This is a genomic window from Brasilonema angustatum, assembly GCF_059505445.1.
Genome location: NZ_JCACKO010000142.1, coordinates 103,516 through 150,272 on the forward strand (window position 1 = coordinate 103,516; position 46,757 = coordinate 150,272).

General features: G+C 42.4%; 45 protein-coding genes, 1 tRNA gene, 1 other RNA gene, 2 pseudogenes and 1 CRISPR repeat array (1 of these 50 running past the window's edge). Of the genes and pseudogenes, 12 read left to right on the forward strand and 37 right to left on the reverse strand.

What is annotated here, in order from left to right:
• From AC5JM2_RS28545 to sbcD, 3 genes and pseudogenes are all read right to left on the reverse strand, one after another.
• Positions 1 to 129, reverse strand: a pseudogene (locus tag AC5JM2_RS28545) (chlorophyll a/b binding light-harvesting protein); its annotated part reaches 75 nt to the left of the window's first position; the annotation flags it as partial.
• A 532-nt stretch (positions 130 to 661) separates the two neighbouring features.
• On the reverse strand, positions 662 to 2,497 hold the full coding sequence (locus AC5JM2_RS28550; RefSeq protein ID WP_495838338.1) for an APC family permease: 1,836 nt from the start codon (positions 2,495 to 2,497) through the stop codon (positions 662 to 664).
• 172 nt (positions 2,498 to 2,669) lie between these two features.
• A complete protein-coding gene (gene sbcD, locus AC5JM2_RS28555) occupies positions 2,670 to 3,923 on the reverse strand; it encodes an exonuclease subunit SbcD (RefSeq protein WP_495838340.1) in 1,254 nt (417 codons plus the stop codon).
• Between the two features lie 271 nt (positions 3,924 to 4,194).
• Here sbcD and AC5JM2_RS28560 point away from each other — a divergent pair, with 271 nt between their 5' ends.
• Positions 4,195 to 5,031 (forward strand): HEAT repeat domain-containing protein, encoded by an 837-nt coding sequence (locus AC5JM2_RS28560; protein WP_495838342.1) that lies wholly within the window; start codon positions 4,195 to 4,197, stop codon positions 5,029 to 5,031.
• A 237-nt stretch (positions 5,032 to 5,268) separates the two neighbouring features.
• Entirely contained in the window at positions 5,269 to 5,958 is a 690-nt protein-coding gene (locus AC5JM2_RS28565; RefSeq protein WP_495838344.1) for a PEP-CTERM sorting domain-containing protein, read from the forward strand.
• A gap of 312 nt (positions 5,959 to 6,270) precedes the next feature.
• Here AC5JM2_RS28565 and cysH read toward each other — a convergent pair whose 3' ends face one another.
• Positions 6,271 to 6,996 (reverse strand): phosphoadenosine phosphosulfate reductase, encoded by a 726-nt coding sequence (gene cysH, locus AC5JM2_RS28570; RefSeq protein WP_495838346.1) that lies wholly within the window; start codon positions 6,994 to 6,996, stop codon positions 6,271 to 6,273.
• A 637-nt stretch (positions 6,997 to 7,633) separates the two neighbouring features.
• On the opposite strand from cysH, the gene AC5JM2_RS28575 reads away from it, so the two are divergent.
• From AC5JM2_RS28575 to AC5JM2_RS28585, 3 genes are all read left to right on the forward strand, one after another.
• Positions 7,634 to 8,767 (forward strand): A/G-specific adenine glycosylase, encoded by a 1,134-nt coding sequence (locus AC5JM2_RS28575; RefSeq protein WP_495838348.1) that lies wholly within the window; start codon positions 7,634 to 7,636, stop codon positions 8,765 to 8,767.
• 434 nt (positions 8,768 to 9,201) lie between these two features.
• Complete coding sequence (locus AC5JM2_RS28580; protein WP_495838350.1) at positions 9,202 to 9,567, forward strand: DUF1818 family protein; 366 nt, start codon at positions 9,202 to 9,204, stop codon at positions 9,565 to 9,567.
• 52 nt (positions 9,568 to 9,619) lie between these two features.
• Positions 9,620 to 9,693: transfer RNA gene (locus tag AC5JM2_RS28585), tRNA-Pro, on the forward strand.
• 260 nt (positions 9,694 to 9,953) lie between these two features.
• Positions 9,954 to 10,368: direct repeats of the CRISPR family, unit length 37 nt; unit sequence CTTTCAACCCACCCCTAGCCGGAATGGTTGTTGAAAC.
• A gap of 577 nt (positions 10,369 to 10,945) precedes the next feature.
• On the opposite strand, the gene cas12k is transcribed toward AC5JM2_RS28585, so the two are convergent.
• The 17 genes from cas12k to AC5JM2_RS28670 all read right to left on the reverse strand — a co-directional run bounded on the left by cas12k (position 10,946) and on the right by AC5JM2_RS28670 (position 25,747).
• A complete protein-coding gene (gene cas12k / locus AC5JM2_RS28590; RefSeq protein WP_495838352.1) occupies positions 10,946 to 12,868 on the reverse strand; it encodes a type V CRISPR-associated protein Cas12k in 1,923 nt (640 codons plus the stop codon).
• A gap of 322 nt (positions 12,869 to 13,190) precedes the next feature.
• Entirely contained in the window at positions 13,191 to 14,360 is a 1,170-nt protein-coding gene (locus tag AC5JM2_RS28595; RefSeq protein ID WP_495838354.1) for an ATP-binding protein, read from the reverse strand.
• The gene (locus AC5JM2_RS28600; RefSeq protein ID WP_495838356.1) at positions 14,360 to 14,956 is read right to left on the reverse strand and encodes a hypothetical protein; all 597 of its coding nucleotides are present in this window, start codon (positions 14,954 to 14,956) and stop codon (positions 14,360 to 14,362) included. Before AC5JM2_RS28600 ends, AC5JM2_RS28595 begins: the two co-directional genes overlap by 1 nt.
• A gap of 2 nt (positions 14,957 to 14,958) precedes the next feature.
• A complete protein-coding gene (locus AC5JM2_RS28605) occupies positions 14,959 to 16,074 on the reverse strand; it encodes a hypothetical protein (protein WP_495838358.1) in 1,116 nt (371 codons plus the stop codon).
• A gap of 137 nt (positions 16,075 to 16,211) precedes the next feature.
• Positions 16,212 to 16,538: a helix-turn-helix domain-containing protein gene (locus AC5JM2_RS28610; protein ID WP_495838360.1), complete on the reverse strand. Its 327-nt coding sequence runs from the start codon at positions 16,536 to 16,538 to the stop codon at positions 16,212 to 16,214.
• Positions 16,535 to 19,222, reverse strand: a complete 2,688-nt coding sequence (locus AC5JM2_RS28615; protein ID WP_495838362.1) for a type I restriction endonuclease subunit R — start codon at positions 19,220 to 19,222, stop codon at positions 16,535 to 16,537. The genes AC5JM2_RS28610 and AC5JM2_RS28615 overlap by 4 nt, the downstream gene beginning before the upstream one ends.
• A 74-nt stretch (positions 19,223 to 19,296) precedes the next feature.
• Positions 19,297 to 19,512 (reverse strand): hypothetical protein, encoded by a 216-nt coding sequence (locus tag AC5JM2_RS28620; protein ID WP_495838363.1) that lies wholly within the window; start codon positions 19,510 to 19,512, stop codon positions 19,297 to 19,299.
• Between the two features lie 212 nt (positions 19,513 to 19,724).
• Positions 19,725 to 21,017 carry a restriction endonuclease subunit S gene (locus AC5JM2_RS28625; protein ID WP_495838365.1) on the reverse strand — a complete coding sequence of 431 codons (1,293 nt, stop codon included), beginning with the start codon at positions 21,015 to 21,017 and terminating at the stop codon, positions 19,725 to 19,727.
• Entirely contained in the window at positions 21,007 to 21,279 is a 273-nt protein-coding gene (locus AC5JM2_RS28630; RefSeq protein WP_495838367.1) for a hypothetical protein, read from the reverse strand. Before AC5JM2_RS28630 ends, AC5JM2_RS28625 begins: the two co-directional genes overlap by 11 nt.
• Positions 21,269 to 21,493: a type II toxin-antitoxin system MqsA family antitoxin gene (locus tag AC5JM2_RS28635; protein WP_495838369.1), complete on the reverse strand. Its 225-nt coding sequence runs from the start codon at positions 21,491 to 21,493 to the stop codon at positions 21,269 to 21,271. The genes AC5JM2_RS28630 and AC5JM2_RS28635 overlap by 11 nt, the downstream gene beginning before the upstream one ends.
• A 9-nt stretch (positions 21,494 to 21,502) precedes the next feature.
• Positions 21,503 to 22,549, reverse strand: coding sequence for a PDDEXK nuclease domain-containing protein (locus AC5JM2_RS28640; protein WP_495838371.1), 1,047 nt, complete (start codon positions 22,547 to 22,549; stop codon positions 21,503 to 21,505).
• Entirely contained in the window at positions 22,539 to 23,351 is an 813-nt protein-coding gene (locus AC5JM2_RS28645) for an N-6 DNA methylase (protein WP_495838373.1), read from the reverse strand. Before AC5JM2_RS28645 ends, AC5JM2_RS28640 begins: the two co-directional genes overlap by 11 nt.
• Entirely contained in the window at positions 23,326 to 23,571 is a 246-nt protein-coding gene (locus AC5JM2_RS28650) for a helix-turn-helix domain-containing protein (protein ID WP_495838375.1), read from the reverse strand. Before AC5JM2_RS28650 ends, AC5JM2_RS28645 begins: the two co-directional genes overlap by 26 nt.
• Positions 23,571 to 23,711, reverse strand: coding sequence for a hypothetical protein (locus AC5JM2_RS28655; protein WP_495838377.1), 141 nt, complete (start codon positions 23,709 to 23,711; stop codon positions 23,571 to 23,573). The genes AC5JM2_RS28650 and AC5JM2_RS28655 overlap by 1 nt, the downstream gene beginning before the upstream one ends.
• A gap of 6 nt (positions 23,712 to 23,717) precedes the next feature.
• Positions 23,718 to 24,407, reverse strand: a complete 690-nt coding sequence (locus tag AC5JM2_RS28660; RefSeq protein WP_495838378.1) for a TniB family NTP-binding protein — start codon at positions 24,405 to 24,407, stop codon at positions 23,718 to 23,720.
• Between the two features lie 68 nt (positions 24,408 to 24,475).
• Entirely contained in the window at positions 24,476 to 25,300 is an 825-nt protein-coding gene (locus tag AC5JM2_RS28665; RefSeq protein ID WP_495838380.1) for a Mu transposase C-terminal domain-containing protein, read from the reverse strand.
• A gap of 288 nt (positions 25,301 to 25,588) precedes the next feature.
• Complete coding sequence (locus AC5JM2_RS28670; protein ID WP_495838382.1) at positions 25,589 to 25,747, reverse strand: trypco2 family protein; 159 nt, start codon at positions 25,745 to 25,747, stop codon at positions 25,589 to 25,591.
• A gap of 430 nt (positions 25,748 to 26,177) precedes the next feature.
• On the opposite strand from AC5JM2_RS28670, the gene AC5JM2_RS28675 reads away from it, so the two are divergent.
• Together AC5JM2_RS28675 and AC5JM2_RS28680 are read left to right on the forward strand one after the other, a co-directional pair.
• A complete protein-coding gene (locus tag AC5JM2_RS28675; RefSeq protein ID WP_169268536.1) occupies positions 26,178 to 26,594 on the forward strand; it encodes a XisH family protein in 417 nt (138 codons plus the stop codon).
• A complete protein-coding gene (locus AC5JM2_RS28680; RefSeq protein ID WP_169268535.1) occupies positions 26,582 to 26,917 on the forward strand; it encodes a XisI protein in 336 nt (111 codons plus the stop codon). The genes AC5JM2_RS28675 and AC5JM2_RS28680 overlap by 13 nt, the downstream gene beginning before the upstream one ends.
• Positions 26,918 to 27,232: 315 nt before the next feature.
• On the opposite strand, the gene AC5JM2_RS28685 is transcribed toward AC5JM2_RS28680, so the two are convergent.
• Positions 27,233 to 28,579 carry a cytochrome P450 gene (locus AC5JM2_RS28685; protein ID WP_495838385.1) on the reverse strand — a complete coding sequence of 449 codons (1,347 nt, stop codon included), beginning with the start codon at positions 28,577 to 28,579 and terminating at the stop codon, positions 27,233 to 27,235.
• A gap of 355 nt (positions 28,580 to 28,934) precedes the next feature.
• On the reverse strand, positions 28,935 to 30,311 hold the full coding sequence (locus AC5JM2_RS28690; protein WP_495838387.1) for a cytochrome P450: 1,377 nt from the start codon (positions 30,309 to 30,311) through the stop codon (positions 28,935 to 28,937).
• A 199-nt stretch (positions 30,312 to 30,510) separates the two neighbouring features.
• Here AC5JM2_RS28690 and AC5JM2_RS28695 point away from each other — a divergent pair, with 199 nt between their 5' ends.
• The 5 genes from AC5JM2_RS28695 to AC5JM2_RS28715 all read left to right on the forward strand — a co-directional run bounded on the left by AC5JM2_RS28695 (position 30,511) and on the right by AC5JM2_RS28715 (position 35,573).
• Positions 30,511 to 32,724: a phosphoketolase family protein gene (locus AC5JM2_RS28695; protein ID WP_495838389.1), complete on the forward strand. Its 2,214-nt coding sequence runs from the start codon at positions 30,511 to 30,513 to the stop codon at positions 32,722 to 32,724.
• A gap of 104 nt (positions 32,725 to 32,828) precedes the next feature.
• Complete coding sequence (locus tag AC5JM2_RS28700; RefSeq protein ID WP_495838390.1) at positions 32,829 to 33,701, forward strand: NgoPII family restriction endonuclease; 873 nt, start codon at positions 32,829 to 32,831, stop codon at positions 33,699 to 33,701.
• Positions 33,698 to 34,786 carry a DNA cytosine methyltransferase gene (locus AC5JM2_RS28705; protein ID WP_495838392.1) on the forward strand — a complete coding sequence of 363 codons (1,089 nt, stop codon included), beginning with the start codon at positions 33,698 to 33,700 and terminating at the stop codon, positions 34,784 to 34,786. The genes AC5JM2_RS28700 and AC5JM2_RS28705 overlap by 4 nt, the downstream gene beginning before the upstream one ends.
• Before the next feature lie 303 nt (positions 34,787 to 35,089).
• A complete protein-coding gene (locus AC5JM2_RS28710; RefSeq protein ID WP_495838394.1) occupies positions 35,090 to 35,317 on the forward strand; it encodes a DNA-binding protein in 228 nt (75 codons plus the stop codon).
• A gap of 4 nt (positions 35,318 to 35,321) precedes the next feature.
• Positions 35,322 to 35,573: a hypothetical protein gene (locus tag AC5JM2_RS28715; RefSeq protein WP_495838396.1), complete on the forward strand. Its 252-nt coding sequence runs from the start codon at positions 35,322 to 35,324 to the stop codon at positions 35,571 to 35,573.
• 399 nt (positions 35,574 to 35,972) lie between these two features.
• Here AC5JM2_RS28715 and cbiD read toward each other — a convergent pair whose 3' ends face one another.
• From cbiD to AC5JM2_RS28785, 14 genes and pseudogenes are all read right to left on the reverse strand, one after another.
• Entirely contained in the window at positions 35,973 to 37,055 is a 1,083-nt protein-coding gene (gene cbiD, locus AC5JM2_RS28720) for a cobalt-precorrin-5B (C(1))-methyltransferase CbiD (protein ID WP_495838398.1), read from the reverse strand.
• A 123-nt stretch (positions 37,056 to 37,178) separates the two neighbouring features.
• Positions 37,179 to 37,567: a transfer-messenger RNA gene (gene ssrA, locus AC5JM2_RS28725) on the reverse strand.
• A gap of 96 nt (positions 37,568 to 37,663) precedes the next feature.
• The gene (locus tag AC5JM2_RS28730) at positions 37,664 to 38,056 is read right to left on the reverse strand and encodes a class I SAM-dependent methyltransferase (RefSeq protein WP_495838400.1); all 393 of its coding nucleotides are present in this window, start codon (positions 38,054 to 38,056) and stop codon (positions 37,664 to 37,666) included.
• A 101-nt stretch (positions 38,057 to 38,157) separates the two neighbouring features.
• Entirely contained in the window at positions 38,158 to 39,105 is a 948-nt protein-coding gene (locus AC5JM2_RS28735) for a F0F1 ATP synthase subunit gamma (RefSeq protein WP_495838402.1), read from the reverse strand.
• A gap of 242 nt (positions 39,106 to 39,347) precedes the next feature.
• Complete coding sequence (gene atpA, locus AC5JM2_RS28740) at positions 39,348 to 40,865, reverse strand: F0F1 ATP synthase subunit alpha (RefSeq protein WP_495838404.1); 1,518 nt, start codon at positions 40,863 to 40,865, stop codon at positions 39,348 to 39,350.
• A gap of 123 nt (positions 40,866 to 40,988) precedes the next feature.
• Positions 40,989 to 41,543 (reverse strand): ATP synthase F1 subunit delta, encoded by a 555-nt coding sequence (atpH, locus tag AC5JM2_RS28745; RefSeq protein WP_495838406.1) that lies wholly within the window; start codon positions 41,541 to 41,543, stop codon positions 40,989 to 40,991.
• Positions 41,544 to 41,545: 2 nt separating this feature from the next.
• A complete protein-coding gene (locus AC5JM2_RS28750; protein WP_495838408.1) occupies positions 41,546 to 42,094 on the reverse strand; it encodes a F0F1 ATP synthase subunit B in 549 nt (182 codons plus the stop codon).
• A 522-nt stretch (positions 42,095 to 42,616) separates the two neighbouring features.
• Positions 42,617 to 43,048 (reverse strand): F0F1 ATP synthase subunit B', encoded by a 432-nt coding sequence (locus AC5JM2_RS28755; RefSeq protein WP_495838410.1) that lies wholly within the window; start codon positions 43,046 to 43,048, stop codon positions 42,617 to 42,619.
• A 162-nt stretch (positions 43,049 to 43,210) separates the two neighbouring features.
• Positions 43,211 to 43,456 (reverse strand): ATP synthase F0 subunit C, encoded by a 246-nt coding sequence (gene atpE, locus AC5JM2_RS28760; protein ID WP_008233924.1) that lies wholly within the window; start codon positions 43,454 to 43,456, stop codon positions 43,211 to 43,213.
• A gap of 191 nt (positions 43,457 to 43,647) precedes the next feature.
• Positions 43,648 to 44,406 carry a F0F1 ATP synthase subunit A gene (atpB, locus tag AC5JM2_RS28765; protein ID WP_495838412.1) on the reverse strand — a complete coding sequence of 253 codons (759 nt, stop codon included), beginning with the start codon at positions 44,404 to 44,406 and terminating at the stop codon, positions 43,648 to 43,650.
• A 122-nt stretch (positions 44,407 to 44,528) separates the two neighbouring features.
• Complete coding sequence (locus tag AC5JM2_RS28770) at positions 44,529 to 44,981, reverse strand: ATP synthase subunit I (protein ID WP_495838432.1); 453 nt, start codon at positions 44,979 to 44,981, stop codon at positions 44,529 to 44,531.
• 338 nt (positions 44,982 to 45,319) lie between these two features.
• Positions 45,320 to 45,667, reverse strand: a pseudogene (locus AC5JM2_RS28775) (SAM-dependent methyltransferase); the annotation flags it as partial.
• 100 nt (positions 45,668 to 45,767) lie between these two features.
• Positions 45,768 to 46,148 carry a type II toxin-antitoxin system VapC family toxin gene (locus AC5JM2_RS28780; protein ID WP_495838414.1) on the reverse strand — a complete coding sequence of 127 codons (381 nt, stop codon included), beginning with the start codon at positions 46,146 to 46,148 and terminating at the stop codon, positions 45,768 to 45,770.
• A complete protein-coding gene (locus AC5JM2_RS28785; protein WP_495838416.1) occupies positions 46,145 to 46,411 on the reverse strand; it encodes an AbrB/MazE/SpoVT family DNA-binding domain-containing protein in 267 nt (88 codons plus the stop codon). The genes AC5JM2_RS28780 and AC5JM2_RS28785 overlap by 4 nt, the downstream gene beginning before the upstream one ends.
• Between the last annotated feature and the right edge of the window lie 346 nt (positions 46,412 to 46,757).

Below are 46,757 nucleotides of genomic sequence, written 5' to 3' on the forward strand. Positions count from 1 at the left end.
CAATCCAGCATGGACAACATGAGCGCCCAGTAATTTACCTGATAGATTGGTGAGACGAAAGTTACCAGTCCACCAAGGTGAGTTGGCCAAATCTTGCTGCACCGACAACGGATGTGTAGAAGTTGTCATTTTACGTCTGTCTGAAGTTTGTTGAGAATTTTCTTTAACAACTGTAGAAAAAAGCTTACACTAAAATCAAAATTAATGAAATAAACTCTCATTAAATCTTTAAATTTAAGGAAGATGGGCACAGTTGCGCCGATGGAGCGTGCGGCAACACTGCATCGGCGCAACGAGATTAGCACCCTCAATCTGGGGCATTTTGATGCATCTGGTGGGTTGGGCTTATGATTTAGGACTGCTATATTACCAAAGAAGAAGCAGTACCAGAATTAGCAAAAGTTCTAGTTCTGATCCCAAAACTTTTTCCGTTGTCATTAATTCTGGTGACGTCAAAAAAGTCAAAGGTACTGAAAAATAAGGCTTTTAGCGTATGCTTTCACAATGAAAGAAAAATGGATAAAGTCGAGCTAAGGACTAATGACTCGCGATTCGCAGCGGGACAAAGTCCAATCCCACGGCTTTCGATAAAAACGTTCAAGTGCCGCGCCGTAGGCGGCGATCTGGATGTTTTTGTAGCCGTGGGATGAGTTACCAAGTATTACAAGTAATACCTCACAGTTGTGATAACTCGACTCTTTTGAGCACGTAAAGCATTTTTCAAAAACAAAGTTGTTTGGTTGTGCAAAATACTTTCCCACCAATTACGAGTCACAAAAGCAGGAATAATTACCGTTGTGTAAGTGTCGTGATAACGCTCTTCAAACTCACCAACAAATTCGACAATAGGAGATATCACAGAACGGTAAGGTGATTCGATAATGACCAAAGGAATGTCTGCCTCCAATTGTCGCCATTCTTCTTGCAGTTTATCTCCCCCTGCAGAACCAAGATCTACGTGAATTGCAACAATTTCATCAGCAATCGTGCGTGCGTAGTCCAAAGCCTCTACTGTTCCTCGATTCAGGTGTCCTACCACAACGACTGCAGGGTGAGTGACAACTTCTGGTTTTGGTCTGGGAATATAACCTCTAGGGGGTAATCCCTGAATACTGAGACGTTCTGTTACGTATTGATAGTGGCGGCGAATAGCTAAAAATATGCTAACAAGCACAGGAATTGCTACTACTACTAACCAAGCTCCCCCTAAAAACTTTGTTGATATGATCACCCCTAGAACCACAGCTGTAGCAATGGCTCCCAAACCATTCATCAAAGCACTAGGACGCCAGCCTGGTGTGCGTTCACCGAACCAATGGCGTACCATCCCAGCTTGAGATAAAGTAAAGGAAGTAAATACGCCTACTGCATACAGGGGAATAATAGCATTGACATTTCCTTTAAAGATGATGACCAAGATAGCCGCGCAGACACTGAGGAGAATGATGCCATTGGAGTAGACTAGGCGATCGCCCAACAGTGACAATTGTCGCGGTAAAAATCCATCTCGTGCCAAAAAGTAACAAAGTCTGGGAAAATCTGCATAACTGGTATTTGCAGCTAACAGTAAGACTAACAGGGTGACAACTTGGACAAAAAAGTAAACTGGTCCGTTACCTAAAATTTGCCTACCCAACTGAGAAACCACTGTTTGTCCCTCTTCCGGAACAAGATGATATACGTTCGATAGGTAGGTAATTCCCACGAACATAAGCCCCAGAATACCCCCCAAGTAGAATAGTGTGAGGCGAGCGTTTTTCCACTCTGGTTCCTTAAAAGCCAAAACCCCATCGGATATTGCTTCAACTCCCGTCAGCGCTGTACATCCAGCAGAAAAAGCTCTCAAAATGAAAAACAAACTGAGTCCTTCTTTGACAGGTATGTTGGGATATTGCGTCGGTACTCGCCCAGTCGCTTGTTGAAATAACCCAAGGCCAATCAACACAAAAATACTGACAATAAAGGCATAAGTAGGAATCATAAATATCTTACCTGATTCCTTTACACCTCGAAGATTTGCCAGCGTTAATAGGAAAATAAAAATCAAGCAAAGGCTAACTGTGAAGGGTTGCAGGGCTGGAAATGCGGAAGTCAGGGCTGCTGTACCCGCAGATATACTGACAGTGACTGTCAAAATATAGTCAATCATCAGCGAACCTCCTGCCACCAGTCCTGGGTAGATACCAAGGTTTTCTCTGGCAACAATGTAAGAGCCACCGCCATTGGGATAAGCTCGAATGGTTTGTCGATAAGAAAGCACAACTATTGCTAGTAGAACCATAATTGCTATAGCAATAGGCAGAGACAAACCAAGAGCATTACTCCCCGCTGCGACTAAAACCAGCAGAATCTCTTCTGTAGCGTAAGCGACCGAAGAGAGAGCATCCGATGAAAGCACTGCTAGAGCAGCAGCATTACTCAATCGCTCTTCAGCGTGAGCACTTGTTGGTAACGTTTTACCAAGTAAAAATTGTTTAATCTGTGGATAGAGGGACATAGAAAGTCCACCTGGCTACTATATTTTTTATCATCACTCTGTGAGAAGAAAAATTAACCACAAAGTTCAGAGTATTGCAATTTTCCCAGATTAATCAGCAATTAACCTTAAATTTTGCAGTTGAGGTAGCTAAACATTTATACTTAGAAAAAATTAGTTAATCTAAATACTTTTATTCCTGAGTAGCTGATCCGAGCAAAACTTCCATATCATCTGCTAGCAAGTTGTGCGCTGCTTCCAGCATTGATGCGGCTATGTCCTTGAGGTCTTCGCGGTTGTCCAAGTAAGTTCTTAGCGCTTCTATCGGGTCGATGCTATTACTCGCGCTTAATTCTGGAACACGGGGTCGAGCTAACTGACTAACCAATTCTGGTTGAATGGTGTAGGTATGCGCAGGAGTTAAAGCAGTATGCAGCGAGGCGCTATCAATTAAATCTAATTGCTCAGAGCGAAGTTTGTAAATGAGCCGCACAACAGCATCTTGGATATCACGCTTCGCTAAAGCTTTCATGATCGCCGCCTGCGGATCTTCAGTTTTAGAAACATCTACCTCAATTGTATGGAAAGTTCGCACTGGTAAAGGACAAAATTCCCACTGAACACGACCTTTCTCCAGTTCTACCATAACGTAGCCTTTGTCCTCTTTCTCTTCGCTGAAGTCCACCCGCTCAATACTCCCTGGATAAATCACGGGAGGGTTATTAGATTTATTCAGGTTTTGATGGCGATGAACGTGTCCTAAGCCTACGTAATCAAAGCAAGGTCGCGTCAGTAAAGATAAGGGAAGTGTAAAGCCTTTACCAACTGCCAGAAAACGCTCAGCTCCCAAATTTGCATTATCCATCATCAAATGACCCAAAAGAACAGTTGGCACATTGGGGTCAAGGCGGCGAGTTTCTCCTTCTAGAACAACCCGCAGACGTTCAGTCAGCAGTTGGTTGACTTCCGCCAAAGAAAAACCTTCTGTTTCCTGGCGAGTCATTAGTGTGGAACGGGTGAGCCAAGGAAGGGTGATAATCTGCACGCTTCCATTGCGGGTTTGGATGCGATGAGTGGTTAAGGTATCACCAACAACAACTCCCGGAACTCCTAAAGCACGGTAAATACATAGACTGGCTCCACCCTGTCCTTGGGTGTGTTGGTCGTGGTTTCCTACCAACAGGACTGTAGGGATATTTGCATCGACAAGGCGGCGAAACTGACCAGCAAACGCTTCTTGTACATACGGCGGCGGTGTCGCATCGGGGAAAGCATCACCGCCAAATAAAACCAAATCTACTGGTTCTGCCAACGCTCGGTCAATACATCGAGATAGAGTATTGACAAAATCCTCTAAGCGTGTATTCAATCCTGTTTCAGGATGAATTCGTCCGTGGGAGAATCCGCTTCCCATGTGGATATCGGATAGGTGGAGGATTTTAATCATAGTTGTCCTTTGTTATGGTGATTTGTCTAATATTTTATTATTGAAAAATGACGACCAATCTGCCTATCAAATTAGAACGCTTACCCAACAGTTTACCTTTATGCCGATAAGTATTGGTGATATATACAGGAATAAAATCTGGTATAGGAATCCGGTTTGATTTGGTGAACTAACTCGTCAGGACAGGGAACGCTTAACGCTTAACGCTTAACAGGGAAGAAGCAATAAAGGTGTACGGAGTTTTTTTTCAAAAATCAAATAGGAGTCCTATATGAGCGCAAATAATAATTATTTTGAAAGCTTAAGAAATGACCTAAGAAGTACAAAAGAGTTAGTCAAATTAGCACTAACTGAAGAAGAGAATGAGAGTTATTGGGATTTAGTGTGGATTTTGCGATCGCGTGGTAGCTATGAGGAATTTGAAGCCGCATCACAATTGTGTGAAAGTCAAAATCCAGAGGAAAGAGGTTTAGGAGTTGATATATTAGGATATTTAGGAATACCAGAAAGAAGTTTCCCAAAAGAATGCGGTGAAATTCTTTTAAATTTATGTCAGAGTGAAGAAAACCCAAATGTTCTTTCTTCTATTGGATATGCTTTCGGACATTTAGGAGATTCGAGAGGTGTTGTACCATTAGTCAAGTTAAAAAGCCATCCTAGTAAGGATGTTCGGCTTGGCATTGTTCATGGCTTGAGTTGCCAACAAGACAACTTGGCAATTCAGGCACTGATTGATTTATCTTGTGATGAGGATGAAGATATCAGGAATTGGGCAACTTTTGGTTTGGGTTCTCTAATAGAAACTAACACGCAAGCCATTCGAGATGCTTTATTTCAACGTGTGATTCTGGAGATAGGGGAAGAAGACACCATCGCTGAAATTCGTGGAGAAGCATTGTTGGGTTTAGCGATTAGAAAAGATGAGCGAGTCATTAATCCATTAATAGCAGAACTCTCCTGTGGCTGCGTGGGCAGATTACCTGTTGAAGCAGCAAAAGAAATAGAAGATGCAACACTTTATCCAGTTTTGATTGAGTTACAAGAATGGTGGGATATGGATAGTAAGTTATTGGAAGAGGCGATAACTAGCTGTCAACCCAAACATTGACTAGCAAAGGCTTCTTGTACGTAGGGAGATCAGGACTCAGCGTCAAGCCTATGAATAACGTCACGCTAGTCCCTAAGAGGGACGCTGCGCAAACGCTATCGGCTGATCGCAGAACTTTTCGGTCTACTGACTTTACAGCATTGACAATTAACTGTATTGTTATCGGTGGATCTTTTCAAAAGCATTAACGAAATATAATTCCAGCACACTGTAATTTCAAGGAAACTATTAAAATAAATGAAAAGTATTTTTGTCCAAGTGGTAGCGCAAGTAGCGACTGGTTTGACACTGTGTGCGGTTACCACCATTGCTTCTACTGATCTAGCGAAAGCTGCTGATTTTAGATTTAGCTGGAAGGGTAATGCTGGTTATTCGGCTTCTGGCTCGTTTAGCTACGATGAAACTACTGCCCCAGAAGTAATTTCTGAAAGTGGCGCGGGACCGACAAACGCCTTGCAGTCATTATCTCTTTCTGTTTTCAATCCCAATTCAGAGTTAATTGTCACTAACAACGAGGTTGTTAATAGTGTATCCAGGAATCAGTTTTTAGCGTTTAACTTTGACACGAAGACGCGCAATTTCTTCGGTGCTTTTGATTTTGGTACTGGTAGTGGTGCAGGTGATGGTTTTCTCAGCAATGTTGAGCTTCCTGACGGTAGCTTCATCTTTGGAGGAGGATCCACTTATTATCTTTACCAGAATATTGCAGGAGATTATCCTCAATTACTAGATGCAAGTACGAATGCAGTTCAGGTAACTGCGGTTCCTGAGCCGATAACTGTTTGGGGAACACTAGTAGCTGGGATTTTGGGTGTAGCACTTCACACCAACAAAGCAGTTTTTAGATTGAAGTTCCCTAAACCGAAAGATGAGGATAAAGGATTTGGCGGACTTAACACGCTATGCAAAGCTGTACCAGAAGATTGACTCGACATTGGAGAGCGTCGGTGAGAGTGGGGTTTACAAGCTACAAAAGTGCAGTAGCCTAGACGCAAAGCGGCTTGTCGTAGACATCGCTCTATTCAATCATGCAACGACCTTTACCACCAATTGATGCAGCAACACAAACTGAATTAGCAGCTTTGGAACAGCTTTTTAACCAAAATACTCGCTAAACTTGCGGACAAATTGTTTTATCTAACCGCACTAGGCGCAGAGTAAGCAGAGGAAAACAAACGGCGAGGAGGAAGAGTTAGGGGAAATTCTTCTTTTCCCCCATCACCTCATCTTCCCATCTTGTTAAATATGGATTCCACACTCAGTCTTACCAGTTCCCCGCCAACGTCCAGCGCGTTCATCTTCGCCTTCGCCTACTTTGGTTGTGATGGGTTCATCGCCAATACTGGGATAACCTTGGTCGTGCAGGGGATTGTAGATGACGCCGTGTTCAGCGACATATTCCCAGCTTTGTTTGCGTGTCCAGTTAGCTAAAGGATTGATTTTTAAACGGTTGTTGCTGTCAAGTTCAAATACGGGCATATTAGCACGGGTGACAGCTTGATCGCGACGACGTCCGGTAATCCAAGCGACGGTATTGAGTTCCGCTATACCTCGTTGCAATGGTTCGATTTTCGTGACTTCGTGGAATTTCGCAATATCTGTATCCCAAAGTGCTTCACCATATTTTGCTGCAAAGGCTTCGCGAGTGTCTACATCTGGGGTTTTGTAAACTTTCAAGTCTAAATTGTAAAGTTCTTTGATTTTAGCAACCAGTTCTAGAGTTTGGGGGAAGTGGTACAGCGTGTCGAGGAATATCACTGGGACTGGGTGTTTGAGATCAACGTAGAGGATATGCGTAATGATGATGTCATCTACGTTAAAGGCGCTGGTTTGCACTAGTCCAGTTGAAATATTTTCTGCAGACCACGCCAGTATATCTCTCGGATGAGCGGTTTCAAATTTCTGATTGAGTTGGTCTAGGTCAAAAGCAGGGGTTTCGGGTCTAGTTGCTGGTGAAACAGTCATAAATTCTTCTCCAGTCCAATGAGTTTTTTTGCTTAGTTAAATTTAATTTTACACCACAAAGGCACATACATCGGTCGGAATTAAGTACACACCATGTTCGGTAACCTTTACCAAGAGGGAGTGGGGAGAACTGGAGAACTGGGGAGGTGAGATGTGTAACAGGTTATTTACAAGAATCTACATAAAAATCTACATTTTAGACAGTTTTGCAGAAGTCTTTATCTTGAGTTAATAGGACTTACGCAGAAGAGATCCCCCAACCCCCTTAAAAAGGGGGCTTTTAAGAGTCCCCCCCTTTTTAAGGGGGGCTAGGGGGGATCGAGGTTTTGGGTTTTCAGTGCTTAAGTCCTGGTTAAGTAACAACTACTATGTTTGTTAACCTAAGTTAAGCATTTTTAAGTTTTACAATATATCTATATATATATATGGCAGAACTGATATTCTAAATGAAATCTTTAAAATTAGGGAAATATACACATGAACGGTTCCAAAACTCCAAACCAACTGAACCAGTCTTTAGTTATGGGAGCTTTGGTCATGCTCACCAGCGCTGGTGTCATCACTCTCATGAATCTTTTCTAAAACAATAACTCTCATTTTTAGAAAATAACTTTACAAAACCCATTTCAATTATGAGATGGGTTTTGACATTGGTAGGATTTATTTTGGACTGAACAAAGGTTGGACAGTGAATCAATGTGCCCAGAAACTCCTTGCGTGGTACGATCGCCATTGCAGACCATTGCCTTGGCGTCAGAAAATCAACATCTATCACACCTGGATATGTGAGGTGATGAGTCAACAAACAACTCTGGCTGTGGTTGTGCCAAAGTTCTCAGAATTTGTTAAGCACCTTCCTACTGTTTATGATCTTGCCAGTTGTGATGAAGAGATATTGCGTCAACTTTGGTCAGGATTAGGCTATTATGCTCGTGCCCGTAACTTAAACAAAGGTGCAAAGTTTATTGTTGAGGAGTTGGAAGGTCGTTTTCCACAATCATACTATGAGTGGTTGAAAATTCCTGGCTGTGGATCTTACACGGCGTCTGTGATTGCAAGTATTTGCTTCAATGAAAAAGTTGCCTGTGTTGATGGTAATGTTGTGCGAGTTGTGAGTCGTTTGCTTGGTTTATCTGAGGATGTGTGGAGTTCTTCTGGAAAATCAGCAATTCAAACTCATGTAGATCAGATGATTCCTGAGGAACGTCCTGGTGACTTTAACCAAGCAATAATGGAGTTAGGAGCTACTGTTTGTCGTAAATCGAAACCTCTGTGTCTTTTGTGTCCAATACAGAAAGAGTGTTTGGCTTTTGCACGCAATTGTGTTGAAATTTGTCCTCCCAAAAAACCACGGCGTGATACGGTGGATGTGGAGTTGTTTGCTTTGGTCTTTTGGAGGAAGGCGACAGATACAGTGGCGATAGTCCACAGAACAAAAGGATTTCTCTCCAACACTGTCGGGTTTCCATTAATCTCTGCAACTGAAGCTTCAGAAGTCAAGCAGGTTCTTCAATCTCTGCAACATCTTCAATTTTTGGAACTGTCTAGCAAATTTTCACACAATATCACCCATCATCGTATTTCAGGAAAAGTTCTCGTCGTGCAAGAACTGGAAAACCCAAGCATCACTACAGAGAGTGTTCTTTGGAGGGAACTTGGTTTGTCACAATCTTTTGACTGGGTTCCAACAAGTGTTGTTGCTTCAAAACTTTCCACAACATTCGACAACAAAGTTTTGAAGCTTTTTGCGAACTATAGGAATCCGGTTTGATTTGTGAGAATTGAACCGCACCAGAACGCAGAGGAGCCAGCTGCTAACAGGGGGTTTCCCGACTTGTAGCACAAGCGCGTGACGCAGAGGAAGGAAATTAGAGAATCTCACAACTGATCAAAGGCTAATAGATCAAGTCCGTTAAAACTGAGATCTTGCACCCTCCGGGTTCGCCAGTCGCTCATGGGGGAAACCCCCAAGACCGCGCTGGCTCACCATTCTCAATAATCAGGAGGCTCCGCCTCCCAACCCTCGTTCCCAGGCTCAGCCTGGGAACGAGATGTCGAGGCTCTGCCTCGTTGTTGATACTGCTGCAAGATCTGAGTTCAGCGCGTTGGTGTTCTTGTTGTGCAATTTCCGCACCAGTGGGTAACAGTTCTGCTATGTTTTAAGAAAAATTTCTTAGAACGAACAGTTCAACTCAAAACTTTTTTATGGAACGTGTTCTCAAAAGTGGACTTGGTTGGCGTATCGGCTGGAACCCAGCAGCGCCAGAGTTCAAAGGTTTAGTGGGTACAGATGATTGGGCGATCGAGTTAACTGAAGCTGAATTGAATGATTTTTGTCGGCTACTAACGCAACTAGCAGACACCATTCGGCAAATTGCAACTGAATTAATGGATGAGGAAAAGATTAGCTGTGAAGCTGAAAGCGATTTATTATGGATGGAAGTGGAAGGTTATCCTTATGCCTATAGTCTGCGTTTTATCGTGAAAACAGGGCGTTGTGCAGAAGGTAAATGGGATGATTCCGCTGTTGCTGGTTTGTTGAAAGCCTCCGAGATGCTCAAAGTTTTTTAAATCTAGACCTTGATATTTGTGGTTTTTGATGTTATGGTTGGAAAGTTGACTGCGGGGCGTAGCGCAGCTTGGTAGCGCGCCACTTTGGGGTAGTGGAGGTCGTGGGTTCGAATCCCGCCGCTCCGATTGATAGATGTCGAATAACACATTATTTGTCGTCGTTAACAGATTAATGTCGTTATTAACATATTATCTGTCGTCTTAACAAATTAATGTCGTCGGGTCACTCCTGACAGCCGTTAACAAATTAATGTCACTGACTGAGTTCAGAGTGAGGCATGTGGTTTTGAACCACATGCCTCATTTTAATTTACCTATGAAAATTTTGTAAAACTCCAAAGTGGCGCGCCTTTCAACCCTCCAAAAACTTTGAAACTAAATGAGATTCTACAACCCACCCCTAGCCGGAATGGTTGTTGAAACCTTGAGAAGCTGCTTCGTTCTGGCTCTTAACATTGGTTGTCTTTCAACCCACCCCTAGCCGGAATGGTTGTTGAAACTGTCTTCTTTGTACAATAGCTTGTAATGCAAGTGATGCTTTCAACCCACCCCTAGCCGGAATGGTTGTTGAAACTTTCGAGTCATTGCAGGGCGCTGGCTTTGCGACTAATGGCACATCTTTCAACCCACCCCTAGCCGGAATGGTTGTTGAAACACCTCAAAACTATTGCGGAAGCCTCCAAGCAACGCACTTTCAACCCACCCCTAGCCGGAATGGTTGTTGAAACCATCCCCTATGGCGTAAGCAACATCAGCTTTGTAAGCTTTCAACCCACCCCTAGCCGGAATGGTTGTTGAAACCCCTTCCGTCTAGCTCCCTTGCAAATAAAGCTTTTCAGATACAAATTTGGCATACCCCTTAAAAAGCTTCTTTCATCTCAAATCAAAAAACTAAATAGATTGACATACTAGTCTTTGAAATTAAGACATTACAAGGGTTTTCAGATTTTGGCGGGAGTCCAGGGATTTTGCCCCCGCTTCGACACGCCAAAAAAATATTTGAGAGGGTTCCCCCGACGAAGGGGGTGATTCAGTAACCGCCACTGAGGTAATCCCCACCGTTATAAAACGGCTCAAGCTTTACAGCTTTACTCTTTATTGCTGGGAGCGCACCTGTCCCTATTTGATATATCTTGTATAAAAGTTTTTTCTTGTCGGTGAAAACATCAAAAACTTAGTTATCCAAGATGGCAAAAGGGCATATCCTGCCTAGTCAAGCCAGACAGCAGCATCAAGAGCGAGCAGCTACCAGGGTCAGAAAGCAAAACGGTTTTCCAACCGTCAAACTAACCCAGATTTATCACAGTACATTGGCTCAAAGAGCATGAACTGCGGCGCTATTTATTTCATATTAAGTTTTCCAGGTTCAGTATTTTGTTTAGATTGATGAAGCTATCCGACATTGATAGGCAAACAAAGCTAAATCCCGCGCTTGTTCCTGTGGACTACCTCTAATTGATTGTTGTCCAGTTTCTATTAAAATCCCGACTTTTGCGGCTTGGCTTTGGATGTTCTCAATTAATTGACCGTAACTCCAGTTATGAACTTGTTTGCGATACTCTTTTGCATACTTTTGTTGACCTTCCTTAAAACCAGGAATTTTTTTCTCGGCTCTTGCTTGAACTTCGCTGTGAATTATTTCCCGCATATCACCAAGTTTTGGCAAGACAATGCTTCCAGCAGAATACATGAGTGCGATCGCAATAATTTCTTTGGCTAACAGTCTGTCTAAATATAGCCCTAACTCCGATTCTCCAAAATCGTTTGGTGCAAATACTTTTTGAGCTTTGTGGCGTTCGTGAGAAAGGCGCTGCTTTTGTTGTCGCTGGCGGTTCAGCAGGTGATAGTTGTCACCCAGTAATTGCTTGACGCTACGATAGGCAAGAACTTTGTTATTGGCTGCATCAAATACAGCAACGTTTGCAGGGTTTTTTAAGCCAAGGCTAACGCCAACAAGGATATGAGATTTACCTTCATATAAAGGTTTGTTGGGACGAGGAAAAGGGGTGTTAATTCTAGCAAGTGTCGATTGTTGACGGGTGACAAAGGCTTGCTGGTTTGAATTGAGTTCACCTTTTTCTTTTGCTTTTATTAAGTTTTGCTCAACATCTGCGATTTTTTCGATGGCTACTTGTTGAGTTCCTTCAACAGTCCACATACGAGTATCAACTGAGCAAAAAAGAATTAAACGATTTACATGCCACGGTTCTCCTTTCTCTTCTTGCTTTAACCAAGAAAGCCGCCCCAAACGCAGAGTAAATAAACTGCTGGAATGCTTGTTCTTGCTCTTGCGTTTAGTTTCTTGGTCTTCTACAAAGCGTTGAAACCAATGAAGGTGTCTTTGGTCGCAATAGACTTCAAATTTCAGCTTCCCCAAACCGCTGAAGCTAACGAAAATCCGATCTTGATCATTGACTTCCCAGTGCATATCTTCGTTAGTTTCATAAGTGACTGGAAAGGGAACAGAACTCGATTTCCTTAAAAGGCTTGCTTGCCAAGATTTTGCTTCATTTTCATCTTGTGGAACACTATTAACAGCTTTCTCCAGTGTCTCTAACCACTTTTCTTTTGTTAAATCCCGTCCTTTAGGTACTCGGCTTTTTAGTTGGTCTTTCAACCGTTCAATTTCTATTTCTTTTTTGCGTCTCAGCTTTACATATTTATCGGGGTCTTCTTCAAGGAAGCTCAGGTGACAATTATTTTTTATTAGGTAAACTAAGGCACACTTAGTCAATACATCTTCTGATTTGCGGTAAGTTTCAAATAAGACACCGGACTTAATAGAGAAAGAGCTACCAGCATTATTCTCTTTGGTTTTCTTACTTTTCTTTGCCTTAGATTTTTGAATTGTGTCACTATTGTGAGGTGCAGTAAAAAAACACAGTAACTGAGTCGCTTTTGTGCGAATTATTTCTAAACTCGAATTACTTTCTTGTTCAAGTTCCGCATCGCTTTTGAGCATTTCCAGCCATCGTTCTTTCCCTTCTATTTTGCGTTGTCGCCGTTTTTGCAAAGCTAACCAAGACTTATATATGTATGCCACCAAAGTTGTTGCCGAGGTATAAAAACGACCTGGTTGACCTGCAAAAGATTCTTGAGTTTTAAGGGAGTCGCATAATTCCTTTATAGCGGTTTTGGGAATTTTACTATCTTCCAGCCACGCCTCAAAGTCAGAATGTTTTGCCAGCCGTTCCAATAATTCATTAACCAACGGGGTATTTTTCTCTGCCATAAGTTCCCAAAGATGGCGGAGGGTGGATTCATCGGCAACCAGACGGCATTGAATCGTGATAACGCTCATATTTCAGTTTTGGGGCTTGATAAAAGTTTGTCCTCCAGCTTTTCTCTGGTCTTGAGGCTGACATTTGTGTAGAAATAGCCTACCTTAATTATTAGCGCAATGACGCAATAGCGCAAAACCTTTTTAACGCAAATTAATTTTTTCCAATTAAATGTAAAAAACACACACTTTTTATAGGTACATATGAATGATTTTTGTCAGTGTTGCCTTTATGTAAGCAAGGAATGGGCGCAAACCTCTGACGCAGATTTTTCCTCTTGTATTTAGTAGTTAAAGGACAAGGATGCAGGCGTTCGCTTAATAGCCGAATGGCACTAAATTGTTATTCTTTAGTTAACAGCGCTTTAGATGGATGCATTTTACCTTGCACGATTGAATTAGAACCAAACAGACTCATCAAACTCTCTCCTGGCTTGAGTCCCGTCACCATGCTTAGAAGTTCCTGCGACGCACCCGGTAAAGCATTTTTAGCTTCATCAACTTGTTTATGAGTCATAATTATGCGGGAGTTGATGTTGATAGTAATACTGTCTGGTAAGGCACTAAACTTTTGCAAACCAAACCAAAATGCGATGTTTAAACTGCGCCCCTTCCGCATATTAGCATCAAGCATATCCTCACAAGCTTCGCGCAACTGTTTGGAACCGCTAAATATATCCTGTGCTTCGTCAATTACATATACAATCGGCGGCAAATCAGCATTAGAAGCTTTGGCTTTGTAAACTCGGTCAAGTAAAAAAGATAAGAATAACCCGTAATCTCGACCTTGGCTTTGTCCGACTCGGATAATGTTGATAGTTTTTTCTTCAATTAATCCCGACACATTAATTTCTGGTGCTAACGCTTGTTTAGGAATTGATAAACCTGGTAGTTGGGCATTATTATAAGTTAATATTCTATCCATCCAAGGCATTGTGCGAGCTTGAAGCTTACGGAGCATAGAACTCATACTTTTGTCAGTAATGCTACCCCCGCCCAGCACATTAGACATTTGTTCTTTAGTTAGTTGACGAATCCATTTAACTGCATCAGCTAAAGTCCATGTATATTTTTGGCGTTCTTCTTGGTCATCTTTATAGGCACTCAGCAACAAAGTCATATTTTCCTGTTGTAATTCTTCACCTCTTTTATAAAAAAGAGCAGAAGCAAGTTGATAAGGATCGAAACTACTGGCATATACATTGATTAATGTTTCATTTTTATTAGCTTTACCAGATTTATCGTCAGATAGTGAAAAATAGCAAAGTTTACAATCAAAGCCTTGGGGCTGCCAATTGATGTCGCTAAATAAATTCTTCTCATCATTGGGTTTGTCTAAGTTTTGGTAGTCTGGTTTGTGGTCAAATAAAAATACACAGTAACCCATGTTGATAGCAGCCCGGACAATGTTACTGTTAACATTACTTTTCCCGCTACCAGTTGCACCAGCGACAACACCATGATGACGTAAAACTCGGTTATCCAGACAAATAGGTAATCTACCTTGTTGCATTAGATAATCACTCCTATTTCCAAGTCAGGATTAAGAACAGGTAGAAAGAGATTATCAATAATTTCTTCAGATGTTGCTAATCTTGCCGGACTGTTCCAGTTAGGTCTGGTTCGAGGAGATAATAGCACTCCATCCAGAATGCAAGTAATAATCTTAGCTCGAAACAAATGAACACATTCGCCAAGAGTCGAAGGTGTAGGCATACCTCTTAAATATCTATCTTGAGTGACAATGCGAGTCGGGTTTTCTCTGCTTAATCCCAATAAAGGTAAGTTGATATTTGCTGCTTCAATTCTTGCAAAGTATCGGCATTGCGGATAATCCCAGACATCGGTGATAATTACAAAATCTAGTGCCTGAACACGTTGGTAGTTTGGACTATTAGGAAAACCTAATAACTCTACATAAGTAGGGTCAGCACCATAGCTATCAGCCCAAGTAACTAATGGTGCAATTGGAGTAAAAGTTGCTGCTTGGGGAGTTGGAGATTCTTGGATATTATGAGATTGTTGGTCGTTATCAGGCTGATTATCCTTAGTAGATAGCTGGTGGTTATCTAACTGTTTTGCATGGAAATTATCGGTAGTATCGCTCATAATCACCTCAGCAAACGCTCGTTCATTTCATCCCATGTTTGTCCGGGATAAGTTTCAGCTAGTTTTCCATAAAGATACTGTTCAGCCTCACCAGGTCTAAATTTACCTCTGACATCAGAATCAACTTTGTCTAACATATAAGGGATTTCATGTCCAGCAACGCCATTACAATCTTGAAAGAGCATCGCAATAGCTTTTGGTATTTCACTAAAAAGACATTCAAAACCAAATACTTTTTTACCTGGTTTGTAAATACCACGCACGTAATATTGAGCTACATCATCAAGAAAACTAATAATATCAGGATCTTCACTCCAGTCTTCTAAACGCTCTGTTACTAAATTTTTCAGATCAGTTATCAAAAAAACTTCATTATCTTCTAAAGCTCGACTAAACCATCTGAGAGTTTGTTGGCTAGTACGAATATCTTTAATCACTCCAACACAGAACTTACCCGTGTTGTGTAAATCTCGCATGATTTGACGACCGTGTTGTTGGGTGACAAGATTTTGAGTAATAATCGGACCATCTATATAAATGATTTGCTCATGAGTGTTAATTGCCGCAACTCGTTCTCTATACTCCCTCCATGTATGCGACCAAGATTTTTCCTGTGTTAAAACTTTTGTTTGCTCTATTGCTGCTTTGATTTCTTGAAATGTTGGGATTCCTGGGGGTGGTTCGACAAATTTTGCAACAGTTCTAGTTGCAGTCAATTTAGTATTAGTGTTTCCGGCTGAGTTAAAAACACCAACGCCAACAGCAAATACTTGAGTGAGAACAAATTTAGTGTGAGGGAAAATGATTGTCCCATCAATAGCTGCGATATTTCCTTTTTTATGGTTTTCCCAAAACCATTGAGCTTCTAAATTTTCCCAATCTTGCTGCTGAAAAAGCGCTGGTGATACTACCGGTTCACCGGGTTTTGGTTGGTTTTTCTCCATTATTTGACGCAAGCCAGGAATCCAAGGATTAATTGTCTGCGTGGCTTTAATTAACTCTGGAACCAAACCTCCCATGTCTGGATACCAATAGGTTTCAGTGATATCAAGCTCATTTGTTATAATTTGCGAAAAAGTAACGGTGTTCAGAGTTTGCGGATTGTGATTTTCAATCATAGGATTTTTGCTTTGAACTTTCTCATATTTGCCAGCATGAGACTAATAGCCACCCTAGTTAAGAGTGGCTAGCAAAGAAATATCATCCTGATATTGATTTTTTGGCGAACTTATGCAGGTATATACCCGGAGTTGACCTAACTATCGTCTGTTTCAGATTCCTGCCCAGCTTGATTTGAAGGACACAGCTTATGAAAGAGTTCAGAAGGAATTTCTTCAAAATGCTCTAATAAGAAGTCCATCACAGCAAGATGACGCAAGTCGGCTGGTAGAGGACGACGATAAAGGCGACCTTTAATGAACCAGCATCGGACAGTGGAAAGGGAGCGGCAGCAAATCTGGGCAAGCTCTTGATAGTTTACCTGCCATTTGGAGTAAAACTGTTTGGGGGTGATTCCCAGTTGGCAGTTACTGTAGAGTTGAATTAAATCTTGCTCTCGTTGAGTTAGAGGACGAGGGTTCATAAGTGTACCTCCTCGCTCAATGGCTCTAAATCCTGTTCCCAGGCGATGTCGGCAGATATCGAGGCTGCGCTGGGGCTATGTTTGCTTAACCAAATTAGGTAGCACCACGTCCAGTGGCAAAGATGGGGAGCAAAGCTGTAGAACCTTCCAATGACAATGCCCCAGTCGGGTTCACTCTCATAGTTTAGCCAACGCACCTTATCGCCATACAAGAAGCGAGGTGTCTTCGCACTGTCAAGGAAGTTGGCTGGTAAGTCAATAGATGGCGGTCTTAATTTTACTGGAGGTATGTCCCGGTTCCCTTTGCCCATAGCATCGAGATCACTGGAACTGCACAAAGCAAAAGCTTTGGCTAATTCGTTGACAGCTTGGATAAACTGCTGTTGTCCATCTTCGAGTGCGAGAATATGATCCATTGCGGCGGTGATGATGGAGACACGCTGGCTTGCAGTACCTGTAAAGAATAGCGAATAGTCGAAACCGTCTACCAGTGCTATGACGTTTTCGTACTTTGCTAGCATGAGAGCGATCGCTTGTGCTTGAGGAATGCCTGTTTGACCTTGACTGTCAGCAGTATAATCTCTCAGGGCTGCTCTGAGTTGGTCAGCAATGCCTAAGTAGTCCACAACTAAACCGCCTGGTTTGTCTTTGAAGACGCGGTTAACTCTGGCTATAGCTTGCATTAAACCATGACCACGCATTGGTTTATCTATGTAGATACTGTGCAAACATGGCGCATCAAATCCTGTTAGCCACATATCCCGGACAATTACCAATTTCATTGGATCATGTTCATTTTTAAACCGCTTTGCTAGTGCTTTACGTCTGGATTTATTGCGGATATGGGGTTGAAATTCTAGAGGATCTGCTGCTGAACCTGTCATTACAACTTTCAGGTTTCCTTTGTCGTCGTCGAGATCATGCCAATCAGGGCGAATTTTGATAATTGCATCGTACAAATCTACACAAATTTGACGACTCATGCAGACAATCATTGCCTTCCCGTCGATAATTTCTTGGCGACGTTCAAAATGTTCTACAATGTCTTTAGCAACTAGGGCAATGCGTTTTTCTGCACCTACCAAAGCTGCTAATTTTGCCCATTTGGTTTTTAACTGTTCTCTGGTTGACTGTTCCTCACCTTCGGTGACTTCTTCAAATTCTGGGTCAATATGAGGACGTTCTGATTCTGATAGTTCAAGTCTTGCCATGCGTCCTTCATAGTAAATGCGGACTGTGGCTTCATCTTCAACTGCTCTTTGAATATCGTAAATATCAATATATTCACCAAATATTGCTGGTGTATTAATATCAGTTGACTCTATGGGAGTTCCTGTAAAGCCAATAAATGAGGCGTTAGGTAAAGCATCTCTTAAATGTTTTGCAAAGCCATAAGCAATATAGGTGTTGCTTTCATCTTGAGTTGTGACTACACGCGCTTCTAAACCATATTGGCTACGGTGTGCTTCATCAGCAATCACAACGATGTTGCGACGGGGAGAAAGTTCGGGGTATTGTTGCCTTGGTTCTGGTGCGAATTTCTGAATTGTGGTAAAGACAACTCCACCAGATGAAACTTGCAAAAGTTCTGTTAAATGTTCTCTATCTTGAGCTTGGACTGGGTTCTGGCGCAGCAAATCAGAACAGTAAGCAAAGGTATTAAATAATTGGTCGTCTAAATTGTTACGATCTGTGAGAATTACCAGAGTGGGGTTTGCCATTTCTGGATTCTGGATGATTTTTCCGGCATAGAATGCCATTGTTAAACTCTTACCGCTACCTTGAGTGTGCCACACCACACCCACACGTTTATCACCTACGGGTGATGTGGCTATCACAGTATTTTCAATAGCTTTATTGACTGCATGGAATTGGTGGTATACTGCCATTTTTTTGGTAATGTCGCTACCGTCTACTTCAAAAACAATGAAGTGTTTTAGTAAGTCGAGAAAGCGGTGTTTTTCAAAGATGCCTTTAATTAAAACTTCCAGTTCTGCGGTTTTTTTAGGCGCGATTTCTTCGCCATCAATTGTGCGCCAAGGCATGAACCTTTCCCAGTCGGCGGTGAGGGTTCCGACTCTGGCTTCTGTGCCGTCGGAAACTACTAATATTTCGTTGTAGGGAAATAAACTAGGGATATCTTGTTTATAGGTTTGGAGTTGGTTAAATGCGCCTTTAATTGTGGCGTTTTCGGTGGCTGGATTTTTGAGTTCAATTACAGCTAAAGGTAAGCCGTTGATGAAGACTACAACATCAGGACGGCGTTCTTTTTTATTTTCAATAACAGTAAATTGATTAACTACTAGCCAGTCGTTATTGTCTGGGTTGGTAAAGTCGATGATTTTAACTTGGTCGTAGACAATTCTTTCTGGGGTTTGGTATTCAACATTTACGCCATCTGTTAGCAATTTGTGGAAGCGGCGATTGTTTTCAAATAAATTGGGGGTTTCGCTGCGGGTAAGTTTGCGAATGGCTTCTTCTATCGCTTCGGCGGGAATTTGGGGATTAATTCTTTCTAGGGCAGAACGCAGACGGTTAATGAGGACAACATCAGCGTAATCTTGGCGTTCCGCGTTGGGTTCATCGGGGGCTATTTCCGAGGCGTTGAGGGTGGTGTAGTTTAATTCTTCAAACCATTCTAGGGTAGCGGCTTCTACATCGCCTTCGGTTAATTTTCCTGACACCGTTATGAGTCCTTTGATACTTGCTGTTGGTATCTATTTTGGCATAAGAAACCTAACCCCCCTGCCCCCCTTCCCTAAACCTCACGAATTCTAGATAAATAATCTCCTAAATTTTTTGTGCTTGGTAGCAAGATTTCAAATTCTCCTTTTTCTGCTGCTTGCTTGTGCCAGATTGTGGCATTATCAAGAAAAGGTCGGTCTTCTTGCCAACCGTGAGATTGCAAATACTCTCTCAGTTGTTGTGGTTCTATATTTTTGATAATTTCCGCATCTTGCAGTGTAACTTTCATGGTTGTACTCCTTGAGCGATACCTTGCATAATTGACTGGAGAGCAGCGACTGTAAATTGATTATTTCTTGGCGCTGTCGTCGTCTACGGCTGGTTTGTAGAGAGAATAACCTGCAACACTGGTGATGGCTTGGAGATATGCGTTGCTAAATTGTTCTTTCTGTTGGTTGATGTCCACTAAGAATTGAATTTAGTTTTTATGCAATTTTGAGTTTACATTGCCTTTGCTGCTATTTTCTCCGCTTCTTTGACGCGGATTTCGCCTGATAGGAGTTTGGGTAGTAGGGTGTCGCGGATAGATACGAGGACTTCTGACTGTAAACCATTTGCTTGTCGTTTTTTAAAGAACTGACTCACTATTGTGTCAAAACGTTTGAGTAAATCTAGAGGTGGAATCAATAGCTCATGTTGCTGGCTAAATACTGTATAGGCAAAGTTTTTTATTCCTGTTGTTCCATTTTCGTACTGCAAAAAAGTATCTGACACATAGAGCCAACGCAGCCAAAGATAAACAAAAGTAGGTGTTATATTCTTTTTGAGGCGAACTATTCTACAAAAATTAGAACAAACTAAAGGGCAAGGAAGCCTTTCAATTAATTCTGTAGTAATTAGCACAGGTCGTCCAGTTGATTGTGTTGGGCTTCCTCCTGAAATTTCAATTACAATGTCACCTGGTAATAAGCTTCGCTTTTTAATACTTGAAGGTTTTAAATAGCGTATTGGCATCTTTCCTAAAGCAGCATCTTGGAGTTCAGGAATATCAGCCCCACGAATGCAATATGCAGCTTCATCAGCATCTTCGTTAGAAGTATCTTTGCCCCAGTCACCTCCAAGAACAAACTCGGTGACATCATCAAGTGTCCCCACTGTCCACCCCTTCGGAATCATCCCCAACGCTGACTCCTCAAACTCATCAGGGAAAAGTTCAGCAGTTGCAGCATCCATCCCTGCTGGTTGTCGTCCTTCCATCTTGGCGCGAACGGGGTCAAAGTCCACAAACCAGGATTTGAAGATTGCCCGTGCGATCGCTTCCAGCGTTTGGTTCATCTCCCGGTTTAGTTCGATTTTGTCATCGAGAGAGGAGAGGATTTGGGCGATCGCTTTTTGTTCGGGGAGGGGTGGAATTGTAATAGAAACAGGATAAATATAGTTGCGATTGAGTGAAGATTGGGCACTTCCAGAGTTATATGGTTCAAAGTCAAAAGCTTTGAAAAAATAGTAAACAAAGAGTTCATCGTTTTGATTAAAATCAGTTACGTATAAAACTGTGTTAAGTGGCCAGTAATCTACAGGTGAATAATTCACAACTCCAAAAGAACCTACGCCACTTCTACCTATAGTTACGCCTGGGCCTTTTGTTTTTGCTTCATTATGATAACCAGTAATTCCAAAAGATCCCATCACTGGGGCTGTTCCTGGTTTTCTCTCATACTCAGGCAAATCATGTCCTCTTTGTAGAGTAACAAAATCCTCAATTGTTATATGTCGCCAGCTATCAGGCACCATATCCCAACTCCTGCAAATTTTTTAGAATGGCAGCTTCTAACCTGGCACTTTCAGTAAACTGCTGCTCTAACTTCTTCGTCAAATGCAACATCTTCTCCTCAAAAGCCTGATCATCATCCTCGACTTCCTCCGCCCCCACATATCGCCCCAGGGTGAGAACATAACCATCATTCAAATAAGAAATCTCTGCCACAGGTTGTGGCAGATTTATCATCAATAATTTGTCCAGCAGACTTCTGCACAAATCAAAACTAGGCTGCATATCTAATAATCTCAACCTCCGCCCCATTGTTAACAGCAACTTCTGCCCTTTCTAGCACTTGCTCAGTAATCGCATCACTTAAATAATATTCCTCGCAATTATCACAAACTTCTGCTGGAACTTTTTTAATAACCACAATACATTCATCTCTTTCTAAAGTCACAGTTACTAAACCGGGTTTAGTTTCTTCATGCTTGCAAATTACGCACTTCATAGTTTTAAATCATTCTTCATCCTCTACTTTTACAGATAAAGTCTCTAGTTCTGCCTCCAATTGCTCAATTGTGGGTAAACTTCCTTGCAATTGTTCTGGTAGAGTATCCCGTAGTTGATAAGTTGAAACTCCAATTGGTTTATTCATTTCCCGCAGAGCATATTCTACAATTGTTTGATTCTTCGTCTTACATAAAATCATGCCGATTGTTGGTTTATCATCTGGGTGACGCAATAAATCATCGACAGCAGAAACGTAAAAACTCATCTTGCCGGAAAATTCAGGTTGAAAATCTTCAATCTTCAAATCAATTACCACATAACAGCGTAAATGTAGATGATAAAATAATAAATCTATATAAAAATCTTGGTTCCCTACCTCCAAGTGATATTGGCTGCCAACAAAGGCAAAACCAACCCCTAATTCCAAGAGAAAATCACGAATATGTTCTATTAAAGCCTTTTCTAAATCACGTTCTAGTGCTTCTTTTCCTAAACTGAGAAAGTCAAAATTATAAGGATCTTTTAATAATTGTTGTGCTAGTTCTGATTGTGGTTTGGGTAGGGTATTTTCAAAGTTAGTAGTCGCCTTGCCTTGGCGATGATATAACCCACTTTCTATCTGATGCACTAATATATTTCTACTCCAGCCATTTTCTATAGTTTTTTGTACATACCATAGCTTTGCTGAAGAATCTTTGACAGCATCCAAAATACGGACATTATGCCCCCAAGGTATTTGTCCAACAAGTTGTTGGACAATTTGTTGATCGGGGTAAGCTTCTGCAAAGGCTCTCATATAAAGCAAGTTTGTACGCGAGAATCCCTTCATATCTGGGAAAGCTGCTTTTAAATCTCTGGCGAGACGTTCGATAACTTTTGCACCCCATCCCTGCTGCTGCTGTCTGACGATAATTTCGCGCCCGATTTGCCAATAAAGTAATACTAACTCACGGTTTACAGACAAAGCTGCTTTTACTTGGGCGCTGCGTATGCGTTCTTTTAACTCCCGTAAAAAGTCATCATAGCCATCCATTGGTGATAACTTATCCGCCATACCCCAACCCGCGTAAATTCTCTTTAATTATTGCCTCTAGCTTGGCACTCTCAATAAACTGCTGCTCTAACTTCTTCGTCAAATGCAGCATTTTCTCCTCAAACGCCTCATCATCATCCTCAACTTCCTCAGCCCCTACATATCGCCCCGGCGTGAGAACATAACCATGTGAGACAATTTCTTCTAACTTGGCACTCTTACAAAAACCAGGGATATCCTCATACTCCCCCGCTTCCTTCTCACCCCGCCAAGCATGGTAAGTTTGAGCAATCCGTTTTATTTCCTCATTTGTCAATTCCCGATGTACTCGGTCAAGTAAAACCCCCATCTTCCGCGCATCGATAAATAATGTTTCTCCACTGCGATCGCGAAATTTACCATTTTTCTTATTCCGGGCAAAAAACCACAGACAAGCCGGAATCTGGGTGTTGTAAAATAACTGCCCTGGCAATGCCACCATACAATCAACCAAATCCGCATCAATAATGGCTTTGCGAATATCACCCTCTCCCGAAGAGTTAGAACTCATCGAACCATTCGCCAACACAAAACCAGCAATGCCGTTACTTGACAAATGGTGAATCATCTGCTGTACCCAACCATAGTTAGCATTACCTACGGGTGGAGTACCATATTTCCAACGGGTATCTTCTCGCAACCTCTCCCCTCCCCAATCGCTCATGTTAAAAGGGGGATTCGCTAGGATAAAATCTGCTTTGAGGTCTTTGTGCAAGTCGTTGTGGAAAGTGTCAGCATTGCGATCGCCAATATTCCCATCAATGCCGCGAATTGCCAAATTCATTTTGCACAGCAGCCAACGCTTCTAACTCCTGCGGTGTCGGAAATGGGTTCAAATAAAACTTCTCCCACCGTGAAATAACTGCACCAATTCCCGTTAATTTACCTAATTGAGTTGCAGTTAAATAATTTTCCCGACGAAAACGACCTAAAAAATGACTTAAGCTTTCTCCTTCGAGCGGCTCTACTTGAAAAAATCTTGGTTCTTTCGCAGGTATTTCCATTACTCAAACCACTCCAAAACCTCATCCAAAGTAGCCTTATCAATATTTTTCAAACCTTTTCTTAAGGATAAAATCGCAGCCCTTCTTAATACCCTATCAACCAAACCAATTTTGCCACTTGTTTTTTGATATAGAGGCATTAAAGTTTAACTTTTTGTTAAATTAGATGGCACAGGTAAACACAAAACTTCATCTTCCCAAATTTGTACAAATTCAGGGAATTTCTTTTCCGATACTAATGGTAATCGGTAACATTCTATAAATCTATCGTGGATATATGGCTCTTTTTTAATGAGATTATCCAGACCATCTGTTCCCACAAGAACAATTGAAACGTTCAACAAATCATATATGCGGGCGATTTCACTAAAAGTATTTAACTTCAAAAAGTTAGCTTCGTCGATAACCAGCATTTCAACTTTAGACTCCTTTAGAAGCCTTAACACTCGCCGTCTCAGATCTGTAAGTTTTCCTGAAGTCGCATCATATTTCAAACTCTCAAGTATTAAAGTTAGCAACTCCCCAGCCGAACAATCTCCAGGGACTTGCATATATAAGACGGGTACAAGATCGCGCTTACCTGTTCTTTTCTGCGGCTTATTCAGCAGTTTATAAACATCACAAGTCACCGACTTACCTGCTCGTGGTGGTGCAACAATTCGACCGCATTGTTTAGAAAGACGCAAACTGTCTAACCAGTCATGAATTTTTTGGATATGCTCAAGTTCAACGACACTAGGAGTAATTAGCCGTTCAATTATCGGCAGTAATTCTTCCGGTATCGGGTCATCACCCCAGAAATTTTGTACCCACTTCCGCAAATAATCTTCTGCCATAATCAGTGGTTTCTCAAATTTTTAAAATGCATTCAAAATCGATAGATAACACGCAAACCTCAATCAGATTAATCATCGTAGTCTTTGCGAAGTTGCTCGTAGTCAAATACTCTGGGGCGACGCTTTTGAGGTTGAGGTATTTCTTCTACAGTTTCTACTGGCTTGTTAGTTTGAGACGGTTTTACAGAACGCACCTGAGCTTGTTCTTCTTTCTTGCGTTCCTTGTGACTCTTTTTCTTTTGCTTAATAAAAGTATCTCTATCCTGCACTTCTGCAAGGATTGATTTATTACTTAATTGCTTGCCTGTATTACGGATTTTCCGATTTGCAGCTTTTGTCTCCTCTAAGGAAATTTGCTCGGTTTCTAAGTCAATCGCATGAGCTTGAGACAGTAGCACTTCCTTACCTGAATCTTGACGATACACGAACACAGTTGATATATCTCTGGGGTCATATCGCAGCAACACACTTTCTCCTGCATAAGCTGCCAGGTAATCTCCGCGATACATAATGTTTTCAAAGCTTACATATCCGCCTTTGTAAATGCTGCGGCGGGTCTTTTTCATCAAACAGATATCTAATTGCCGCTCCTCAATTAAATTTGGCAGCGCAGGTAATCCCGCTTCCCAGCGTTGAAACCTGGTTTGGTTTCCACTGCGAGCATCAATTCGCTGATTGTAGTTATCAACGATGTAGCGCACCAATAGCAGATGTAGTTCCCGCAGCGTAATGCAAGCTTCTTCTTCGGCATTTTCTGGACGTTGTTGAATATTAGAACCCAGATAGCCATACAACCCAGCGAGAAAATCTGTGTTGATAGTGCCAAAACTGCGTTCTTCAATCCCTCCTTCTGATGGGCGATCGCGTAAATGACATTCAAAACCAAGTTGCAAACCAATTTGCGTTAAATGCTCGGAGCGAAAATCCTTACTGTATGTTGAGGACTTTCAGAACTTGAGCGCTCAGGCTCATCTTCTTTTGAACCCATCAAAAAGCTTCCAGAAGGAATGGCTACCATCTCTAGCTGCACATCGCCTATGACTCTTTTTGCCCAAGCGATCGGTAAAAATCTTCTGCAAAAGCACTGTCAGTAGATACATTTATAGAGTACGTCATTGCCACTACAGCCGGAATGCCTTTACCGATCAAGTTCTGAGCCACCCCGTTGAAAACAGAATCACTTAAACCAGACCACTTACCTCGCCTCTACTGCCTAGCACATTGATTTTAACACTTCGCTTTGCACCTGCTTTGCCCGTTCGCTTCACAGTGACTTGTAGTTCCAGTTCCACAGACTCAACAAACAAGAACGGCGCATCCTTATCCTTTCCTGGTGTCACTCAGAGAAGATCTTCTTTAACTTGTTGGATAAACTCAGCCAACTCAATCGGGCTTTTATCGTTTTCAGACATTTGTTTTTGTACAGTTGATACAAGATAAAAATTATATTACCGAGCTAATCGTCATTCCTTTTGAATGTTTATTAGCTTACTACATGTGGTATAGGTACAAACAAAAGCAACTTATGCAGTTTTGAGAAACTCCATGACCCCGTGTTTACCGTTGTTCTGTGTGCTGGTGGCGGATGTTCTTATGATTCATAATAAAGAAACTATGCAACTTTTTACAAGAAGAACTAACCCTATATTCTTGCAAATGAAAAACTTACTTGTAACAAATGAGAACCTTCGCCAAGCCCGCAACTTGTTCCTTCCTCGCCTGATGAACGGAAGCATAGCAGTGTAGAAAATCCTTTATAATGCTTATATTATGCCAGCCAGAGATATCTTTCACAACGCAGTCAAAAAAGGGCTAGAAAAAGAAGGGTGGAAAATTACCCATGATCCCTTACCCGTCAGTTTCGAGTTAGGGGATATGTACATAGACTTAGGCGCGGAAAGAATTCTAGCAGCAGAAAGAGAGGGTGAAAAAATTGCTGTTGAAATTAAAAGCTTTTTTAAAACATCTGCGATTTCTGAATTTCACACAGCTTTAGGACAGTTTATTAACTACCGACTAGCATTATCTGAACAAGAACCAGACCGTACTCTCTATTTAGCAGTTCCCATCGATACATATACTTCCTTTTTTACTATCAGACTTGTACAAAACATTATTAAAACATATCACCTTAAATTGATTACTTATAAACCTGTAACGGAAGAGATAATCGAATGGATAAACTAACAAAATACCAACAAATAATTCAGCAGCTTATCCAAGAATATGCTGCAATTTCTAGTCAAGACTCAGAAATTGAAACCCAATTAATTTTTGATACAGAACATCACCACTATCAACTTGTAAATGTCGGCTGGAAAAATGACCGTCGTGTTTATGGTTGTTTTTTACATCTAGACATCAAAGATGGTAAAGTTTGGCTGCAACACAATGGGACAGAAAATGAAGTAGGAGAAGATTTAGCGAATTTAGGTATCCCCAAGCAGGATATTGTCATCGGCTTTCATTCGCCATTTAAGCGCCAATTTACAGATTATGCTGTGGGTTAAGGCTTTTTGCTTACAGAAAACACCAAAAGGAGAAAGCAAACACAGCTTAAGGATGTTTTCAAAGTATTATATAGAATTCCTATTTTATTTTTACGAAGCTAGGTACACCTTTATTCCTTCTTAAGCGTTCGGGTGTTCCCTGTTCCCTCCTCCTATGAGTTAGTTCACCCTATGGCTAACGCCACGCCTTACGGCTATCGGGGAGAACCTCCGGTTCCGCTAGCCCCTAAGGGGGCGCTGCGCAAACGCTAACGCCAGATGCCTCTGTCGGGAAACCCTACTGCAGCACTGGTCTCACCAAATTCAACTGGATTCCTATATAAAAGCTTTCGTTTTATTTATCTGGTTAGTCACAACCATTTGTACACCACCAGAGGGAACAATCGTAATTCCGCGACGTACTGGACGCACTGGATGCTTATCAGTAAGCTCTAGCTGAAAACGTGACAAAATAGTTGCTGTAACTAATTTCATTTCATACATAGAAAATGCTGCGCCGATACAACCGCGATAACCTCCCCCAAAGGGTAAATATTCATAAGGTGAAAATTTTTGATTGAGAAATCTTTCTGGTTGAAATTTTTCTGGTTCTGGGTAAGTTTCTGCACGTCGATGAGCTAAATAAATACTGGGAACTAAAACTGTTCCAGATGTCAATTTTTGACCGGCAATTTCTACTTTGTCTTTTACCATTCGTGGCGTACAAATAAGAGCAATGGGGTGAAGTCGCAGCGTTTCCTGACAAATAGCACTAAGGTATGGTAATTGAGTGATAGTTTCGGGATTAAGTGTATTGCCTGAAGTCTTCAATTCCTGTATCAGCTTGTCTTTTACTTGTGGGTGGAAGTGAATTAAGTAAAATAGCCAAGCTAAGACAGCAGCTGTCGTTTCATATCCTAAAAGCAACAGTGAAACTAATTGGTCACGTAACTCTTTATCTGTCATTTGCTGCCCATTTTCGTCACGCGCAGACATCAGCAGACTGAGAATATCTGTACGTGAAGCATCATTAGATAAACGTCGTTCATAAATCTCTGCATAAATCAGTTTGTCAATTTCCTCGCGACGTTTTTGGAAATTTCCCCAAGGACTCCATGCACCTAAATCTTTTTGTAGTGGTGGAAAGAAAAAGAAGGTAGAATATAAAGGTTTAGTCACATCTTCTAATAAAGAACTCAGTAGTTGTTTTAATTTTTCATAACGGACACCGGGACTTATTCCAAATACTACTTGTAAAATAATTTGTAAAGTAATATCTGGCATGACATGCTGTACAGAAATAGATTTGCCAGGTGTCCAATTTTGAATAATATTTTCAGTGATTTGGCAAATGACTTGACCGTAAGTTTTCATACGGTCGCCATGAAAGGGTGGCATCAATAATTGGCGTTGGCGATTGTGCGATCGCCCCTCTTGCAAAACAATCGAATTCTCCCCAAACAAAGGCTCAAAAACATGAGTTGCCTTCTTAAAATCCAAATCTTTAGCAGGCACAGCAAAACACTCAGCGATCGCTTCCGGACTACCAAAAAACACCACTGGCGGCGAATTTATCCCTAATACTCGAACCGTGAACGTGTCACCATACTTAGCCGCACAATCTTCTAAAAACCTCGTTGGATTAATAATTAATTGCAGTGTTTGTTTCAAAGAACCAATCATAATAGAACTTCAGATATTTATTTGTTGTTTTAACTTCGTTAGGACTTACGCCGAAGAGATCCCCCAACCCCCTTGAAAAGGGGGCTTCTAAAATTCCCCCCTTTTTAAGGGGAGCCAGTGCGTTGGGCGGGTTCCCCGACTTGTAGCACCTGGCGTGGGCTAGGGGGGATCGAGGTTTCGGGTTTTCAGTGCGTAAGTCCTGTTCGTGTCTTGGCGGTATGCCCTAAGGGGCAGGCTGCGCGAACGTTTTCTTCAAATTTCTCACTCAAAATTTATAGGTAAGGCATATGCCTTACCTACAACTACTCAGTTATTCTGCGTAGAAAACTATATCAAAATATTGTTCATTAAAAACTTAACCAGCGATAGATTCCAAAATTTTAGACTTCACCACTCGCTGACCTTTAACAACTATTTGGATAGAACGGTTGGGACCTGAAACCAAACCACGGCGTTTTGAGCCCACATCACGGTTATCAACCAGCGCCAATTCCCAGCGCGACAGGATGGTAGCAAGCACAACTTTCATTTCAAACTGGGCAAAAGCCATACCTATGCAACGCCTGACACCACCACCAAACGGCAAATACTCATAAGCTGAAAATTGCCTTTTCAGAAAACGTTCTGGCTTAAACTGTTTGGGTTGGGGATATAAATCCTCACGCTGATGAGTCAGATAAATCGAGCCCATGACAAGTGTACCTGGTTCAAGTTCGTGTCCAGACAACGATACGGGTGTTCTCACCACTCGTGTAAAGGTAAGCATCGCCACTGGATAAATCCGCAAGGTTTCACAGCACACAGCATTTAAATAGGGTAATTTGAAAATGGTGCTGGGGTCTGGGTTATCGCCCAAAGTATCAAGTTCTTCTAGAAGTTTTTCTCGTACTCCTGGCAGTTTGTGAATCCAGTACAATGCCCAGGTTAACGCTGTGGCTGTAGTTTCGTGACCTGCTACTAACAAAGTCATTAACTCATCACGTAATTCCTGATCAGTCATTGGCTGGTTTGCTTCATCCTTCGCCGCCATCAGCAAGCTGAGGACATCTGTCCGCGATGAGTCTGGTTGCTCTCGCCGTTCGCGAATTTCCGCGTACAGCATTTGGTTAACTCGTTCCCGGCGGCGCAAGAACTTTCCCCAAGGCGTGAGTGGACCTAAATCCCGTTGTAGGGCTGGAAAATAAAGGATGAGCGCTCTTACAGGAGAACGCGCCCCTTCATCCATCATCAGACCTAAAACTTCTTCCAATTCTTGGGCGCGTGAACCTTCATATAAGCCAAACACGGCTTGCATCATCACCCGCAGGGTAATAGCTTGGATTGCAGAACGTGCACAAAAGGGTTTGTCTATCTGCCACTGGCTGCTAATTTCTTCTGTAATATCGCCAATAACCTGACCGTAGGTTCGCATTCTGTCACCATGAAACGAAGGCATCATTAACTGTCGTTGACGCTGGTGTGCCTTACCACTAAGAGTGATGACAGAATTCTTGCCAAGCATAGGTTCAAAAGGAGTATTCCAGTCACTCGGAGCCTCAAACTCCTTTGTGTCACTTGTCAACATCTGCTGCATCGCCGCAGGATTGCTGACAAAAACCACCGGACGACTTAGCTGCAATGTGAACATATCCCCATAGCGTTTAGTACAAGCTTCCATAAATGACATGGGGCTGAAAACCCACTGGAGCATTTGTACCAGCCCTGGAGTTTGTGGTCCATTTGGTAGTTTCATAAGCTTTGTTTTTTGCTTTTATTCTTTTTTGCCACTGAAATTCAAAAAATAAAATTAAATTTTTTGAATTTAGATTGAATATCCTTATATTTATGTTGCGAAAGAACAATAAACTGTTACAACCTGAAAGTTGTAAAATTTTTGTTAAATTGAACGAGCATCTCCGGTGTCTCCTCATACTTAAATTAAGGTACTTAGCATGACGGCAACAACCCCAAAGGAAACTTCAGCGGCTCCTAATTTTTGTGAAGGTATTCAATACTTTGGTGAAGCAATCCCCAGTTTTGAAAAATATGGTGGAACACCTGTCATAGAGTCAGGAAAAGTGGCGATCGCCAATCCTGATGATCCAACCGCCGCCTTCCAAACCTTACTAACTGCTGACGCTTTGCGTTACCTAATACTGCAAGTCACAGCAAGTAAAGCTTCTGGACACCCAGGTGGTTTTGCTTCTCAAGCGGAAGCTTATGCAGCGCTTGTCATGCTCGGTTACAAAAACATTATTACCGAAGTGGGACACCACGCCCCTGGATTTTATAGTGCCATGTTCTTGGATCGATCACTAGAGGACATGGGAATTGAGACAGTGCAACAATTGCGCGATCGCTTCCGGGAAAAACATGGGCTATTAGGACATCTTTCTGGCTATATTCCTGGTATTCTTGGACCAGCAGGTCCTTTAGGACAAGGGCAACACTTTGCAATGTCAGCTGCATTGTTGCACAAAGACAAGCTTTTTCCCTTCACCGTTGGCGATGGTGGACTGGGTGAACCGTATATCATGAGTTCAATAGCACACTTTCACACCGCTTTTCCAAGTGTCACCAACTTTTTGCCAGTGTTGGTGTGGAACGGTTATAGCCAGGAACACCACAGCATGGTGTCTCTCAAAACCAATGAACAAATGACGGCATACTGGTACGGTAACGGTTTTGAAAAAGTCGTGTTAGTCGATGCCAAAGACTTTGATGATGCTAACCAAAGCGGGGATTATGTTGATAGTACCGCCTTTTCCTTTGAGCAGCGGCTAGCTTTTACCAAAGCTGTACTCACAGGTGTAGATGAAGCAGCACGTTCTGCATTGAGTGGTAAGCTAACCGTATTTATCATAAAACAACTCAAAGGTGCAGGAGTCCATGCACGAGGTGCCAAGTCTCACAACCTGTATCCTAAAGACACTTTGGACGCTCCCCATATTGTAAACGCATTGAAAGAACGTGCCTTACCTCCAGAAGTTTGGCAACTCGTGCGGACAAACTGTGAACGTGCAGGTGGTGGTCCTGCAGCAAAGACAGTTGTGACAGAATTTGAATATAAGTTGCCAGAATTAGGCGAATTGCCTTTGGAAGAATATCCAGTGGGTGGCGAACCAAAAGTTTCCACCACAGCTATGGGAAGATTGGTAGGAAAAGTTGGACAGATAGATAGAAATTTCTTGGTAACTAACGCCGACGGTAACGAAGCATCTGGTATTGCCAATATTAACTCTGCACTCAAAATTATCCACCCCACGACAGATGACTTATATAACCAAGCGCCCAATGGACAAGTGTACGAACCATTGAGTGAAGATGCTTGTGCGGGGTTAGCTGCTGGTTTATCGTTGATGGGTGCGCGGACTTTGTGGTGTTCCTACGAATCTTTTGCCATCAACGGTTTACCAATTTGGCAAACAGTCACGCAAGCAATGGCAGAATTGCGGCGTCGCACTCCCTCAACTATTACGTTATTCACCGCTGGTGCATTAGAGCAAGGACGCAACGGTTGGACTCACCAACGTCCGGAAATTGAAGCTTATTTTGCTTCGTTAATGCGCAATGGTAATGTTTTCCCATTGTTTCCTCCTGATGCTAACAGTATTCAGGTTTGTTATGACTGGGCGTTGACGACTAAGAATAAGGGAATTGTGATTACTGCGAGTAAGTCACCATTGCCAATTCGCACTACTTTTGAACAAACAAGTCAAGCTTTACGCGATGGCGCAGTCGTGTTACAAGAAGTTTCTGGTAATAAGAAAGTTGTGTTTGCCGTTATTGGGGATATGACATTAATACCAGTCTTTGAAGCTGCTGCTTTATTAGAAAAAGAAGGTATTGGTGCAAGAATTGTTTCTGTTATCAACCCCCGTCGTTTGTATCGTCCTCATGATACTGCTTGGGATATTTGTTCTGAAGCTGATGGCGATTTTGTGGATGATGCAAAATTTGCTGAACTCTTTGATGGGGATGCACTTATTGGTGTGACTGGTGGTGCTGCAGCGATACTAGAACCCATCATGTTACGGAGTACCAGCAAGCGGGATACCTTTGCGTGGAAGCGTGGGGAGACGACGGCGAGTGCTGGCGAGTTGATGGGGTTTAATGGCTTGACTGCAGAGGCGTTGGTGAAGCGGGGGATTGAGTTAGTGGATTAGATTTAGCAATCTGATACGATACGGTATTGCCGCTCTTCACACATGAGGAGCGGCATAATCTTTCTTATCTCATTAAAATATAGTAATAAACTTAACATATATTTATGGCAGACTTACTTAAAGCAATTAAAACAATTGTTGATAATCCCATTCCAGATTTAGTCAGTTACTACCAAGGGAAAAATAGAATTAACAGTATTGGTGATGCTTTAGAATGTTTTGTAAAGGATATCTTTGCCGAAACTTTAAGTAAAAGCGAGCAGGCTCTAAAAAATGAGAGATATTCTGAAGTTTTCTCTTATATAGGGAATCAGAACAACCCACCCGATCTAATTTTAAAAAATGGTGATGCAATAGAAGTCAAAAAAATAGAATCACTCAAAGCAAGTATTGCATTAAACAGTTCCTATCCAAAATCGAAATTATATTATGATAGTCCACTGCTCACAATGCATTGTCGTCAATGCGAAAATTGGCAAGAGAAAGACATTATTTATGTAATTGGTGTTCCAAAAGAAAAAAAACTGAAACTTCTTTGGTTCATATATGGTGATTGCTATGCTGCCGACAGAAAAATATATGAAAGAATTGCTAAAAAAATTAGTAGCGGCATTAAAGAAATAAAAGATGTTGAATTCTCTAAAACTAGAGAGCTAGGAAGAGTGAATAAAGTAGATCCTCTAGGAATCACTTATTTGAGGATTAGAGGAATGTGGGGAATAACAAATCCTATAGATGTTTATGATTATATTTTTCAAGCTCAGGCAACAGATAATTTACAAGTAGTCGTAATTATGAAAGAAGAAAAGTATTTATCTTTTTCTCCAGAAAGTCGAGAAGAAATAGAAGCTATCTCTAATGTTAACTTCCAGAATAAAAATGTTAACATTAGAGATCCGAATAATCCTGCCCAACTTCTTCGTGCTAAAATATTTATCTATAAAATTCCAAAAAAGTTAGTTAATGAAGAAATATGAATATAGTGTCTCTATTTTCAGGTTGTGGAGGTTTAGATTTAGGCTTTGAGCAAGCTGGATTTAAGACAGTCTGGGCAAACGAATATGATAAGTCAATTTGGGATACTTATGAACTTAATCATCCAGATGTAAAACTAGATAAAAGAGATATTAGAGCTATTGAACCTGATGATATACCTGACTGTATAGGTATCATTGGTGGTCCTCCTTGCCAAAGTTGGAGTGAAGCTGGTGCTGGACGAGGAATAAATGATAGCAGAGGTCAGTTATTTTATGATTACATTAGAATTCTTAGAGAAAAAAAACCTCTTTTTTTTCTAGCTGAAAATGTCAGTGGGATTTTAGCCCAAAAGCATAATAAAGCTTTTACAAATATTTTATATCAATTTAAAGATGCTGGATATGAGGTAACTTATAAATTGCTCAATGCTTGCAATTATGGAGTACCCCAAGATAGAAAACGGGTAATTATTGTAGGGTATAGAGAAGAGATGGGGGGAACCTTTGAATTTCCCTTGGAAAGCAATCACATTTTAACTCTTAGAGATGCTATCTACGAGCTAAGTGATATTGAACCGACACCAGTAGCAGGAGAGGTATCTAAAACTCATTCATTAGTACCTAATCATGAATATATGGAAGGTAGCTTTTCTAGTATTTATATGTCAAGAAATAGAGTCAGAACCTGGGATGAGCCATCTTTTACAATTCAAGCAGGTGGTAGACATGCTCCGATACATCCTCAAGCACAAAAAATGATTTGGGTTGAGAAAGACAAATGGATTTTTGATCCTAATTCATTCAAACCGTACCGGAGATTATCCGTTAGAGAATGTGCAAGAATTCAAACGTTTCCAGATAATTTTATTTTCAAATACAACAATCTACTTGATGGATATAAAATGGTTGGAAATGCTGTACCTGTATTGCTAGCCAAAGAACTTGCCAGTCAAATAATTATAGATATAAAAGAATACCAAAATTTGGGTTTTTGTCATCATGTGCGTCGTCACAAATATCCGACACAACTCACATTATTTGAACCCAGTTGTTTGACACAAAGAAAAATAATATGCGCCGACTAAGAGTGGCTGGTGGGTTGTCAAGTTGGCTATATACTTTCAGGTAATTTTTGTGAGTTGAGTTGAGGTAACATAACATAAGCGCTCAAATATCTTTAGTATAACTACCTGCGTTGGATGAATACAAAAAAAGTGTCAAATAACCCGTCGAACTACAACTGAAAAACTGGACTTTGCCTTATGAGTGTCGAAATATGCTTCCAGGTAACGGCAAGGAGTAGGGCGATAAGCCGGGGGCTTGACGCTACGCGTATCGCCTTAAATTTTTAAGCAAAATAGAGGTAGTGACATCCTGGGGCAACAAAAATGACTGTACAAGATAAAAATCAGCGTGTAAAAATCAGCTTGGATTTGTCACCTGAACTGTATGAAACATTAAAAAATGTGGCTCAACAGCTTGATGGAGATATGGCTGAGGTTCTGCTGAAAGGTATAGTTTTGATGCTGATCGCAGTAGAAGCAAAGCAAAACAGGAAGCATTTGTGGATTACTGACGAAAATCAAACTCCAGAGACTGAAATTGTTGGCATTTAACAGAATGGCAGATTTAAAAGATTTATCCAATTTAATTGCCAAACAAGGTAATAATCCGCTGATTTTATCATCACTAAATGTGCATTCTCAAGAAGACGCAGTGCTTGAACGAAAGCTGCGGGAACTAAAGTATAAACAGGAACTAAGGAAAGATTGGATTTTGTTTATTGTCAGAGATGTCGTAGTTTTTTCTGCTGCCTTTGTTTTCTTTTTGGCTGTCAGTGGTTACTCGCTCTTCACTTTGATTAAGAGGTAGTACATCTGAAGATGAAAATAAGTTTGCTACCACAGTTTTAGCTTTGATAGTCACAGGATTAGTAAGTTTAAGCAAGTCGGTGCAATAAAACCAAACTGTGTGAAAAAAAGTAAATAAGGCTGATTACCGACATTACACCACAAGGACTAGATGGATTATTTACCTCGTCCCAAGTAGACGAATTGGTTTGTTTGCTTGAATAAGTTCATGCTCGGGCAGTCGCTTAGTGTCACCCCGGCACTGGCTCCCCTTATATCATGTTCGCCTAATTAGTTATAATTCGATGCATCTGTGCTAATATCTGAAAACTCTTTCTCCGGTGCTCCCTACCCCCTGCCCCCGAAGAGCCTTAATGATAAGTCTTTAACCGGACACGATATTACACCCTCCCCTACACCCTTAGTTTTGATCAAAACTCAAAAGTTCTTTTGCGTGCAAGTCTCGGCTGATGATTTCGCCTTTGCGGTCAAACAATACAGTACCAACTTTCAGGGCAACATTAGCATATTTTTGCACGTAAGCAGTAGCCTTGTGACTAATTTTTTCAGCGAGTATCCCAAATACTGATTCTGCCAGTCCCAGTTCGATTAATTTTTTGTGTGCTGCATCTGCAGTCTTAGCATCTAAAATTGCTCGTGTTGCTTGTACATCACCACCAACAGCAACAACTGCTGCACTCAAAATTTCTAATTTGGCATCTGCTAAATGACTAGACGTATTGAAAATGCCACCAGCCAGCTTAATCAGTTTGCCATGATATCCCAGCAGCAAAACAGAAGTTGCTTGATATAGTCCCGCTTCTACAAGCATTGCACCAATCCAGTTGCCAGTTTGCACAACTGCTGACTCTGGTATGCCTAGACGTTGTGCAACTTGCATACCATTGCTACCAATACAAAACACCAAACCAGGACAAAGTTTGACCTTAGCCTGCAACGACAAACGAAATTCTTCTAAATAGTCAGCCGCCGACAAAGGTTGAGAAATTCCACTGGTTCCCAACAAAGCTAACCCTTCTAAAATCCCAAAGGCTTCATTGGAGGTACGTTGCGCCAATTGACGACCTTCAGGAATAATAATTGATACCGTTACAGTTTGCTGTGGGGGAATTAGAGGTAGTAAATTGGCATCAAACAGGCGACGGGCATAGCTGTAAATCGCTGGTTCTCCAGAGGCTGTTTTTCCTAAACCCTCTCCTGCTTCTAAAATCAAGGCTTGGGATTGCCTTTGTGACAACTTTACCCAAGCCCAAATGGGCGTGTTCTTTGTTAAATCTAAGTTATCACCTGGATCACTGAGTGTTACTGCCAAAGCACTCTGGGAGTCTAAAGCTGCAACTTGAGAAATCGAAATTTCTGCTGTTTCAGAAAGCAGATCAATCTCAACCGAGAGTTGAGAATCTATTTTTTCACGCAGATGCATAAGAGCAGCCTTCGCAGCGGCTACTGCAAACACTGGCAAGGTGTAACCTGTACGAGCCATATGGTTGTTAATTGACGTTCTCCTTACTTTTAGTAAGGATACTCCCAAACTACTTTTGAAGCGCCCATAAAAAACGAAATCCGCCATCACATAAAATTGTTAGGCGGATTTACGGATATTTTTTAGTGGATCCGAGCAGAGTCGAACTGCTGTCCAGACTGGGTATTGACCCCCCGCTCGTTCACAGGCTTAGCCTCTTTTACCCTCAAGGCGGGGAACGTTCATTATCCCGAACGCTAGGATGCTCTGGTTAAGTCTTAGCTAACAAGCGAACCAGAGACACTTGCTAGAGCATCCGTTGGGGGTTGGTCTCTAATCCTTAACGGAGTCAAACTAGAGACGCTCGAACCAAAAAGAGGTTATTAGGCAGCTACTAGAGCTTGCTTACGAGCAAAAGGTACAATGTTGTTTGCATTTACTTTATGTTGAGCCTTGGATTTTCGAGAGACGACTCACTCTCGACCTGTTTCACAAAGTAGCTTTCGCCAACCTGTCGAAACCGTGACGGACCCATGTGTTTTACCTATAGTACTATTATAGTACGCTATTTTTAAATGTGCCACTCAGGAGCCTAAATTTAAGATTTTGGTGGGATTTGGTCTTCTGGTTCATGACAGTGCTGCACAGAAACACAACGTGTCTTTGTGAGAACTTGGTTGTAGACCGTCAGTATAGTTGGCGCATAGGGTAATGTCTTTGTAACCGTTTTCCTGCAAACACATGATAAATTCATCTCGCCCAAACCAGTGCTGGGGTAATCGCTGTAACTCTGTGGCAATGAGTTCTCCGTCCTTTGAGGAGTCGATGCCCTCAACATTCAAATCAGCTTCTAGCAGCGGGATGAGTAGTCGTCCCCTGCCAACCATCGCCTCAAGAATTCTGCCACCAATTTTAGAAAGATGTTTGATGTAGTATGGAACGTCAGGGTACTTTCCATCAATGGGCTTGGTGATATCATAAACCTCAGTACACAAATATCCATATGTCGTCAGTGTGATCATTAGCCTCCATTGGTGAAAAAGCCCCAACAATTAAAAATAGCTAATTGCTAATTTCAACACAACTAGCAATTAGCTATTATTCATTTGCTATGAGCAATTTCCTAACCTAGTGCTTCAGCACCGCCGACCACCTCTAGGATTTGCTGGGTAATTGCTGCTTGCCGCGCTTTGTTGTAAGACAAAGTGAGGGCACCAATGAGTTCTTTGGCGTTGTCGCTGGCATTGCTCATTGCTGTCATCCGCGCCGCAAGTTCGCTGGCAGCTGATTCTTGCAGCGCCCGCAAAAGCTGGTTACTCACATACAGAGGTAGTAAGGAATCGAGAATCTGTACTGGATCTTGCTCGAAAATCATGTCACTGGAGAAAGTACGGGTTTGAGCGCTCACTTTCTCTCGTGTGACTTCAAATTCACCACCACGGGTTGTTAAGCGGAAGATTTCGTCATCCTGTGCTTCCAAACCTTGAGTGTCAAGAGGAAGCAAGGTTTGCACCACAGGACGAGAACTCACCAACGAAACGAACTTGGTGTAGACAAGCTCAATACGATCTACAGTGTCTGACAAGAACAGAGAAAGCAATTCGTCAGCAATCTTGTTAGCTTCAGCAGCGGTAGGAATTTGCTCTAAACCAGTATAGGTGGCGTCTATCGGTTGTTCGCGACGTTGGAAATACTGGGTTGCTTTGCGTCCTACGATGACAAATTTGTAGTCTACACCTTCTGCCTTGAGTTCTTTGGCGCGATTTTCAGCACGTTTGATAACGTTGTTGTTGTAGCCGCCGCACAAACCGCGATCGCCTGAAACCACCAACAACCCTACTGATTTAACTTCCCGTGTTTTCAGCAGTGGTAGGTTTGCTTCTTCAAAACGCAGACGGCTTTGTAGACCGTACAAAACTTGCGCCAAGCGGTCGGCGAAGGGACGGGTGGATAGCACCTGTTCTTGAGCGCGACGCACCCGCGCTGCAGCCACCAGCCGCATGGCTTCTGTAATTTTTTTGGTATTTTTTACTGATTGAATGCGATCGCGTATTGCTTTGAGATTTGCCATACCCTTTTACAAGAATTTAGAATTTAGAACTTAGCAATTCCTGAGTTAGGAGTCAGCTATCTTCTGACTTCTAACTCCTAACTCCTGTCTTAGTACAATTGCCAGGAAGGTTTTTTATTCAGAATTCTAAACTCAACAGACAACTAACATCTTTTAGCTGACTCCTGACTCTTGAGTCCTGAACGGCAGTCGCCTCTAGTCGGGAAACCCGCCCACAGGGCTGCCTCCTCCTGACTCCTGATTTACGCTGCCGAGAACGTTTTCTTGTATTCGTTAATTGCGTCTTTCAAGAGTGCTTCTTCTTCATCACCCAGTGCTTTCTTAGATTGAATTCCTTTAACGTACTCAGTTTTGCTAGTCTTTAAGTACTCGCGCAATCCTTTTGTGAACTCAGTAACTTTCTCGACGGGGATGTCATCTAAGTATCCGTTAATACCAGCGTAAAGAAGAGCGACTTGCTCATACACCGATAGCGGCGCGTTTTGTGGCTGTTTCAAAAGTTCCCGTAAGCGCGCACCCCGTGCGAGCTGGTCTTGAGTTGCTTTATCTAGGTCAGAGGCGAATTGTGAGAAGGCTTGCAGTTCGTCAAACTGTGCCAACTCCAGCTTCAATTTACCAGCAACTTTCTTCATTGCCTTGGTTTGAGCAGCGGAACCCACCCGTGATACGGAAATACCAGGGTTAATTGCGGGACGGATACCAGAGTTGAACAAGTCGGAAGACAGGAATATCTGACCGTCTGTAATGGAAATTACGTTGGTGGGGATGTAAGCAGATACGTCACCTGCTTGAGTTTCGATGATTGGCAGAGCAGTCATGCTACCTTTACCCAATTCGTCACTCAGCTTAGCTGCACGTTCCAACAGACGTGAGTGGATGTAGAACACGTCTCCAGGATAAGCTTCCCGTCCGGGAGGACGACGCAGGAGCAAGGACATTTGGCGATAAGCCTGAGCTTGCTTGGAGAGGTCATCATAGATAACTAGAGTTGCTTTACCCTTGTACATAAAGTACTCAGCAATCGAAGCACCTGTATAAGGAGCCAAAAATTGCAGGGTCGCTGCTTCACTGGCGTTAGCGGCTACGACAACGGTGTAGTCTAGAGCACCTTTTTCTTGTAACGTCTGCACAACGTTAGCTACGGTGGAAGCTTTTTGACCGACTGCGACGTAGACGCAGATCACGTCTTCTTCTTTTTGGTTGATGATGGTATCTACTGCGATCGCAGTTTTTCCAGTCTGACGGTCACCAATAATCAATTCCCGCTGTCCACGACCGACGGGAATCATCGCGTCGATAGCTGTGATACCAGTTTGCATCGGTTCGTGTACCGAACGACGCGCCACAATACCTGGTGCTGGAGATTCAATCAAACGGGTTTCTTCGGTCTTGATTTCTCCCTTACCATCAATTGGACGACCTAAAGCATCGACAACTCGTCCAATCAAAGCATCTCCCACGGGTATTTGAGCAATTCTACCAGTGGCGGTTACGGAGCTACCTTCTTGAATATCACGACCTTCGCCCATCAGCACCGCACCAACGTTGTCTTCTTCTAAGTTTTGGGCGATGCCAATTGTACCGTCTTCAAATTCCAGTAGCTCACTAGCCATGGCCTTGTCTAGACCATAAATACGAGCAATACCGTCACCTACTTGCAGAACGGTTCCAACGTTAGCAACTTTGACCTGTTCGTCGTATTGTTCTATTTGTTGCTGAATAATGTTGCTGATTTCGTCTGGTCTGATGCTAATTGCCATTTGTCTATCTTCTCTTTATTGCGAGACTAAACATTTTACACTCAGCAGTTAATCAGTTCTCAGTTCTCAGTTCTCAGTTCTCACTGTTCACTGCTCATTGTTTACTGTTTACTGTTCACTGCTTTAAGAGCCACTTAAACGCAAGGAGATACGGCGCAGCTGGCCCCGTAAGCTGGCGTCAATGACTTGAGAGCCTACCTTAATAATCACACCACCAATTAACTCGGGGTCAATTTTTGTCTCTAATTCGACCTCGCGAGCTTTTGTCAATGCGATGACTTTATCCCTGACTGATTGTTGCTGCTCCTCTGTGAGGGGGACAGCAGAAATCACTTCCGCCAGAGCAATTTGTTTAAGTTGCCGCAACAGCACCAAATATTGCTGTAAAACTGGTTTCAGCAATGAAATGCGCCGTCTATCTACCAGCAGCAATAAAAAATTGCGGAAATATGCGTTAGCGCCGTCACCAAGGATACGGTTGATGACTCCCTTTTTGTCATCTAGCGACACAAATGGGTTCTCAAGAAAATTTCCCAGTTGCTCACTTTCACTCAGCAAGGTTAGCAAGGAACGCACATCTTCGCCGAACTGATCTGTTAAATTTTTGGATTGTGCGACTGACATCAACGCCTGTGCGTAAGGCTGGGATATTTCCGCCATTGCGATATTACTTTTCATCCCTAAGCTCCCAATAGCGCTATGCTGCGGTCAATTAATTGCTGTTGAGCGTCGTCGGCAATGCCTGTCTGTAGTTCTGACTCGACTTTTTGCAATGCCTTAGACACTACATATTGTTGCAGTTCGGCGATCGCCCTGTCTCTTTGTGTGTCTAAATCCCTAGCAGCTGTTTCTTTCAAACGTTCTACATCCTGTGCTGCTTGCGCCAAAATGGCTTCACGAGTTGCTTGTGCGTTTTCTTGTGCTGCTTTACGGATGCGTTGTGCTTCTGCCTGAGCCTGGGTTAATTGTTCCTGAGCTTTGGACAAGGCAACAGCTGCCTCTTTTGCCTGAGCTTCTGCTTCTTTGATTACCGTTTCAATACTTGAGCGTCGTTCGCTGAGGATATTGCTAAGAACTTTACGCCCAAAGTAGAATAGTATGCCAACCAGAATCGCCAGGTTAATCAGATTGGTTTCAAAAATGTCTATGTTTAGACCGAAACCGCCTTCTGAGTGACCTTCTGCCACCGCTTCTGTGGCTAGTAAAAAACTACTTCCAATGATACCCATCTACAACTGCGCTGCTCCCTTGCTTAGTAGGTTGAAAATTCCCTAAGGGAAAAAAGGTGCCACTTTTGACACTTATTTAACCGTTGTGGGACGACTTGCGCCCCGCTACGTATATACTTATCGAATTATTGTGAGATCGCGCATTGAGCTACTGCCATACAGAACTTGACTAAACTTAATATAAGACTAGCCACTCAACTAGAAGTAATTTCTAGAGGATCTGCTTCCTGCTTCACCCAAGGGAGTCGGCTCCTTCTTGTGAGGCAGTGCGTTGCGGTGAATCCAGCGCTCTTTGGAGGGTCTCCCGACCTAGGCGACTGGTGAACCCGGAGGGAGCCAGTGCGTTGGGGAGGCACTCCGCTCTTGCGGGTTTACCCACTTGTAGACGCCCGGAGGGCTTCCCGCTTTCTTAGCACCTGGCGTGGGGTTCCCCCCGTTGTAGCAACTGCCGTCCTACAGGCGTAAATTCGGGGGTAGCCCACCCTATTTTTTAGAGCAACAACTATTCTTTTTTCTGAAGCTCTATTTAGCTAAAACAGGTCCCAATAGTTTTTCTAGTATCTGCCTGCTGAGAGCATCTACTTGTTGATCTAGGGAACGCAAAGCTTCCTGCTTTTGCTGTTCTATTTCAAGTGCCGCTTGTTCTCGTTGAGCTTGAGCTTCCTTTTGCGCTTCAGCGATTTTCTGATCAGTGGTTTTCTGAGCTTCTGCTTGAGCTGCAGCGACAGTCGCTTGCGATTGTTTACGAGCTTCTGCTAATTGTTGCTCATATTCTTTAGTTAATCGCTCAGCCTTAGCCAAGCGTTCACGAGCATCAAGGTTATTCGTTCGGATATAGTTATCGCGATCGTCTAATGCCTTGGTCAGTGGCTTATAGAAAATAACATTCAATAGAGCTGCCAACAGCAGAAACTGCACTGCCATCAAGGGCAAGGTTGCATCGAAATCAAACATTTCTCTCCTCTTTGGCTACAACAGCAGTTTTCACGGGCGAAAAATCATCTTACTTTTGATCATCGTCGATACCCCATAGCCATCACGGGGTCAACTTTCTTCCTCATCAACTATAGAGACGTGAACATTCACGTCTCCAGAATTAAGGAAAAGTTTTAGGTTTTAGGAAAATGGGTTAGCAAACAGTAGTACTAGGGCAATAACCAGACCATAAATGGTAAGGGATTCCATGAATGCCAAGGTTAACAGCAGAGTACCGCGAATTTTACCTTCTGCTTCTGGTTGACGAGCAATACCTTCTACTGCTTGTCCTGCAGCATTACCTTGACCAATACCAGGACCAATCGCAGCCAAACCAATTGCTAGAGCAGCAGCAAGAACGGAAGCAGCAGAAACTAATGGATCCATGTTGATTTTCCTTACCTTGAGTACGAAACGAACGATTTTTGTGTTTAGATTTTAGATTTTAGATTTTGCATCGAATTGAACATTCGGGCATCCAAAATCTAACATGACATCAACTGAGGGTTCTAAGCAGTGATCACTTACCAGTTACCAGTTACCAGTTATAACTCTTTATTGATCACTGTTCACTGATTTTAATGTGCTTCCTCATGCTCTTCGTCACCATGTCCCTCCATCGCCTCATGAATATATGCCGCTGCTAAGGTGGCAAAAACCAAGGCTTGAATGGCACTGGTAAACAAACCTAAAGCCATCACTGGCAAAGGTACAAACAGAGGAACCAAAAGAACCAGCACTCCTACAACTAATTCATCCGCCAAAATGTTACCAAATAGACGGAAGCTTAGGGAGAGGGGCTTGGTGAAATCTTCTAGAATCGCGATCGGTAATAGAACCGGCGTCGGCTCTATATACTTTTTGAAGTACCCCAAACCACGCTTGCTAAAACCTGCGTAAAAGTAAGCTAAAGAAGTCAACAACGCCAGTGCTACTGTCGTATTAATGTCATTGGTTGGGGCGGCCAACTCTCCCGATGGAAGTTTGATGAGCTTCCAGGGAATTAAAGCACCCGACCAGTTCGATATGAAGATAAACAAAAATAGTGTGCCAATAAACGGCACCCAAGGACGGTACTCTTTCTCTCCAATCTGGTTTTTTGTGAGGTCTCGAATAAATTCCAAAGCATATTCCATTAAGTTTTGGATGCCACTGGGAATTTTTTGGATGTTTTTAGTAGCTGCTAGTGAAGCTACGACCAGAAGACCTATCACAAACCAGGAGGTGAGGAAGACCTGTCCATGCAGTTTTAGATTGCCTAACTGCCAGTAGAAATGATGACCTACTTCTAGTTCTCCAAAGGGAACAGAAGTTAGGGCATTCAGAAAATTCACCATTTTCCTAACCTAATCTATCATTTCTCCAATCTTACCTGGAGAAGTGGAGCGGGTTCGCGGGGTGGATTTTCCTCCTGGAAAAGTTCCGTCCTCCCGCACAGTTTGCGCTTTGCTGTTTATGGTTACCGGAACTTTGACAAGTCAGAGGCAAATGCCCCTCTAACTACGTAAATGAGGAGCGTTGCTTTATAAGTAAGAAATCCCAAAAAGATGGGTAAGATTTGCAGTTGATTCCATCGCGATGCTAGTAGAATGACCCCTACTAATAACGCAAATCGAGTTTTACTCAACTGTTTTTTTTCTCCACTCAAACGCTCAACATCTTTTGCCAACATCCTCAAGTAAACCACACCTGTACATGCTCCAAGCAAATAATTTAGGGCAATGTTCAGGGAATAAGATATCCAAACAGAGATGAATATAATCCCTGTCAAGACAAGAGTGATGAGCAACAACTCTTGGTAGAGTCCATAGAACTCCTGCATCGAGTTGTCTGGTTCTGTGTCCTCAAAACCAGGTCTTGAATCTTGTCGTGTTGTTGGTGTGGGATCAGTTGATTCGTTTGACAAGCTCACGAGACTTGAAACCAGTACAGCTAATTGTGTTGACTGCATCTTCAGCCAGCTGAATCATATCACGATTGGGTAACAATACTTTAGAAAAAAACAATTAACTTATTGTCACCAAACAAAAGATACCGAGTAGATGCACCAAGCACAAAAAGGATAATTAACACGGAAAAGATGGATGAACAGGACAAATCTTTACCAATCCCTCTATCCTGAAATTCCGTGTTGACAGCTGTGGCGAGATTGAGGAGTCGCAATCAACTTGAAAGGTAAATCTCCTCTTAATTTCTATTCTACCTTTTCCCTCGTCGCCTGCTTTGTTTGGATTTTGGCAATTTGTTTGGTTAACTTGGTATCAACAAAATCAGCAGCTGTTGCAACAGCCGCCTTCTCACTCCATCTAACCCCAATGATGAGCTGGTTAAAATCTCCCCTACTGTTGAGAGACCATTGCAGCTTTCTAAGAACTTCAACTCTTGTGGTGATAAATTCACAATCTGGTAATCGTAGTTGAAGACACATTGACTGGGAAAACCATCCATGCAAGGATTTCGCTCAGCAATTGCCGTTAATAAATCATTATCCGCTGACCAATCAACTTTTGGTAAAGGTGGGCGACTCAGAAAAAACTCGTAGTGAGTCACTTTTGGATCTAATAACTCTATCAAACGATAACGCTCAATTTCACTTAACCTTTCGTATTCCAATTTTGCATTAGTCTTGGGGGCGATCTGCGCTCCGCGCAGCAGCGTTTGCGCAGCGCCCCCTAAGGGGCTAGCTATCGCCCTTTCATCACCGAACCACCTGCACATCCAAAGATAAACCGAGCGTTGTCCAAATGCGATCCGTCGTCAAAACCGAAGCATTGAGCCGCATTCCCAAACTCAAGCAAGCGCGATCGCCCAAAGACAGACCAGCCTGTCGAGTTTGCAACCAGAGTCTTCCCGCCATCTCGGCATCTTCAGGAGTAAAGGGAGCGCAGATCAGCCCTAACGCCTCCAAATCCTCGCGCATTCCATCTATCACCACACCCACAGCTACAGATTTCTGCACCACCTCCGCCCAATTCACACTCGAAATCACCGACTCAGCCAGCACGACTTCAACCGCTTCACCCCCAGGCTCATCCTGCAAATAGGCTAGCATTGCTGACGCATCCAAAACCACTGTCATGCGCCCACTTCCCGCTTAGCTTCCTCGCGTCGTTCCGCTATCAACTCATCTGCCAGACTTTTCTGTTTTGGCAATTGCGAAAACCTAGCTTTCAGCCGCTGTTTAATCGCCTCCTGCTTTTCCAAAATCAGCCGCCCGTCTTCAGGACGAGCGACTAGCGTATCTCCTTCCTCAAAACCCAACAGCCGCCGCAGAGCAGCAGGAATCACCAAACGTCCTTGGCGACCTAAATGGACTTCAATATGTTTAGATGATTCGACCATAGATCCACTCGTTATGTCACATCATCTCTATATGTGCCACAAAAACTCAGTCCGTGGCAATATAGTAGTAATACCGTTTCACTTTAAAGTTAATACATATGGGCAAGCAGGGGGAGTAGGGGAAGTAGGGGGAGTAGGGGAAGTAGGGGGAGTAGGGGGAGTGAAATGTATCAGGATTTTCCTCAAAGGGTATAAGAAGTAATTTGTAGGGTGGGCACTAACGTATCCACAATCTTTCCCTCTCCTTAATAAGGAGAGGGATGCCCGATAGGGCAGGGTGAGGTAAAAACGTGGTGCGATTCGTTGCTAGTAGAATCACGGTAAACAGCCCGTACATACACTAGCC

Coding starts and splice junctions, on each gene's coding strand:
- AC5JM2_RS28580 (WP_495838350.1), top strand. CDS start 9,202: ATGGAACGTGTTCTCAAAAGTGGACTTGGTTGGCGTATCGGCTGGAAC.
- cbiD (WP_495838398.1), bottom strand. CDS start 37,055: ATGGCTCGTACAGGTTACACCTTGCCAGTGTTTGCAGTAGCCGCTGCG.
- AC5JM2_RS28635 (WP_495838369.1), bottom strand. CDS start 21,493: ATGAAGTGCGTAATTTGCAAGCATGAAGAAACTAAACCCGGTTTAGTA.
- sbcD (WP_495838340.1), bottom strand. CDS start 3,923: ATGATTAAAATCCTCCACCTATCCGATATCCACATGGGAAGCGGATTC.
- AC5JM2_RS28610 (WP_495838360.1), bottom strand. CDS start 16,538: ATGAACCCTCGTCCTCTAACTCAACGAGAGCAAGATTTAATTCAACTC.
- AC5JM2_RS28605 (WP_495838358.1), bottom strand. CDS start 16,074: ATGATTGAAAATCACAATCCGCAAACTCTGAACACCGTTACTTTTTCG.
- AC5JM2_RS28780 (WP_495838414.1), bottom strand. CDS start 46,148: ATGACAGTGGTTTTGGATGCGTCAGCAATGCTAGCCTATTTGCAGGAT.
- AC5JM2_RS28560 (WP_495838342.1), top strand. CDS start 4,195: ATGAGCGCAAATAATAATTATTTTGAAAGCTTAAGAAATGACCTAAGA.
- atpA (WP_495838404.1), bottom strand. CDS start 40,865: ATGGCAATTAGCATCAGACCAGACGAAATCAGCAACATTATTCAGCAA.
- AC5JM2_RS28575 (WP_495838348.1), top strand. CDS start 7,634: ATGGGTTTTGACATTGGTAGGATTTATTTTGGACTGAACAAAGGTTGG.
- atpH (WP_495838406.1), bottom strand. CDS start 41,543: ATGAAAAGTAATATCGCAATGGCGGAAATATCCCAGCCTTACGCACAG.
- cysH (WP_495838346.1), bottom strand. CDS start 6,996: ATGACTGTTTCACCAGCAACTAGACCCGAAACCCCTGCTTTTGACCTA.
- cas12k (WP_495838352.1), bottom strand. CDS start 12,868: ATGAGCGTTATCACGATTCAATGCCGTCTGGTTGCCGATGAATCCACC.
- AC5JM2_RS28695 (WP_495838389.1), top strand. CDS start 30,511: ATGACGGCAACAACCCCAAAGGAAACTTCAGCGGCTCCTAATTTTTGT.
- AC5JM2_RS28595 (WP_495838354.1), bottom strand. CDS start 14,360: ATGCAACAAGGTAGATTACCTATTTGTCTGGATAACCGAGTTTTACGT.
- AC5JM2_RS28700 (WP_495838390.1), top strand. CDS start 32,829: ATGGCAGACTTACTTAAAGCAATTAAAACAATTGTTGATAATCCCATT.
- AC5JM2_RS28730 (WP_495838400.1), bottom strand. CDS start 38,056: ATGATCACACTGACGACATATGGATATTTGTGTACTGAGGTTTATGAT.
- AC5JM2_RS28710 (WP_495838394.1), top strand. CDS start 35,090: ATGACTGTACAAGATAAAAATCAGCGTGTAAAAATCAGCTTGGATTTG.
- AC5JM2_RS28690 (WP_495838387.1), bottom strand. CDS start 30,311: ATGAAACTACCAAATGGACCACAAACTCCAGGGCTGGTACAAATGCTC.
- AC5JM2_RS28620 (WP_495838363.1), bottom strand. CDS start 19,512: ATGAAAGTTACACTGCAAGATGCGGAAATTATCAAAAATATAGAACCA.
- AC5JM2_RS28735 (WP_495838402.1), bottom strand. CDS start 39,105: ATGGCAAATCTCAAAGCAATACGCGATCGCATTCAATCAGTAAAAAAT.
- AC5JM2_RS28640 (WP_495838371.1), bottom strand. CDS start 22,549: ATGGCGGATAAGTTATCACCAATGGATGGCTATGATGACTTTTTACGG.
- AC5JM2_RS28685 (WP_495838385.1), bottom strand. CDS start 28,579: ATGATTGGTTCTTTGAAACAAACACTGCAATTAATTATTAATCCAACG.
- AC5JM2_RS28550 (WP_495838338.1), bottom strand. CDS start 2,497: ATGTCCCTCTATCCACAGATTAAACAATTTTTACTTGGTAAAACGTTA.
- AC5JM2_RS28630 (WP_495838367.1), bottom strand. CDS start 21,279: ATGCAGCCTAGTTTTGATTTGTGCAGAAGTCTGCTGGACAAATTATTG.
- AC5JM2_RS28755 (WP_495838410.1), bottom strand. CDS start 43,048: ATGTTTGATTTCGATGCAACCTTGCCCTTGATGGCAGTGCAGTTTCTG.
- AC5JM2_RS28750 (WP_495838408.1), bottom strand. CDS start 42,094: ATGGGTATCATTGGAAGTAGTTTTTTACTAGCCACAGAAGCGGTGGCA.
- AC5JM2_RS28660 (WP_495838378.1), bottom strand. CDS start 24,407: ATGGCAGAAGATTATTTGCGGAAGTGGGTACAAAATTTCTGGGGTGAT.
- AC5JM2_RS28680 (WP_169268535.1), top strand. CDS start 26,582: ATGGATAAACTAACAAAATACCAACAAATAATTCAGCAGCTTATCCAA.
- AC5JM2_RS28650 (WP_495838375.1), bottom strand. CDS start 23,571: ATGGAAATACCTGCGAAAGAACCAAGATTTTTTCAAGTAGAGCCGCTC.
- AC5JM2_RS28565 (WP_495838344.1), top strand. CDS start 5,269: ATGAAAAGTATTTTTGTCCAAGTGGTAGCGCAAGTAGCGACTGGTTTG.
- AC5JM2_RS28600 (WP_495838356.1), bottom strand. CDS start 14,956: ATGAGCGATACTACCGATAATTTCCATGCAAAACAGTTAGATAACCAC.
- AC5JM2_RS28715 (WP_495838396.1), top strand. CDS start 35,322: ATGGCAGATTTAAAAGATTTATCCAATTTAATTGCCAAACAAGGTAAT.
- atpB (WP_495838412.1), bottom strand. CDS start 44,406: ATGGTGAATTTTCTGAATGCCCTAACTTCTGTTCCCTTTGGAGAACTA.
- AC5JM2_RS28785 (WP_495838416.1), bottom strand. CDS start 46,411: ATGGTCGAATCATCTAAACATATTGAAGTCCATTTAGGTCGCCAAGGA.
- atpE (WP_008233924.1), bottom strand. CDS start 43,456: ATGGATCCATTAGTTTCTGCTGCTTCCGTTCTTGCTGCTGCTCTAGCA.
- AC5JM2_RS28625 (WP_495838365.1), bottom strand. CDS start 21,017: ATGGTGCCTGATAGCTGGCGACATATAACAATTGAGGATTTTGTTACT.
- AC5JM2_RS28675 (WP_169268536.1), top strand. CDS start 26,178: ATGCCAGCCAGAGATATCTTTCACAACGCAGTCAAAAAAGGGCTAGAA.
- AC5JM2_RS28645 (WP_495838373.1), bottom strand. CDS start 23,351: ATGAATTTGGCAATTCGCGGCATTGATGGGAATATTGGCGATCGCAAT.
- AC5JM2_RS28705 (WP_495838392.1), top strand. CDS start 33,698: ATGAATATAGTGTCTCTATTTTCAGGTTGTGGAGGTTTAGATTTAGGC.
- AC5JM2_RS28655 (WP_495838377.1), bottom strand. CDS start 23,711: ATGCCTCTATATCAAAAAACAAGTGGCAAAATTGGTTTGGTTGATAGG.